The sequence below is a fragment of the Streptomyces sp. NPDC005181 genome (assembly GCF_040608395.1).
GTDB lineage: Bacteria > Actinomycetota > Actinomycetes > Streptomycetales > Streptomycetaceae > Streptomyces.
Map to the genome: position 1 here is coordinate 1 of NZ_JBEXID010000054.1, position 47,818 is coordinate 47,818.

The 47,818-nt window shown below is 69.7% G+C and carries 46 protein-coding genes and 3 pseudogenes; 21 read left to right on the forward strand and 28 right to left on the reverse strand.

Translation table 11 applies throughout. The features are described from left to right. Window positions 1-349: 349 nt before the first annotated feature. The 8 genes from ABZV38_RS27595 to ABZV38_RS27630 form a co-directional block, all read right to left on the reverse strand. Window positions 350-1,033 (reverse strand): hypothetical protein, encoded by a 684-nt coding sequence (locus ABZV38_RS27595; protein ID WP_356331133.1) that lies wholly within the window; start codon window positions 1,031-1,033, stop codon window positions 350-352. 781 nt (window positions 1,034-1,814) lie between these two features. Next, window positions 1,815-3,338, reverse strand: a complete 1,524-nt coding sequence (locus ABZV38_RS27600; protein WP_356331134.1) for an aldehyde dehydrogenase family protein — start codon at window positions 3,336-3,338, stop codon at window positions 1,815-1,817. A gap of 143 nt (window positions 3,339-3,481) precedes the next feature. Beyond that, the gene (locus ABZV38_RS27605; protein WP_356331135.1) at window positions 3,482-4,732 is read right to left on the reverse strand and encodes a GAF domain-containing protein; all 1,251 of its coding nucleotides are present in this window, start codon (window positions 4,730-4,732) and stop codon (window positions 3,482-3,484) included. 96 nt (window positions 4,733-4,828) lie between these two features. Next, window positions 4,829-5,422: a peptidoglycan recognition family protein gene (locus ABZV38_RS27610; RefSeq protein WP_356331136.1), complete on the reverse strand. Its 594-nt coding sequence runs from the start codon at window positions 5,420-5,422 to the stop codon at window positions 4,829-4,831. A gap of 50 nt (window positions 5,423-5,472) precedes the next feature. Continuing rightward, entirely contained in the window at window positions 5,473-6,489 is a 1,017-nt protein-coding gene (locus ABZV38_RS27615) for an acetamidase/formamidase family protein (protein WP_356331137.1), read from the reverse strand. Next, entirely contained in the window at window positions 6,486-7,973 is a 1,488-nt protein-coding gene (locus ABZV38_RS27620; RefSeq protein WP_356331138.1) for an APC family permease, read from the reverse strand. The genes ABZV38_RS27615 and ABZV38_RS27620 overlap by 4 nt, the downstream gene beginning before the upstream one ends. 190 nt (window positions 7,974-8,163) lie before the next feature. Next, entirely contained in the window at window positions 8,164-9,576 is a 1,413-nt protein-coding gene (locus tag ABZV38_RS27625) for an SWF or SNF family helicase (RefSeq protein WP_356331139.1), read from the reverse strand. Then, window positions 9,573-12,476 carry a DEAD/DEAH box helicase gene (locus tag ABZV38_RS27630; protein WP_356331140.1) on the reverse strand — a complete coding sequence of 968 codons (2,904 nt, stop codon included), beginning with the start codon at window positions 12,474-12,476 and terminating at the stop codon, window positions 9,573-9,575. Before ABZV38_RS27630 ends, ABZV38_RS27625 begins: the two co-directional genes overlap by 4 nt. 267 nt (window positions 12,477-12,743) lie before the next feature. On the opposite strand from ABZV38_RS27630, the gene ABZV38_RS27635 reads away from it, so the two are divergent. From ABZV38_RS27635 to ABZV38_RS27645, 3 genes are all read left to right on the forward strand, one after another. Next, on the forward strand, window positions 12,744-13,865 hold the full coding sequence (locus ABZV38_RS27635; RefSeq protein ID WP_356331141.1) for an acyl-CoA desaturase: 1,122 nt from the start codon (window positions 12,744-12,746) through the stop codon (window positions 13,863-13,865). A 127-nt stretch (window positions 13,866-13,992) separates the two neighbouring features. Continuing rightward, window positions 13,993-14,175, forward strand: coding sequence for a hypothetical protein (locus ABZV38_RS27640; RefSeq protein ID WP_356331142.1), 183 nt, complete (start codon window positions 13,993-13,995; stop codon window positions 14,173-14,175). Between the two features lie 34 nt (window positions 14,176-14,209). Further along, complete coding sequence (locus tag ABZV38_RS27645; RefSeq protein ID WP_356331143.1) at window positions 14,210-14,752, forward strand: MOSC domain-containing protein; 543 nt, start codon at window positions 14,210-14,212, stop codon at window positions 14,750-14,752. 78 nt (window positions 14,753-14,830) lie between these two features. Here ABZV38_RS27645 and ABZV38_RS27650 read toward each other — a convergent pair whose 3' ends face one another. Beyond that, window positions 14,831-15,823 carry a hypothetical protein gene (locus tag ABZV38_RS27650; protein WP_356331144.1) on the reverse strand — a complete coding sequence of 331 codons (993 nt, stop codon included), beginning with the start codon at window positions 15,821-15,823 and terminating at the stop codon, window positions 14,831-14,833. Between the two features lie 117 nt (window positions 15,824-15,940). Continuing rightward, window positions 15,941-16,249 (reverse strand): hypothetical protein, encoded by a 309-nt coding sequence (locus ABZV38_RS27655; protein WP_356331145.1) that lies wholly within the window; start codon window positions 16,247-16,249, stop codon window positions 15,941-15,943. Window positions 16,250-16,359: 110 nt separating this feature from the next. Between ABZV38_RS27655 and ABZV38_RS27660 the strand changes: the two genes are divergently transcribed. Beyond that, on the forward strand, window positions 16,360-17,262 hold the full coding sequence (locus ABZV38_RS27660) for an oxygenase MpaB family protein (protein WP_356331146.1): 903 nt from the start codon (window positions 16,360-16,362) through the stop codon (window positions 17,260-17,262). 35 nt (window positions 17,263-17,297) lie between these two features. Here ABZV38_RS27660 and ABZV38_RS27665 read toward each other — a convergent pair whose 3' ends face one another. Further along, window positions 17,298-17,897: a methyltransferase domain-containing protein gene (locus ABZV38_RS27665; protein ID WP_356331147.1), complete on the reverse strand. Its 600-nt coding sequence runs from the start codon at window positions 17,895-17,897 to the stop codon at window positions 17,298-17,300. A gap of 171 nt (window positions 17,898-18,068) precedes the next feature. Between ABZV38_RS27665 and ABZV38_RS27670 the strand changes: the two genes are divergently transcribed. The 4 genes from ABZV38_RS27670 to ABZV38_RS27685 all read left to right on the forward strand — a co-directional run bounded on the left by ABZV38_RS27670 (window position 18,069) and on the right by ABZV38_RS27685 (window position 22,597). Next, window positions 18,069-18,938, forward strand: coding sequence for an MHYT domain-containing protein (locus tag ABZV38_RS27670; RefSeq protein ID WP_356331148.1), 870 nt, complete (start codon window positions 18,069-18,071; stop codon window positions 18,936-18,938). Window positions 18,939-19,000: 62 nt separating this feature from the next. Next, window positions 19,001-21,706: a nitrate- and nitrite sensing domain-containing protein gene (locus tag ABZV38_RS27675; RefSeq protein ID WP_356331149.1), complete on the forward strand. Its 2,706-nt coding sequence runs from the start codon at window positions 19,001-19,003 to the stop codon at window positions 21,704-21,706. After that, entirely contained in the window at window positions 21,703-22,140 is a 438-nt protein-coding gene (locus tag ABZV38_RS27680) for a roadblock/LC7 domain-containing protein (RefSeq protein WP_356331150.1), read from the forward strand. Before ABZV38_RS27675 ends, ABZV38_RS27680 begins: the two co-directional genes overlap by 4 nt. 22 nt (window positions 22,141-22,162) lie before the next feature. Then, window positions 22,163-22,597, forward strand: a complete 435-nt coding sequence (locus tag ABZV38_RS27685) for a DUF742 domain-containing protein (RefSeq protein ID WP_356331173.1) — start codon at window positions 22,163-22,165, stop codon at window positions 22,595-22,597. 32 nt (window positions 22,598-22,629) lie between these two features. Here the strand turns inward: ABZV38_RS27685 and ABZV38_RS27690 are convergent. Both ABZV38_RS27690 and ABZV38_RS27695 read right to left on the reverse strand, forming a co-directional pair. Next, window positions 22,630-22,731 (reverse strand): annotated as a pseudogene (locus tag ABZV38_RS27690) (chemical-damaging agent resistance protein C); the annotation flags it as partial. 111 nt (window positions 22,732-22,842) lie between these two features. Beyond that, window positions 22,843-23,160, reverse strand: a complete 318-nt coding sequence (locus ABZV38_RS27695; protein WP_356331151.1) for a twin-arginine translocase TatA/TatE family subunit — start codon at window positions 23,158-23,160, stop codon at window positions 22,843-22,845. Window positions 23,161-23,208: 48 nt separating this feature from the next. On the opposite strand from ABZV38_RS27695, the gene ABZV38_RS27700 reads away from it, so the two are divergent. Next, a complete protein-coding gene (locus tag ABZV38_RS27700; RefSeq protein WP_356331174.1) occupies window positions 23,209-24,639 on the forward strand; it encodes an LCP family protein in 1,431 nt (476 codons plus the stop codon). Between the two features lie 40 nt (window positions 24,640-24,679). Here ABZV38_RS27700 and ABZV38_RS27705 read toward each other — a convergent pair whose 3' ends face one another. From ABZV38_RS27705 to ABZV38_RS27715, 3 genes are all read right to left on the reverse strand, one after another. Continuing rightward, complete coding sequence (locus tag ABZV38_RS27705; protein WP_356331152.1) at window positions 24,680-25,174, reverse strand: GNAT family N-acetyltransferase; 495 nt, start codon at window positions 25,172-25,174, stop codon at window positions 24,680-24,682. Window positions 25,175-25,221: 47 nt separating this feature from the next. Continuing rightward, window positions 25,222-25,347: a hypothetical protein gene (locus tag ABZV38_RS27710; RefSeq protein WP_356331153.1), complete on the reverse strand. Its 126-nt coding sequence runs from the start codon at window positions 25,345-25,347 to the stop codon at window positions 25,222-25,224. Window positions 25,348-25,412: 65 nt separating this feature from the next. Next, window positions 25,413-25,778 carry a metalloregulator ArsR/SmtB family transcription factor gene (locus ABZV38_RS27715; protein ID WP_356331154.1) on the reverse strand — a complete coding sequence of 122 codons (366 nt, stop codon included), beginning with the start codon at window positions 25,776-25,778 and terminating at the stop codon, window positions 25,413-25,415. 337 nt (window positions 25,779-26,115) lie between these two features. On the opposite strand from ABZV38_RS27715, the gene ABZV38_RS27720 reads away from it, so the two are divergent. The 6 genes from ABZV38_RS27720 to ABZV38_RS27745 all read left to right on the forward strand — a co-directional run bounded on the left by ABZV38_RS27720 (window position 26,116) and on the right by ABZV38_RS27745 (window position 30,538). Next, window positions 26,116-26,754: an ATP/GTP-binding protein gene (locus ABZV38_RS27720; protein ID WP_356331155.1), complete on the forward strand. Its 639-nt coding sequence runs from the start codon at window positions 26,116-26,118 to the stop codon at window positions 26,752-26,754. A gap of 126 nt (window positions 26,755-26,880) precedes the next feature. Next, window positions 26,881-27,294, forward strand: a complete 414-nt coding sequence (locus tag ABZV38_RS27725; protein WP_356331156.1) for a roadblock/LC7 domain-containing protein — start codon at window positions 26,881-26,883, stop codon at window positions 27,292-27,294. Between the two features lie 137 nt (window positions 27,295-27,431). Then, the gene (locus ABZV38_RS27730; RefSeq protein ID WP_356331157.1) at window positions 27,432-28,484 is read left to right on the forward strand and encodes a DUF6397 family protein; all 1,053 of its coding nucleotides are present in this window, start codon (window positions 27,432-27,434) and stop codon (window positions 28,482-28,484) included. Window positions 28,485-28,514: 30 nt separating this feature from the next. After that, window positions 28,515-29,102, forward strand: coding sequence for a sugar O-acetyltransferase (locus tag ABZV38_RS27735; protein ID WP_356331158.1), 588 nt, complete (start codon window positions 28,515-28,517; stop codon window positions 29,100-29,102). A gap of 46 nt (window positions 29,103-29,148) precedes the next feature. Continuing rightward, the gene (locus tag ABZV38_RS27740; RefSeq protein WP_356331159.1) at window positions 29,149-29,637 is read left to right on the forward strand and encodes a GNAT family N-acetyltransferase; all 489 of its coding nucleotides are present in this window, start codon (window positions 29,149-29,151) and stop codon (window positions 29,635-29,637) included. A 274-nt stretch (window positions 29,638-29,911) separates the two neighbouring features. Further along, window positions 29,912-30,538, forward strand: a complete 627-nt coding sequence (locus tag ABZV38_RS27745) for an LAETG motif-containing sortase-dependent surface protein (RefSeq protein ID WP_356331160.1) — start codon at window positions 29,912-29,914, stop codon at window positions 30,536-30,538. A 97-nt stretch (window positions 30,539-30,635) separates the two neighbouring features. Here the strand turns inward: ABZV38_RS27745 and ABZV38_RS27750 are convergent, their stop codons facing one another. Beyond that, window positions 30,636-32,858 (reverse strand): SpoIIE family protein phosphatase, encoded by a 2,223-nt coding sequence (locus ABZV38_RS27750; protein WP_356331161.1) that lies wholly within the window; start codon window positions 32,856-32,858, stop codon window positions 30,636-30,638. Window positions 32,859-33,124: 266 nt separating this feature from the next. On the opposite strand from ABZV38_RS27750, the gene ABZV38_RS27755 reads away from it, so the two are divergent. Beyond that, complete coding sequence (locus ABZV38_RS27755; protein ID WP_356331162.1) at window positions 33,125-34,198, forward strand: enoyl-CoA hydratase/isomerase family protein; 1,074 nt, start codon at window positions 33,125-33,127, stop codon at window positions 34,196-34,198. Window positions 34,199-34,352: 154 nt separating this feature from the next. On the opposite strand, the gene ABZV38_RS27760 is transcribed toward ABZV38_RS27755, so the two are convergent. The 8 genes and pseudogenes from ABZV38_RS27760 to ABZV38_RS27795 form a co-directional block, all read right to left on the reverse strand. Further along, a complete protein-coding gene (locus tag ABZV38_RS27760; protein ID WP_356331163.1) occupies window positions 34,353-34,580 on the reverse strand; it encodes a hypothetical protein in 228 nt (75 codons plus the stop codon). A gap of 64 nt (window positions 34,581-34,644) precedes the next feature. After that, window positions 34,645-35,154 carry a TIGR03618 family F420-dependent PPOX class oxidoreductase gene (locus ABZV38_RS27765; RefSeq protein ID WP_356331164.1) on the reverse strand — a complete coding sequence of 170 codons (510 nt, stop codon included), beginning with the start codon at window positions 35,152-35,154 and terminating at the stop codon, window positions 34,645-34,647. Between the two features lie 55 nt (window positions 35,155-35,209). Beyond that, window positions 35,210-36,673, reverse strand: a complete 1,464-nt coding sequence (locus ABZV38_RS27770; RefSeq protein WP_356331165.1) for an MFS transporter — start codon at window positions 36,671-36,673, stop codon at window positions 35,210-35,212. Window positions 36,674-36,787: 114 nt separating this feature from the next. Continuing rightward, on the reverse strand, window positions 36,788-37,273 hold the full coding sequence (locus tag ABZV38_RS27775; protein ID WP_356331166.1) for a MarR family winged helix-turn-helix transcriptional regulator: 486 nt from the start codon (window positions 37,271-37,273) through the stop codon (window positions 36,788-36,790). A 237-nt stretch (window positions 37,274-37,510) separates the two neighbouring features. After that, a complete protein-coding gene (locus tag ABZV38_RS27780; protein ID WP_356331167.1) occupies window positions 37,511-38,905 on the reverse strand; it encodes an RICIN domain-containing protein in 1,395 nt (464 codons plus the stop codon). Continuing rightward, complete coding sequence (locus tag ABZV38_RS27785) at window positions 38,902-40,164, reverse strand: family 16 glycosylhydrolase (RefSeq protein ID WP_356331175.1); 1,263 nt, start codon at window positions 40,162-40,164, stop codon at window positions 38,902-38,904. The genes ABZV38_RS27780 and ABZV38_RS27785 overlap by 4 nt, the downstream gene beginning before the upstream one ends. Before the next feature lie 194 nt (window positions 40,165-40,358). Continuing rightward, window positions 40,359-40,826, reverse strand: coding sequence for a hypothetical protein (locus ABZV38_RS27790; RefSeq protein WP_356331168.1), 468 nt, complete (start codon window positions 40,824-40,826; stop codon window positions 40,359-40,361). Between the two features lie 92 nt (window positions 40,827-40,918). After that, window positions 40,919-42,010, reverse strand: a pseudogene (locus tag ABZV38_RS27795) (FAD-linked oxidase C-terminal domain-containing protein). 262 nt (window positions 42,011-42,272) lie between these two features. Between ABZV38_RS27795 and ABZV38_RS27800 the strand changes: the two are divergent. Both ABZV38_RS27800 and ABZV38_RS27805 read left to right on the forward strand, forming a co-directional pair. After that, window positions 42,273-43,067, forward strand: a complete 795-nt coding sequence (locus tag ABZV38_RS27800; RefSeq protein WP_356331176.1) for a pentapeptide repeat-containing protein — start codon at window positions 42,273-42,275, stop codon at window positions 43,065-43,067. Window positions 43,068-43,177: 110 nt separating this feature from the next. Next, on the forward strand, window positions 43,178-44,551 hold the full coding sequence (locus ABZV38_RS27805) for a radical SAM protein (protein WP_356331169.1): 1,374 nt from the start codon (window positions 43,178-43,180) through the stop codon (window positions 44,549-44,551). Window positions 44,552-44,782: 231 nt separating this feature from the next. Here the strand turns inward: ABZV38_RS27805 and ABZV38_RS27810 are convergent, their stop codons facing one another. After that, complete coding sequence (locus tag ABZV38_RS27810) at window positions 44,783-45,742, reverse strand: NAD(P)-binding domain-containing protein (RefSeq protein ID WP_356331170.1); 960 nt, start codon at window positions 45,740-45,742, stop codon at window positions 44,783-44,785. On the opposite strand from ABZV38_RS27810, the gene ABZV38_RS27815 reads away from it, so the two are divergent. Continuing rightward, on the forward strand, window positions 45,635-46,210 hold the full coding sequence (locus tag ABZV38_RS27815) for a glycoside hydrolase family 25 protein (protein ID WP_356331171.1): 576 nt from the start codon (window positions 45,635-45,637) through the stop codon (window positions 46,208-46,210). The genes ABZV38_RS27810 and ABZV38_RS27815 overlap by 108 nt on opposite strands. A 221-nt stretch (window positions 46,211-46,431) precedes the next feature. Beyond that, complete coding sequence (locus tag ABZV38_RS27820) at window positions 46,432-46,701, forward strand: hypothetical protein (protein WP_356331172.1); 270 nt, start codon at window positions 46,432-46,434, stop codon at window positions 46,699-46,701. A gap of 66 nt (window positions 46,702-46,767) precedes the next feature. On the opposite strand, the pseudogene ABZV38_RS27825 reads toward ABZV38_RS27820, so the two are convergent. Then, a pseudogene (locus ABZV38_RS27825) lies at window positions 46,768-46,917 on the reverse strand (diguanylate cyclase); the annotation flags it as partial. Between the two features lie 181 nt (window positions 46,918-47,098). Beyond that, window positions 47,099-47,704, reverse strand: coding sequence for a tyrosine-type recombinase/integrase (locus ABZV38_RS27830; RefSeq protein ID WP_356331177.1), 606 nt, complete (start codon window positions 47,702-47,704; stop codon window positions 47,099-47,101). Between ABZV38_RS27830 and ABZV38_RS27835 the strand changes: the two genes are divergently transcribed. Then, a partial coding sequence (locus tag ABZV38_RS27835; protein WP_356331179.1) for a transposase occupies window positions 47,688-47,818 on the forward strand: 131 nt, incomplete at its 3' end. The two genes, ABZV38_RS27830 and ABZV38_RS27835, sit on opposite strands and share 17 nt — an antisense overlap.

The following is a 47,818-nucleotide window of genomic DNA, read 5'->3' on the forward strand; positions in this document are numbered from 1 at the left end:
CCAGGAACACCACTGGCCATCAGCCTGGAATTCTGGTGGCCACGAACCGGGAGAACCCCCGGCCGCCCACCTGGGCATCCTGATGGCCGTTGACAGGTTTCCACGTGCTGCGGCACACCTACGCCCCGATCATGTTGGAGGCAGGCGAGTCTGTCGCCATGGGCGTCCAGCCACTCCAACGCGGGCGCAAAGTTGCACGTCAAAGCCTCGTGGTCCGGAAGTGTCCGCCCAGTTCGTGACAGCTGTGCGAGAACGGGCGAACGGGGAAGCCCCGCCGGGAACCATCCCGACCGGGCTTCTACGCAGAAGGAGTCTCGGTCCTCGTCCGTTCCGTGTCCGTCCGAGCGCGTCATCTCCGCTGGGCGGGCGCCGCCGGGTTCGGTACGCGTCGGTTGAAGACCCACACCCCTTGTGAGTGGGTGGCCCCCATGACCCGTCCCGAATCCCGCAGCCACGGACTCGCCCGCTGAAACGGTGCGAAGTTGTCGTTCGAGACGATGACCCCGCCGACCTCCTCGGCGATGCTGATCACCAGGGCGTCACCCCGGCCCTCGGTCCCGGCCGGAGGCTGTACGACGGTGCCCTCGGCGATGGCCGCCTCCACGCGAGGCCGCTCCTCGGGGGACACGTCGTGGCGAAGGGTGGGGTCGACCACCACGTGGATGTCGCGGTCAGCATGCTTGAACCGCAGCGACCGCACAGCCGCCTCCAACGCAGCGAAGCTCGGCCTGCCGCCCGCCGTGCGTGGAGGGCGGCCGTTCCAAGCGAGGTTGGATCCGTCGATGACGAGCGGCGGCGCCGCCGCGCTCACGTCGGCCGGCGGGGGAGAGGAATGTGGCGGGGCGGGGTTGGGCGCCGCGCCGTTGCCCTGGGGGCGGGCCTGCTGGGGATGGGTCGGCGTGGTCGTGGGCCGGACGGCCGGGGCCAGGGCGAGCAGCCGGTCGAGCTCCTTCTTCACTTCAGGCAGGACGTCGCGGCCCAGGTGCTTCGCCTGCTCGAGTCCGTTGCTCGCCAGCGGGGGCGGGGTCCTCATCTTGGGGCGTTCTTCGGCTGCATGTACTTCGCGGCTGTGCGGCCGGCTGAGGTCATCCATCTTCGGATCGATCAATGTCACTTGCCGAAGACTGGATGGGGGATGCTCAACCTCTCGGGCGGGGTTGTCACGTCTGGCAAGGAGTGGACCGACGACGGTGAGGTGCACGAGGTGCGCTCGCTCAAGCGTCGCGCGGCAAGCGCGACGCGACCCATTCCCATCCCGCCGCAATTCGTACGCATGCTGCGTGCCCATGTGAAACGGTTCGATGTGGCACCCGACGGTCGACTCTTCCGGAACCAGGCTGGCAACTACGTTGGACGCTGCCGCCTACGGCATCACGTGGGCGCGGGCCCGGGAGCACGCCCTGAATCGTACCGAGCGGACTTCTCGCCTGGCCAAGCGACCTTACGATCTCCGGCACGCCGGGATCTCGTTCTGGCTCTACTCCGGAGTGGACCCGGCCGAATGCGCCCGCCGCGCCGGTCAGAGCATCGAGGTTCTCTTTCGCCACTACGCCAAGTTCCTCGACGGCTTTCGAGAGTAGGCGAACCGCCTCATCGAGCAATCCATGAACGAGTGGCAGCGCGTCAGCCAAGGTGACGCACCCGAGGGCTGAACCGGGGGTTTGGTCCGTGACTGGTCCGGAAGCACTGGTCGGGAGGGGTACAGCAGTGGGAGGAAATGGGAGTTAGCACGCAAGCCGGGCTCGGTCGAGAGCGGGCTGAGTGAAAGGCGCCTGACGGGTGAAAGCCCAGGTCAGGCGCCTTTTCTCGTGCGTCTAGAAGAAGCCCAGCTTCTTCGGCGAGTACGACACCAGAAGATTCTTCGTCTGCTGGTAGTGCTCCAGCATCATCTTGTGGTTCTCCCTGCCGATCCCGGACTGCTTGTAGCCGCCGAAGGCCGCATGCGCGGGGTAGGCGTGGTAGCAGTTCGTCCAGACCCGGCCTGCCTGGATCGCGCGGCCCGCCCGGTACGCGGTGTTGATGTCACGGGTCCAGACGCCTGCCCCGAGGCCGTACAGCGTGTCGTTCGCCGTGCTGATCGCGTCGTCGAAGTCCGAGAAGGACGTCACCGCGACGACCGGGCCGAAGATCTCCTCCTGGAAGACCCGCATCCGGTTATCGCCCTCGAAGATGGTCGGCTGGACGTAGTAGCCGCCTGCCAGCTCGCCGTCGTACTCGATCTTCTGACCGCCCGACAGGACCTTTGCACCCTCCTGCTGGCCGATGTCCAGATAGGAAAGGATCTTCTGCAGCTGGTCGTTGGAGGCCTGCGCACCGATCATGGTGTCCGTGTCCAGCGGGTGGCCCGGCACGATCTTCTCAGTGCGGGCGATGCCTGCCTCCAGGAACTCGCTGTAGTGGCCGCGCTGGATCAGCGCACGCGACGGACAGGTGCACACCTCGCCCTGGTTGAGGGCGAACATCGTGAACCCTTCGAGGGCCTTGTCGCGGAAGTCGTCGTTCTCCGACCAGACGTCGTCGAAGAAGATGTTCGGCGACTTGCCACCCAGCTCCAGCGTCACCGGCTTGATGTTCTCGGAGGCGTACTGCATGATCAGCCGCCCGGTCGTGGTCTCGCCGGTGAAGGCGATCTTCGCGACCCGCGGGCTGGAGGCGAGCGGCTTGCCGGCCTCCGCGCCGAACCCGTTGACGATGTTGACGACACCCGGCGGCAGCAGATCGGCGACCAGGCTCAGCCACACATGGATGGAGGCCGGGGTCTGCTCGGCCGGCTTGAGGACCACCGCGTTGCCCGCGGCGAGCGCCGGGGCCAGCTTCCAGGTCGCCATCAGGATCGGGAAGTTCCACGGAATGATCTGAGCGACCACGCCGAGCGGCTCGTGGAAGTGGTACGCCACGGTGTCGTCGTCGATCTCGCTGAGCGAACCCTCCTGGGCCCGCAGCGCACCCGCGAAGTACCGGAAGTGGTCGATGGCGAGCGGGATGTCGGCGGCCAGGGTCTCCCGCACCGGCTTGCCGTTGTCCCAGCTCTCGGCGACTGCGAGTTCCTCCAGATGCGCCTCCATCCGGTCGGCGATCCGGTTGAGGACCGAGGCGCGCTCGCCGGCGGCCGTGGCTCCCCAGGCCGGTGCGGCTGCGTGTGCCGCGTCCAGGGCGCGTTCGATGTCCTCGGCCGTGCCGCGGGCGATTTCGGTGAACGGGCGGCCGTTGACGGGGCTCGGGTTCTCGAAGTACTGGCCGCCGGCCGGCGGGACGTACGTGCCGCCGATCCAGTGGTCGTAGCGGGACTCGTACGAGACGATGGCGCCCTCGGTGCCCGGCGCAGCGTAACGGGTCATCTCTGTGGCCTCCCGGATCCGGTGCCGCCCGCCGTTGGACGGCCCTCGGCGCGAGGCTAGGCAGCGCAACGTTGCAAGCCCGTTGCGCGCGGCGCAGTCGTGCTGGGCGTCGCGGTCCCCGGCTCCGATCCGCCGGACGGCGCTCAGCGCTGTTCGGCGTCGAGCTCGCGCGCCCTTGCCAGCAGCGCCGGCCGCTGCCCGGGCGGCGCTGCCGCGGCCAGTGCCTGCCACACCGGGAGGTCGTTCTCGCCCCACGGGCTGTACGCCCAGTCTGCCAGCAGTCCCGGGTCACCGCGTGCGATCAGTGATTGCCGCAGCTGATCGTCGAGTCGGCGCCTCAGCCGGGCGACGGAGGGTGCCTGTGAACCGGGCAGCAGCGGTCCCGCGTACGCGCTGAGCGCGGCTGCCACCGCGCCGGATGCCAGCCTGCGCGCCACGGTGTCGAAGTCGGCGTCGACCGGGGCGGCGAACCGGTACGGACGGGAGAGCAGCAGTGTGGGGCCGAGGAGCCTTCGCAGCCGGGAGAGTTCGGCCCGCAGTGTCACCGGAGTCACCGATTCGTCCTCGTACAGCTCGATGAGTAGTTCGTCGCCGCTCAGGCCCTCCGGGTGGCGGGCCAGCGTCACCAGTATCTCGCTGTGCCGCCTGCTGAGCCGGAGCTTGCGGCCGCCCGCGACGAGCAGTGCCTCGTCCCGGCCGAGTGCACTGAGCTGTACGGACTCCCTGGCGGGCGAGGGCGCGAGCAGTGCGAGCTGGGACTCGGCCGCGCGCGCCACCGCCTGGACGAACGCCAGACTGTGCGGGTGCGCGAGCCGGTTCCCGCCGGTGATGTCGACGGCGCCCAGCACCCGCCCTGTGCGCGGATCGTGCAGCGGCGCCGCGGCGCAGGTCCACTGTTGCACCGGCCGCAGGAAGTGCTCGGCGGCAAACACCTGTACCGGCCGGTCCACGGCGATCGCTGTCCCCGGTGCGTTCGTCCCGGCCACGGACTCGGACCAGCGAGCGCCTTCCACGAAGTTCATCCGCCCCGCGCGTCGTCGTGTCGTCTCGTGTCCTTCGACCCAGAGCAGCCTGCCGTGCGCATCGCACACCGCGAGGAGATGCTCGCCGTCCGTGGCGTACGCACTCATCAGTTCACGGATCACCGGCATGGCGCGGGCCAGCGGATGTCCCTCCCGGTAAGGTCCGAGCTCGTCCGCGCCCAGCTCGACCTGGGCCGCACCGTCCGGGCTGACCCGCGCCCGGGCGGAGCGTCGCCACGACTCGCCGACCACGGATCGTACCGGCAGCTCCAGCCGTCCCGCAGTGGTGAACACCTCGTGTGCGTGGCGCAGTTCGCCGAGCCGTTCGACGAGGTCCGTATCCGCGGTCAGGGCTATCCAGGGGTCCGTCAACTCACCCTCCCGTCCAGGGGTCGTGCACCCCCATCGTCGTCGCAGTCGGGCTCTGCGACAACCTCGGTGCGGAGAGCAGTCGTACGGGGCTGCGGGTCAGCCGGTGCTGAAGAGGTTGACGAGGCGGATGTAGCGCACCCAGTCCCAGTGGGGGCCGGGATCGGTGTGATCGGTGCCGGGTACCTGGGCGTGGCCGAGGATGTGCGCGCGGTCCTTGGGGATGCTGTAGCGGTCGCAGACCGACGCGGTCAGCAGCGCAGACTGCTCGTACAGCGTGTTGGTGAAGTACGTCGGCTGGTCCACCCAGCCCTCGTGCTCAATGCCGACACTGCGGGTGTTGTAGTCCCAATTACCAGCGTGCCAGCCGATGTTCTGCTCCCGGACGCACTGCGCGACGTATCCGTCCGCCGACCGCACCACATAGTGGGCGGAGACCTGTTTCGCCGGACTCTGGAAGATTCCGATGGTGTCCGAGAACGTCTCCTGCGTGACATGGAGGATCACGTACTGCACCGGATACGCCGAAGGACGCGTCGAGACCGTGTAGTTGGAGGTGGAGGCGGGCGTCCAGTGTGCGAGCGGATAGTCGGTGGATCCCGCCGCGGACGAGGCCATGGCGCGGGTGGAGGCCGGGACCATGGCGGCGGCAGCCGCCGCCACAGCGCCCTGGAGGATCCTTCTGCGGTGCATGAACGCTCCTGTGGGGGAGGAAGGGAGACCGGGGCCAGGCTGTTGCGGGTTCAGAGGGTGGGCAGCAGTGTGGCGGTCTCCCGCAGATGACGGTGCAGCCCACGATGAGGATCGCCTGCGGGCAGCCACTCCTTGCGGATCTTCGCCACACAGGTGTAGTTGGTGTCGCAGACATTGGCCAACGGAGCCTCACCGGCCTGGCTGATCAGCTGGTACGCGTCGAGCTCGGAGAGCCCGTAGTCACGTGCCAGCCACTGCACCAGGTCCAACTGCGAGATACGGAAGGCGTCTTCGAGGGGACGGGCGGAGCCGGTGGAGATCAGATGGGTGTCCGACTCGATCCGCGGCCACGGCGTTGCGACCCCCTTCAGCAGCTCGACCAGCACCACCGTGTTCATCGCGCACTCCACCGCGACCCCGCATGTCTCGCCCTCACCCTGCCGGGCATGGCCGTCGCCCAGACTCAACAGCGCACCCTCGACATTGACCCCCAGGTAGCAGGTGACCCCGGCCCGCATCTCGGGCGTGTCCATGTTTCCGCCGTGCGCGTCCGGCACCAGGGCGGACCGCACCTCCAGATTGGCCGGAGCCACCCCGACCGTGCCGTGCATAGGATCCATCGGCAGCTCCACCTGGATGTCGCTGTCCCGGGCGCTGAAGAGACAGGTGCGACGGGCCCGGTCGAGCTGCCACATCCACACCACCTCGGGCAGCGGGGCCTGCAGCGAAGCTGTCGTATGGGTGGAGGTGAGGGCGCCGAACAGCGGCACGGTCGTGGACGCCGCCCAGTCCCTGGCCGGTTCGATCGATACGAAGTGCACCGCGACGGTGTCGCCCGGCTCCGCCCCCACCACATGGAACGGACCGGTCTGCGGGTTGAGGAACGGGAACTCGCAGACGGCGGAGACCAGGTCCTTCTCCGAGCGCACCCGGCCCGCGAAGCAGTCCTCCGTGTACACATTGAGGAAGGTACCGGGCTCGATCCGGGCCACCGGCGCCGCACCGCCGAAGGTCCACGCGTACTCGCCCTCCTTGGGACGAACCGTCAGGATCTGTGGGTCGCTCATCGCTGTGCTGCTCCTGTTTCGATGTCGACGACGGCCTCCGGGGCCTCGTCCAGATGGATCCGTCCGGTCTGGGCCACCCGCTCCGGATGTCTGCGCACCAGCACCACCAGCACAACGATGCCGATGAGCATCCAGATACCGACGACCGGACCGGCGTACGAGACGGGGGCGCTGAGCTCCGAGACGAAGTCGAACACCGGGATCCCTGCGGCTGTCAGCAGCGCCGGTACGAACGCCGCGATGCCCAGCACCGGGAAGAGAAGATGGAGGACGGGGTTGAACGCGTCGCGGCGCCGGCGCAGGAAGTACCCGGCGCAGGCCAGGTTGACGACGATGTACACACCGATGATCACGGTCACGATGACGGTGGCCAGCAGCACGAACGCGGTCACCGGGTCATAGCCGAAGCCGAGCCCGAGCGTCGCTCCGACCGCGATCACGAACTGCGCGGTCACCCCGGTGACGGGGGAGCGCCGCCGCGGATGGAGCCGGGCGAACGCCTGCGGGAACACGCCGATGCGCCCCAGCGCGAAGGCCGTACGCGTCGACACATTCGCGCACGCGTTGGCGTTGGCGACGGTGGAGTTGACGACGGCGAGGAAGAGCAGCACCCAGAACAACCCGAACGAGGCACGGGCCACGCCTTCCCACGACGCCGCCCCCGAAGCGCCGAATCCGGCGAATTTGTCCGGCCCGAAGTAGACGGACATGGCGTACGTGGTGAGGACGTACACCAGGCCGATCGACAGCGCGGCGCCGAGCACCGCCCGGCGCATCGTGCGCCGCGGGTTCTTCGTCTCCTCGGCGAGCGGCGCCGCCGCCTCGAAGCCCGCGAACGCCAGCACGGTGTAGACGGAGCCCGCGAAGATCCCGCTGATGCCGTCGAAGCCGTCCGCGGTGTGCGACGTACCGAACACCGACAGGGTGTTGTCCGAGCCGGCCTGGCCGATCAGCAGCACCGCGAAGACGACGAAGACCAGCACCTCGAAGATGCCGAGTACGGTGCCGAAGCGGGCGGATGCCCGAACCCCGAAGTAGCCGGCGAGCGCGATGACGACCCCACCCAGCAGCGACCACGGCCACCACAGGTCCGCCGGGTACGACGACCACTCCTGGTGCAAGGTGCCCGCCGTCGTGAACCCGAGCTGGAGCAGCAGCAGCGCGGGCACCAGCGCCTCGACGAAGACATAGCCCCAGCCCACGAGGAAGCCGACGGTCGGATGCAGGCCCTGTGCGGAGTATGTGGCGACCGAACCGGCCGCCGGCAGGTGGCGGGCCAGCTCCGCGACGCACGACGCGGTGAACAGACAGGCCACCAGCGCCACGAGCACGGACAGGGGCAGACTGCCCCCGGCGAACGCGGCCCCGGACGGGATCGATGCGGCGATGGCGGCGGCGGGCGCCATCGCCGTGATGCTCTGGAAGAGAACTTCGCGCAGCCCGACGGCATCGCGCAGCAGTGTGGTTTCCGATTCCCCCGACACTCCGTGACTCCCTCTTGTCCGTTGACCGGAATGCGTTGTCCGATGTACGGCCGAGCGTCTCGCGCGCCCCACCGTACGGCCGCGACGCGGATGGCGGAAGACGGCATGCGGCCGAAAATCGTTGCGGCGCACGGGAGTTGGGGCAGTCGGATGCGGCGGCGCCCGGTGGGACGGGGCCCGCCGACGGTCGCTACCCCTTGCCGAGCGCTCCCGCCAGCGCCGCCGCCGGGTCGTCGTCCGACGGGCCCGCCGGAATCCAGCGCCCGCGCTCCTTGCGGTACGGCCACCAGCGCCCGTCCCGCCCGTACCGCAGCTGTACGTCGCCGCCCCCTACGGTCCACCGGTTGCGCACCGCCCGCAGCTGCGGACGCTCGCCGTCCTCCCATGCCTCGGCGAGCCGGCTGCGGGCCCGGGCGAGGGACTCCGGATCCGGTGCCCACTCCTCGTCGAGCACGGTGAGCGCGGCAGTCCCGCCGTAACCCCAGGCGCGCACCGCCGCATCGAGCTCGGCCCGCTGCCGCCCCGATCCGGTGGCCAGCCGTGTCATGATCCAGGGTTCGGGACGGGCATCGGCGCCCAGCCGTACGGCATCCTGCTCCGGCGTCAAATCGGCCTGCACCGGCTGCTGTTCATGGTCGGGCGCCAGGGCTTCCGCCAGCATCCGGTAAGCACGCACGGCACTGTCGGCCGCCAGCACTTCCAGGGCGGCCGGGTCGAGGCCGGGCTCCGGGCCGCTATCCGTGTCCAGCGACGGCGGGGGGCCGGGCTCGGCGGGCAGCGACGGCGGAGCGGGCAGCGGGGGCAGGATGTCCTGAGCGGCGAACGCCTCGTCGGCCCGTACACCGCGCGCACGCCGGTCCTCCGCCTCGGAGGGCTTCGCCGACGGCTGCCGCTGCGCGGCCCGGGCCGTGATCCGCGCCTGGAGATCGTCGAGCACCCGCCGCTCACCGCGCCCCCGCATCAGCAGCAGGACGAACGGGTCCTGGTCCAGCAGCCGCGCCACTTGGTAGCAGAGGGCGGCGGAGTGCGGACAGTGGTCCCACGCCTCGCAGGTGCACTCCGGCTCCAGATCACCGATCCCGGGCAGCAGATCCACCCCGGCCGCCGCCGCGTCCTCCACCAGATGCGGCGGCATCTCCCGGTCGAGGAGCGCGGCGATGTGCCCGGCCCGGTCGACGGCCATGCCCAGGAAGCGGTCCCACTCCTCCTCGCTCAGCTGCTGGAGCAGGACATCACTGCGGTACGGGGTCGCGTCCCGGTCCTGGACGACTGCGGTGATCCGCCCCGGCCGTACAGAGACCGCGCCGACCCTTCCCTCGCGGGCGAACCGGCGGCCCTTCTTGACCTGCTCGCCGTCGAGCGCCGTGTCTTCGAGGGCCTTCAGCCAGGCCCGGCCCCACCAGGACTCGGCGAAGCCGCGGCCCCGCGCGGGTGGCAGAGCGGCGAAGGTACGTTCCTGCCCCGGCACAGACACGTCGGCTCCGCCGCCGGCGGGGGCGAATCCGTCCCCCTCGTAACGGTTGTCCGCGTATCCGTCGCCGTCGTACTCGTCGCCCTCGTGCCCGTCGTTCGCGTATCCGTCGGTCTCATTCGTGTCGCTCATCGCGCGCCCCCTCGCAGCTGTACCAGATCGGCCAGTTCCGCATCCGTCAGCTCGGTCAGTGCCGTCTCACCGGAACCCAGCACCGCATCCGCGAGGCCCTGCTTGCGGGCCAGCATGTCGGCGATCCGGTCCTCGATCGTCCCCTCGGCGATCAGTCGGTGCACCTGCACCGGCTGGGTCTGCCCGATGCGGTACGCACGGTCGGTGGCCTGGGCCTCCACCGCCGGGTTCCACCAGCGGTCGAAGTGCACCACGTGGCCCGCCCGGGTGAGGTTGAGCCCCGTACCGGCCGCCTTCAGCGACAGCAGGAAGACCGGCGTCTCGCCCGCCTGGAACCGGTCCACCATGGCCTCGCGCTCGGCGACCGGAGTGCCGCCGTGCAGAAACTGGGTGCGTACCCCGCGCGCCGCCAGATGCTGTTCGAGCAGCCGCGCCATCTGTACGTACTGGGTGAACACGAGCACGCTCGCGTCCTCCGCGAGGATGGTGTCGAGCAGTTCGTCGAGGAGCTCGAGTTTTCCCGAACGGTCCGCGATCTGCGGATGTTCCTCCTTGAGGTACTGCGCCGGGTGGTTGCAGATCTGCTTCAGCGCCGTCAGCAGCTTCATCACCAGGCCGCGCCGGGCGAACCCGTCGGCGCCGGAGATCTCGGCCAGGGTCTCCCGTACCACCGCCTCGTACAGACCGGTCTGCTCCGCCGTCAGCGAGACCGCCCGGTCCGTCTCCGTCTTCGGCGGCAGCTCCGGAGCGATGCCCGGATCGGACTTGCGCCGCCGCAGCAGGAACGGGCGCACCAGGGAGGCGAGGCGTTCGGCCGCCGCCGGGTCGTTGCCGCCCTCCACCGCCCGCGCGTACCGGGTGCGGAACGTGCCGAGCCCGCCCAGCAGTCCGGGCGTCGTCCAGTCGAGGATCGCCCACAGCTCGGAGAGGTTGTTCTCCACGGGAGTGCCGGTGAGCGCCACCCGCGCCCGCGCGCCGATCGTCCGCAGCTGCTTCGCGGTCGCCGAGTACGGGTTCTTCACGTGCTGCGCCTCGTCGGCGACCACCATGGACCAGGCGGCCCCGGCGAGCTTCGCCGCGTCGAGCCGCATCGTGCCGTACGTGGTGAGGACGAACTCGCCGTCCAGCAGGCCCTCCAGGCTCCGGGACGCGCCGTGGAAGCGACGTACCGGTGTGCCGGGGGCGAACCTCTCGATCTCCCTCTGCCAGTTGCCCATCAGCGAGGTCGGACAGACCACCAGGGTCGGTCCGGCGGCCTCCTCGATGCTCTGACGGTGCAGATGCAGCGCGATGAGGGTGATGGTCTTGCCGAGGCCCATGTCGTCGGCGAGACAGCCGCCGAGGCCGAGCGAGGTCATGGTGTGCAGCCAGTTCAGACCGCGCAGCTGATAGTCGCGCAGCGTCGCGGCCAGTGCGGCGGGCTGACCGGCCGTCTGCTGCGCACCGGACTCCGGATCGGCGACCCGAGCCCGCAGTTGCTCCAGCCAGCCCGTCGCCTGCACGTCGACCCGGCGGCCGTCGACCTCGGTGGAACCGGTCAGTACGGCCCCGAGGGCATCGATCGGCGTGACCTTGCGGTCCTGCGTCTCGCGGGCACGATGTGCCTCGTCGGGGTCGATCAGCACCCACTGGTTGCGCAACCGGACGAGCGGCCTGCCGGCCTCGGCCAGCCGGTCCAGTTCGGCGCGGCTGAGCTTCTGGTCGCCGAGCGCGAACCACCAGTTGAACGCCAGCAGCGCGTCGGCCGACAGGAACGACGGGGCGTCGGACGCGGACTGTCTGTTCCCGGACTCACGGTCGCTGTCGCCGGGGTGCCCGCCTTCCCCGTCGTCCGGCGGGCCGATCACCGCGCGTGCGGTGAGCGTGCGGGCGAGCTCCTTGGGCCAGTGCACCTGGACCCCGGTCGCGGCGAGCGCCCGTGCGGCGGAACCGAGCAGTTCGGCAATCTCCTCGTCGGCCGGCTCGACGGAGTCCGGTACGGCGGCCGACAGCAGCGGAGTCAGCGGCGGCCAGGCCCGGGCGGCGCGACGCAGGGCGAGGAGGGCGTCCATCCGTGCCCGCGGACCGAACCCCGCAGCGGTGGGCGCCGTGTCCGCCCAGACGTCGGCGGCATCGGCGACCAGCGTCGGATCGCTGACGCTGTGGATCTGCAGGACCGCTCGGAAGGACGGCCCGGCACCGTGCTCGGCGTCCTCGTGAGCAGGGGTCAGACCGGTGACTTCGACGCGCAGCGAGAGCCGGACACCCGCGTCGTGCCCGGCCGCGACATCGGCGGCCCAGGCCCGGCGCTCGGGCAGACGCTGCGGCGCGTCGGCAGCGAAGGCCGGGCTTCCGGTGGCGAACACCGCGGCGGGCGTGCGCGGCAGCCCGTCGGCCACCGCGTCGAGGAACCCGCGCAGCAGTCGCTCCGGCTCCGGCAGCAGCACGGGTTCCACAGCCTCGTCGAGCGGCACGGCATGGGCGGTGGGCGGCATGGAAGCAGCGAGGTCACGGATCCGGTCGAGGTCGGCGGCAGTCAGCGGACCGGACCGCCAGGCGTCGTGGTCGGAGCCGCTCAGCCCCGGCAGCAGCAGTCCACGGGCGGCGAGTTGCAGGGCGAGGAGGGCGGCCGCGCCCCAGAACGCGGCCGAGGACGAGGCCTGCGCCGAGGCCCGTGCGCGGGTCAGTACGGGCAGTGCGGCCCGTACTGGCAGCAGCAGCGCCGGAACACCGTAGGGGCGCGCATCGGCTCCCACGACGGTCAGTTCCCCGACAGTCCCCGGCGCATCGGGCGGGCTGCTGCCGTCCGGAAACCAGAAGGCGACCCGGCCGGTACGGGAGGGATCCGCGGGAAGGAAGACGACGGAGCAGCGGGCGAGTGCGGAGATCTCGTCGAGGGTGGCCGCAGGGGGCCTGTGCACAGCGATGTGGATTCCTCAAATTTGACTAGTGGGGGCCAAGGCCGCCGAGGGTACTCCACCGGTGACGCCCTCCGGGAGGGGAATCGCCGTGATCCAGCTCACTTCGGCGACGCCTGCGGGCAGCCCGGTGCAGCCAGCACCCCTCTCCGGGGAGGGGGCTACCCCCCGAAACTCCGGGTGGTGGCGCCATGGTTGCCGCATGACCCCTGCCCATACGTTTCAACAGGTCAGAGCAGCTTCCCATGCCACTCAGAGACCGGAGACGACATGCCCCAGGCCGCAGTCACCGTCGCGGACCGCCCCCGCGACCGTGCCGGAAGCACGGACAGCAGCGACGGAAGTACGGCCCTCGGCGGACGCGCGGCAGCTGACAGGGGCGGAGGCAGCGACTTCGCGCCGCTCCTGCGGGCCGTAAGGGCGCAAGGACTCCTGGAGCGGCGCACCGGGTGGTACGCGGCCGTCATCACGGCCGATCTTCTCGCCCTGGGCGGCGTGCTCACCGGCCTGGTGTTCCTCGGTAACACCTGGTGGGCCTTGCTGCTCGCACTGCCGTTGGCGATTTTTTGGTCCCGTACCGCGTTCGTCGGCCACGACGCCGGACACGCCCAGATAACCGGCGACCGCCGGGCGAGCCGGGCCATCGGACTCGTCCACGCCAACCTCCTCCTCGGTATGAACGAGGCCTGGTGGAACGACAAACACGTGCGCCACCACGCCAACCCCAACCACATCGACAAAGACCCCGACGTCGGCGTCGGCGCCCTCGTCTGGTCGCAGAAGCAGGCGGCCCAGCGCGAAGGCTTCGCCCGCTGGCTCACCCGTAACCAGGCCCGGCTGTTCTTCCCGATGCTGCTCCTCGAAGGCATCGCCCTCAAGATCTCCGGCTTCCAGTACCTGCGGCAGCAGCCCGCCCGCGAGCGTGTCCTGTCGGCAGTGCTCCTCGTCGCCCACCTCGGGCTCTACGCGACGCTGCTGCTCACCGTGTTGTCCCCCGGCAAGGCCGTCGTCTTTGCGCTCGTGCACCACGCGCTGTTCGGACTCCACCTGGGCATGGCCTTCGCACCGAACCACAAGGGCATGGAGATGCCCGACCCCGAGGGCAACCGCTGGGGGCATCTCCAGCGACAGGTCCTCACCTCGCGCAACGTACGCGGCGCCCTCCTCACCGACTGGTTCCTCGGCGGGCTCAACTACCAGATCGAACACCACCTGTTCCCGAGCATGCCCCGCCCCCACCTTCGCCGGGCGCAGCCGTTGGTGCGGGCCCACTGCCAGTCGCTGGGCATGCCGTACGCGGAGACCGGGCCGGTCGAGTCCTACCGGCAGGCGCTGCAGCACATGCACGAAGTCGGCGAACCGCTGAGGCAACCTGCTGAGACGACTCGCTGAGCAACCCGCTCAGGTCAGTCGACTCGGGCACCCCATCGAGACAAGCGCTGGTGCAAGCTGGAACCGACAGGCCTGCACAGGCGTTCTCACAGCAGAAGCGGCTCGTGCCGCAAAGGAGGCGTGGACGATGTCGAACAGCGCAAAGATCGCCATCGGGGGAGTCGTCGCGGCTGTCATCCTGATGCCGTTCATCGGATTCTGGCTGTCGCTGGTGGTGCTGATCGGAGTGCCTGCGGTGGCCTATCTGATGCTGGATCCCTCCCAGCGGCGCAGGCTCCGCAGGATCACCCGCAAGGAAATCGGTCGCTGAGACGACAGGCCGAAGAGATGGAGGGTCTCCGTACATGAGCGGCACAGTCACCGTGGTGAGCAGCAACGGCACCTACACCTTCACCAAGCCGAACAGGGACAGCGTGACCCTGCTGGCCGGGCTCGGTGTCGAGGGGGACGTGCATGCGGGGGTCACGGTCAAGCACCGCTCCCGCGTTGCGCAGGACCCCACCCAGCCGAATCTGCGCCAGGTCCATCTGATCCACGAGGAGCTGTTCGAGGAGCTGCGTGAGGCGGGCTTCGAGGTAGCTCCCGGGGATCTGGGGGAGAACGTCACCACGCGCGGCATCGATCTCCTCGGCCTCCCCGTCGGCACGCTGCTGTTCCTCGGCGACGAAGCCGTCGTCGAGGTCACCGGCCTACGCAACCCGTGCCTGCAGATCGACAACTTCCAGGACGGCCTGCTGAAGCAGGTCGTGGGCCGGGACGCGGCGGGCAACATCGTGCGGAAGGCCGGGATCATGGGCATCGTCACGTCCGGCGGCACGGTCCGGCCGGGCGACCCGGTCAAGGTCGAGCTGCCCGCCGAGCCGCACCGGCCGCTGGACCGCGTGTAGCGAGCGAGCCGCACCGGCGCACCGCTCGTGCCCTGCGGGCCCTCGGTCACCGCCCGGCCGAGGCCTGAGCCCCGCGGCTCAGGCCGGCCGCACCGCGAGCGCGTCGAGTGCCTTCAGCAGACCGGGCAGAGCCGCCCCGCGTCCCACCGGCAGGACCTCGCCGGGTTCCTCGTCCAGCAGGACGAACGCGATGTCGTCGGTCCTCGCGACCAGGGACCAGCCGGGTCCGTCGGCGCGCAGGGTCCGCGCGCCGCCGGGGGCGAAGGAGGACCGGATCCGTCCGGGCGGCGGCGGGTTGTCGACGTAAGCATGGGCTTCCGCGAGAACGCGTCGCACACCGGGATGGCTTCCGGAGAGCGCGGTGGAGTGGGGCGAGTTCTCCCCTGCCGCATAGGCGGCCGAGTCCGTACCCGCGTCGGCACCGGTGTCATCTCCGGCATCCGACTCCTGGGCGCTGTCCGCACGGTCCGGACCGCTCGGGTCGTGCGAGCCGTCGGCCCCATCCCCGGCGTCCCCGCCATCCGCGTCATCGGCAACATCCGTGCCGTTCGACCCGGTGAACGTCGTCTCGTCGTCGATCTGGTCGCGCCACGCCGCCCACTGCAACGCGATCTCGTCCGCGCCCAGCCGCCGCTGCGCCGGCCCCCACGTCTCGGTGTCGGGCGGGGTGAGCGGCGGCAGATCGGTGCCCTCGGCCTCCGGGTCCGGCTGCGGGTCATGGGGTGCGGGCACCCCCGGTGCCGCGACCGCCAGTGCGAGGGGCCAGCCGGGGAGCGCGCAGACCACCGAGCGGTCATCGGGGGAGAGGTCGTACTCCATGCCGCAGTCCCACGAGGCGATGGCGACGGCGACCAGCGACACGTCGTCGACGACGACGGTCCACCGGGCACCGTCGCCGTCCTGGCCGAGGACGAGTCCGTAGCCCTCGGCGTACGGTTCGAGGCCGAGTGCTGCACAGGCCGCCGGGTAGTCGTCACCGAGCACGCTCGGGAACTGCGCGGGTGTGAGCAGCACCGCGGTCAGCACATACAGTGCGTCGTCCTCGGCGACCGCGTCGTCCGTCCCGGCCACAGCACTCTCCTCGTCCCTCATGGTATTCCGTCGGCGCACCATAACCAGTGGGTAACCCGGTCGTCGAGGCCCTGACAAGGGAAGACCCATCGTGCGTGGTCGAGCGGACGGTGCGGTTCAGTCGGCGGGCAGGCCGAGCAGCCTACGGGCCACGACCTGCGGCGACTGACCGCGCTCGCGCGCCAGTGCGACTACGGCCCGGCAGGCCAGCTCATTGACTCCGAAGGAGAGTGCCTCGGGCGACACCCAGCCGCTCGCCTCGTCCATCCGGTCCTGGTCGTCCTCCGCACACGCCGACACATAGCCGGCGGCCGCCTCGAACAGATTGTGCTGCTTGGGCCGGTGTTCCTCGTGCGGTGCCACGGGCCGCCCGGCCTTGCGGCCGGAGGAGACCACCTTCCGCAGACTGCCGAACATGTCGATCATGGGGACCGCCTTCCCTGGGAAGCCGTGCACGCAAGCTGTGTTCGTACGTACTTACGGTCTTCCCCCTCGACGTAGAGTTGGACCTCAGACCGAGGAACGGGGACCGCGCGGTGAAGCGATACGACCGGCTGAAGGAGATCCAGCGTCTCGATCCGGAACGGAACTTCCTGGAGATCTACCGGCTCACGGCCACCTACGAGTTCCCCTGGGATATCACTCGGGCCCTCGAACTGGCCCTCTACCGAACATACGCCGTCCCCAGCATCGGCCGACTTCTTGCCGAGACAGCAGAGTTGACGGACCGCTCGCAGATGCGGTACGACGACACCGCGCTCCTCCTCGACGCCGTCGTGGAGCACGGTTTCGACAGCGATTCGGGGCGTACGGCGATCCGCCGGATCAATCAGATGCACCGCAGCTACGACATCAGCAACGACGACATGCGCTATGTGCTGTGTACGTTCGTCGTCGTCCCGAAGCGCTGGATCGACAGGTACGGCTGGCGCCGGCTCTCCGACCATGAACTGCAGGCGTTCGCCGTCTACTACCGCACCCTGGGCGCCCACATGGGCATCAGGGGCGTGCCTCAGACGTTCGAGGAGTTCGAGCGCACTCTCGACGCGTACGAGGACGAGCACTTCGGGTGGGACGAGGGAGCGCGCAAGGTTTCCGACGCCACGCTGGCGCTGATGGGCTCCTGGTATCCGAGCCCGCTCGCACCCGTCGTACGCAAGGCGAGCCTGGCGCTCCTCGACGATGCGCTGCTGCAGGTCTTCCGCTACGAACGTCCCGGCCCCGTCGCCCGTGGTCTCACCCGCGGCGCGCTGCGGCTGCGGGCGCGCGCCGTGCGGCTGCTGCCGCCCCGCTCCACCGCGCACTACGCGCGGCAGAACCCGGAGATCAAGGGCTACCCGGACGGCTACGAGGTCGCCGCGCTCGGTACGTTCCCGACCCCCGGCACCGGAGGCTGCCCGGTCCCGCACAACCGGCGGCCGGGCGCACCGGTCGAGTAGACCCAGCGGCCGCGCCCGCTCGGCCCGCCCGCCGGTCAGTCCGCCCGTACGGCGCGTGCGAGGAATCGGGCATCCTCATCGATGTACGAGTCCAACCGCCAGCCCGAACGAGCCAGCAGCGGCCGGAGGTTGGGCTCTGCCCGCAGATCGTCGTCCGTGATCCGGCGGCCGTGGCGCGCCGCGAGCGCGGCGCGGCCGATCGGGTGGAACAGCGCCAGCTGCCCGCCGGGCCGAACGACGCGCGCCAGCTCGGCCAGGTCCGGTCCGGGGTGTGACAGGTGCGAGATGAGCCCGGCACCGAACACCGCGTCGAGGGAGGCGGTCCGCAGCGGCAGCCGGGCCACATCGGCGAGCAGCAGCCGACCGCTCCGGTCGCGTCCGGCCCGTACCGCCGCCCGGAGCATCGCCGGGGTGAGATCCGCGCCCAGAACCGTGCCCCGCGGCCCGACGGCGTCGCGCAGCGCGGGCAGCGCCCGTCCGGTACCGCATCCCGCGTCCAGCGCGGCGTCGCCGGGGCGCAGCCCGAGTGCTTCGACGGCGACCGCATAGGCAGGACCGTCGTCGGGGAAGCGGGTGTCCCAGTCCGCGGCGCGGGCGGTGAAGAAGTCCTGGACATGCGTGTGGTCATCGGCCATACGCACATGATTGCGCAGCGACCGCCGGAGCGAAATGGAACGAAACCACGGGAATCGGCGTGCACGTTCGAGCACTGTGCGATCGTTCGGGGACATTTCTCTGTCATATTCCGGCAGCTTTCGAAATGCGCCCCAGGCGTGCGCCCCCATCGCGACTAGCGTCCCCGATTCATGGGACACCTGGACCACGCCACCTTCGGCTGGCTGACACCTGCGCTGTCGTACGCGATGGCAGTGATCGGCGCGGCGCTCGGACTGAGCTGCACCGTGCGCGCACTCGATACGAGCGGCCGTTCGCGCCGCAACTGGCTGATAGCAGCCGCATCCGCCCTCGGCACCGGCATCTGGACGATGCACTTCGTCGCGATGCTCGGCTTCGGCGTGACCGGCACCGACATCCGTTACAACGTGCCGCTGACCCTGCTCAGCCTGCTCGGCGCCATGGTGGTGGTCGGCTGCGGTATTTTCGCCGTCGGCTACAGCCGCGACCGCACCAGGGCACTGCTCGTCGGAGGGTTCGGCACCGGACTCGGCGTCGCCAGCATGCACTACCTCGGCATGGTGGCACTGCGGCTGCACGGCACGATCCACTACGACCCGCTGCGGGTCGCACTCTCCGTCGTCATCGCCGTCGTCGCCGCGACGGCGGCCCTGTGGGCGGCGCTGAACATCAAGTCGTCGCGTGCCGTCGCCCTCGCATCGCTCGTCATGGGCGCGGCGGTCAGCTGCATGCACTACACGGGCATGATGGCCGTCGGCGTCAGCGTCACCCCCTCCGGTACGGAACTCCCCGGGGCGACGACGATGCAGTTCATTTTCCCTCTGGCCGTCGGACTGGGCTCGTACCTCTTCCTGACGTCGGCGTTCGTCGCCCTCTCGCCGACGGCCCGGGAGCGTGCTGCGTACGTCTCCGCCGAGCGCACTGCGGAACCCGCCGAAGCGGACGCCGTGGCCCCGGGGCGACTCACCCCACGCGGACGCGATCCCCGGACACGGCGTGACCCGCGCGGCCACGACCCGTCGCCCGCCGCCACGCCCTGACGCCGCGGCCCGCCGGCGTCCATATCACTCCTGCCCAGCTCCACACCCGGAACGAGGAGGCCATGCGCCCACCCCGCACGACCCCGGACCCCGGCGCGACGGCCGCCGCACGGCCCAGCGCCCAGCTCTCGCCCCAGCCCTCGCCCGAGTCCTCGCCCTCGCCCGAGTCCTCGCCCCCGCCCGAGTCCTCGCCCCCGCCCGCGGCGCGCGGACGACGCGCGCACGCGGGGCCGCCGGCCGACGAGAGCGCCGATCACGAGGTGCGGCTGCTGCTGACGCAGGACACATCCGGGCCACGCGGACGCTGGACACTGCGCCCGAGGACCGTACGCGCGAAGATCGTCTCGCTACTGATGGTGCCCGTGGTCTCGCTGCTCGCCCTCTGGGGTTTCGCCACCGTCAACACGGCCCAGGACGTGGCGCGGCTACGGCAGTTGCAGCTGGTCGACGAAGAGGTCCGGGCCCCGATATCGGCCGCTGTCGCCGCACTCCAGGCCGAACGAAGAGGTGCCCTGCTCCAGACCGTCGCCCCCAGCAGCGCCCGCGCCGCCGCCCTGGAACAGCAGGCCGGCCGCACGGATAGCGCGCTCGCTGCCCTGCGACTCGACAAACAGCACACCATCGCCGACACGGGCAACCTTCAGGCGGGCGTCGCCGACCGGCTCGACCGGTTCCTCGAACGCACCCACGAACTGCGCACAGCGGGCGACCGGGACCGGGACGGGAAGCAGGAGAGCGACGAGAACGCGGTGTTCGACCGGTACACCCGGGCCGTCACCGCGGGCTTCGCCGTCTCCGGCGCGCTGACCGGCATCCAGGACGACGCTCTCGGATCCGACGCACGGGTCCTGCTCGAACTGGCCCGCGCCGACGAGATGCTGGCCCGGGAGGACGCCCTGCTCGCCACGGCCGGCCTCACCAAGAGCCTCGACCGCCATCAACTGGTGCAGTTCACCGGAGCGGTGGAGACCCGCAGGAATCTCATCGAGAGCGCGGGCGCCGACCTGCCGGCCACCGAACGCGTCACCTGGCAGAAGTTCACGGACCGGTCCGCATACCGCCGGATCGAGGCGGCCGAGGATCAGGTGCTGGCGGCATCACCCGGGCAGGAAGCCGCACGGGCGGTGAACACCGCCGACTGGGAAACAGCCGCCGCGAGTGTACGGAGCGAACTGCGCACCATCGGCACCCACGCCGCAGAAGGGGCGGCGAAGCGTACCGACCCGCTGACCCGTGGCCTGTTCAGCCCGTCCGGCGCGGCCGTCCTTTTCGGCTGCGTCGCCGTTGCCGCCTCGCTGGTCATCTCCGTACGCATCGGCCGCGCGCTCGTCGTCGAACTCGTCAGTCTCCGCAACAGCGCACTGGAGATCGCCCGCCGCAAACTGCCCCGCGCCATGCAACGACTCCGGGCCGGCGAGGAGCTCGACATCCAGGCCGAGGCCCCGCCCGGCCTGGCCCCTCACGACGAGATCGGACAGGTCGGCGAGGCCCTCGGCACCGTGCACCGGGCCGCCCTCACCGCCGCCGTCGAACGAGCCGAACTGGCCGACGGCATCTCCGGAGTCTTCGTCAACCTCGCCCGCCGCAGCCAGGTGCTGGTCCACCGCCAGCTCAACCTCCTCGACAGCATGGAGCGCCGCGCCGACGACCCCGACGAACTGAGCAACCTGTTCCGCCTCGACCACCTCACCACCCGGATGCGGCGGCACGCGGAGAGCCTGATCATCCTGTCCGGCGCGGCCCCCGGGCGTGCGTGGCGGATGCCCGTACCGCTGACCAATGTCGTACGCGCGGCCGTCTCCGAGATCGAGGACTATGCCCGGGTGGAGGTACGGCAACTGCCCGACGCCGCGGTCAAGGGTGCGGCGGTCGCCGACCTCACCCACCTCCTCGCCGAACTCGTCGAGAACGCCGCGCAGTTCTCACCGCCACACACCAAGGTGCGGATCAGCGGCGAGCCCGTCGGCAACGGCTACGCCCTGGAGATCGAGGACCGCGGACTCGGCATGGGCAACGAGCTCCTCGGCGAGGCCAACCGGCGCATCGAGCAGGCGGAGGCCCTCGATCTCTTCGACAGCGACCGACTCGGCCTCTTCGTGGTCAGCAGGCTCTCGGTCCGGCACCACATCAAGGTCAAGCTGCGCACCTCACCGTACGGCGGAACGACCGCGGTGGTCCTGTTGCCGACCGCTCTGCTGCAGAGTGCACTTCCGGCGGGCAAGGATGCGGCCGCACCGGAGAAGACAACGGTCGAGCGCCGACGCGACGGCGACGGCGACGGTGACCGTGTGCCGCTCGGATCCGGACCGGGCCCGCGTGCGGTGCGCCCCCAGGCCACGGCGTTCCCCGCCCCGGCGCCGGTGCACGCCCTCGAATCCCGGACAGGTACCCCGGCCGGCGTCACCTCGCTGCGCCCGCGTGCCCGCAGAACCGACGCGGACGGGACAGAGGCCAGGACCGAGGTCAGGCCGACGCCCCGGAGCGAGAGCAGCAACCCGGACGACGACGGCACACTGCCCCGCCGTGTACGGCAGGCCAGCCTCGTTCCGCAACTGCGCGAGGAGCCCCGTCCCGAACCGGCCCGACGCGACGACGGAAGCGGCACGGACAGCCCGGTGGAGCGCACCCCGGAGCAGGCCAGGGACCGGATGACCGCCTACCGCAACGGCTGGGTACGCGGCGGCGGCTCCGCCCCCGGCACGCCCGCACACCTCCGGACCACCACCGAACCCCGCCACCGCCCCGGCAGCGAAGGAGACTACGCATGATTGCGAACGAGAGGACAGAGGTGCACCGGAGCTCGGGCGAACTCGACTGGCTGCTGGACGATCTGGTGGCCCGGGTCGGCGAAGTCCGGCACGCCGTCGTGCTCTCCAACGACGGTCTGGCCGTGGGCGCCTCCAGCGCGCTCAGCCGCGAGGACGCCGAGCATCTGGCGGCGGTGGCCTCCGGTTTCCACAGCCTCGCGAAGGGCGCCGGACGGCACTTCCAGGCCGGAGACGTACGCCAGACGATGGTCGAGATGGACGAGGGCTTCCTGTTCGTCGCGGCCGCGGGGGACGGCTCCTGCCTCGCCGTACTGAGTACGGCCTTCGCCGATATCGGCCTGGTCGCCTATGAGATGGCCCGCCTCGTCAAACGGGTCGGCGAGCATCTGGGTACCCCGCCGCGGCTCACCGCACCCCCGTCCCCGGCCGGCTGAGAGTGCGGAGACAGCAGTGGACTTGACCAGCGAGGGTCCGGGAAGCTCCCAGCGCTTCCCGGACCCGCTCGAACTGCCGGGCAGCCAGTGGTACGACGCCGAAGCAGGGCCCCTGGTCCGCCCGTACGCCATGACGGGCGGACGGACCGAACCGGGCCCCAACGGGGTGCACTTCGACCTGATCGCACTCGTCGCCGTCGCCGACAACGCACCGGACAGCTCCGAGGAGCGCCTGCTGGGCCCCGAACACCGCGCCCTGCTCACCCTGTGCCGATCCGAGACCCAGTCCGTCGCGGAGCTCGCCGCCGACGCCGACCTCCCCGTCGGTGTCGTCCGCGTACTCCTCGGGGATCTGCTCGAAGCCGGCTATGTGCGAGTCAGCCGCCCGGTACCGCCCGCACAACTGCCCGACGAGCGAATCCTTCGCGAGGTGATCAACGGGCTGCGGGCGCTGTGAACCACCGCTCCAGGAGGCCGCCCCAGGAAGCAGACATCGACGCCGGAGTCGGACGGGATACCAGCGGGGCCCGACGCGTACCGTCGGCCCACCGCGCGGAACTTCCTCGCGGCGCCGTGCCGGAACAGCTCCCCGGACGCCCTCGCCCTCACCCGTCGTCCACACGTCCCAGCCCGGACCGTCCGTCACCACGGTCAGCCCGGGCGCGGTACCGCGCCGCCCGGCTCACCGTGGCTCGTCCTCCGTCATGAGCATCGCCCCACGCTTTTCAGGATCCGCATGGACGTGCCCGGGGTACGGGCGATGTCCGGCAGTTTCTCCGATCCGGACAGCGCGATGAGTACAACCGCGACAATCAAGAAGTGCCAGGGCTCAAGGCCGTTGCGCAGCACCTGTGTTCCGGAACCGGCGGATGCGGGCAGCTGCGAGGGGTCCGTTGATCCACTTGCACGGCGATACTTGCTAGATTGCGCAACTGTACAACTGTGGGGCGGGGTCGTACGTCTTCCTCCACGGAAGGCGGCAGGCCGGACGGGGCGAGGTGACCAATGACGGGCAGTCACAAGGTGGCGGCAGGCTCACAACGGGGCTGCCGGCTGGGGCGCACCGCGATGATGGGGTTGTCGTTCCTCGTCCTGCTCGTCGCGGGAGTCGGCTGGGGCTACCTCAAGCTGACCGGCCAGATCGACACCTTCAGCGCGGACGGGATCTCCGGTGACCGGCCACCCGCCTCGTCGAACGGACAGAACGTCCTCGTCATCGGATCGGATTCACGCTCCGGTGCCAACAGGAAGCTGGGCGGTGGCAAGGGCACCGTGGGCCGCTCCGACACCGCGTTCCTGCTCCATGTGTATGCCGACCACCGGCACGCGGTCGCCGTGTCCATTCCCCGTGACGCCCTCGTCGACATCCCGGCGTGCAAGACGCCCTCCGGCGACTGGACCGCACCGCAGTACCACGTCATGTTCAACGGAGCGTTCTCGGTGGGGGACACCGCCGAGGGAAACCCGGCCTGCACCCAGAACACAGTGGAGCAGCTCACCGGCCTGCGCGTCGACCACACCATCGTGGTGGACTTCTCCGGCTTCGCCGCCCTGACGTCGGCGGTCGGCGGAGTCCCGGTCTGTCTGCCGCAGGACATCTACGAGCGCGACCTCAGCCCGAACCGGCCCACGCGCGGCGCCCTGGTCTTCGCCAAGGGCCCCCAGACCGTCTCCGGGCAGCGCGCGCTCGACTACGTCCGGATCCGGCACGGCATCGGCGACGGCTCCGACATCGGACGGATCAAACGCCAGCAGGCATTCATCGGCTCCCTCATCAAGAAGGTCAAGTCCCGGGGCCTGAACCCCACCACCCTGTTGCCGCTCGCCACCGCGGCGACCGACTCGATGACCGTCGACCCCGGCCTCGGCTCGGCCGACCGGCTGCTGTCGTTCGCCATGTCGATGAAGAACATCGATCTGCGCAACACCAAGTTCGTCACCGTCCCGTGGCGTTACGAGGGCGCGCGCGTCGCGATCGTCGAGCCGGACGCCGACGCGCTGTGGGCGGCGCTCAAGGCCGACCGTACGATCGACGGCCAGGATGCCAGCGGCAAGGGCGAGGGCGGCCATGGCGGCAATGGTTCGGGTGATGCGTCATCGTCGCCCGCCGCCCCGGCCGCGATCTCCGGCACGGGCATCAGCCTGGCCGTCTACAACGGCACCACGGTCACCGGACTCGCGGCCCGAGCCGCCGAACTCCTGCGCGCCCACGGCTTCACCGTCACCGGCACGGCGACAGCGAGCACCCAGGACCACATCTCGACCGTCATCGAGTACGGGCCAGGTCGCCAGAGCGAGGCAGAGACCACCGCGCGACTCTTCGCGGGGGCGCGGACCACGGCCTCGGACACCCCGGGCATCCAAGTGATCCTCGGCAGCTCATACGCTCAGAATCCGTCCCCCGCCGCGTCCACGACGCCCGGGACCGCTTCGACCACCGTCGGTGACGGGGTCCGGTCGGCCGACGAAGATCTGTGCGCCGACCTCTCCTACGGCTGACCGGGCCCGGTCCCATCGGTCGGCGCGGAACAGCGGGCGGTCACGCCCCTGTACGGAGCTGTAGTGCAGGGTGCCGAGGCGCCGCGAAGCCGAACGACTCGTACAGAGCCAAGCCGTCCCCGGTGGCATGGAGATCGACGACCGTGACCGGAGTCTCCTCACGGAACCAGGTGAGCAACGCGTCGAGACACGCCCGGGCATACCCACGGCGCCGACGGCGGGGATCGGTGCTGACATTGGAGATGTGCCCATGCAGCCCGCTGGGATTGGTCGGGCTGGGCGCGTGCCCATCGCACGCACCGACCGCACTCGCCACGACACCGAGCTCGGGATCGTCGATCAGGAACGCGGCGAACTCGTCCGGCAGCCGCAGCCTCTCGGAGAACCACAGCGCCGACGCCGCCCGCCACGGCGCATCGACGTCACCGGTCTGCATTCCCATGTCCGACAGCATCAGTGCTCGCATCCGCACCAGCGCGGGCACATCGCCGAAGGCCGCGCGACGCACGCACACATCGATGTGCTGCACGCTCATGCGCATCTCCATTTCTGCAGGCAGCGGCTACGGGCCGCTCTCAGCCCCTACGCGTACAGCGCGACCACCGTGGCGAGCAACGGATAATTGAGCGGCGGCAGCAGGACACCGAACGTTGCGGCCAGGAGCCAGGAGCCAGGAGCCAGGAGCCAGGAGCCCTGCGCACGAAGCACTCCTGCGCCGGAGAGGCAGAGCCATCGGGGCCGGTCCGGCCGGAGATCCTGCGGCTGCGGTGCTCTCAGGCGCCGAGGTCACGGAGGCGTACCCGCTGCGCAGGCGCGCGCCCGGCCCGTGCGGCAAGCTGGCCGACCATCAGCTGCACGACTGTCACCACATCGGGATCGTCCACCAGATACACCTGCCGGCGGCCCTCGCGCCGCGACCGCACGAGACCGGCCAGTTTCAATTTCGTCAGATGCTGGCTGACCGACGGCAGCGTGCCGCCCACCAGTTCCGCCAGACCGGTCACATCACTCTCGCCCTGCGACAGCGCCCAGACGATGTGCAGGCGCGCCGGCGTCGCAAGCAGGCCGAAGGCCGCGGCCGCCTCCGCCAGTACCTCCGCGGGCGGATCCTCGAAGCCGCCGCCGGCACGTGTCGACACTCTTGCTCTCCTGTCCGCCCGGACTGTATCCCCGTGCACCGAAGCGACCAGTGTAGGCGCCGGACGCGAAGGCTCCGAGGCCCGAACGCACGACCGCGCCGGGATCAGGTCTGGCTGGAACCACGCTCCAATTCGGCTCAAACAGTGATCTCAAACGGACATTGAGCGGCCTCTGTCCGGCCACTCCGGTCAAAATCCGATCACGTTGCTCGGTGTAGGGCCCCTGCTTGCCATGCTGTCACCCGTACCGCAGCCCACCGATGCCGAACCGAGCCCGTCAAGATGGCTCTGAGCTGCGCTTTTCCATCTTGAGGCTCACGGGTGAGAGAAGTGATGGATGCCGTCCGAGGACGCTGACAGAACGGGCCGGGAGACGGTCGAGGGAGCGGCTGAACAGGCCGCGGAGACCGACGCTCTCGCGCTGAAGATATTGGTCGCCGGAGGTTTCGGGGTCGGCAAGACGACTCTCGTCGGCGCGGTCAGCGAGATCCGGCCGCTGCGCACGGAGGAGCTGCTCAGCGAGGCCGGACAGTCGGTCGACGACACCGACGGGGTGGATCAGAAGACCACCACGACCGTCGCCATGGACTTCGGGCGCATCACCATCCGGTCCGGCCTCTCGCTGTACCTCTTCGGCACACCGGGGCAGGACCGGTTCTGGTTCCTCTGGGACGAACTCTCCCAGGGGGCCCTCGGCGCGGTTGTGCTCGCCGACACCCGGCGGCTCGAAGACTGCTTCCCTGCGGTGGACTACTTCGAGCATCGCAGGATCCCCTTCGTCGTGGCCGTCAACTGCTTCGCGGGAGCCCGCGCCTATGGCGAGCGCGAAGTGTCCCGCGCTCTCGACCTCGACCTGGGGACACCGGTTGTGCTGTGCGACGCGCGCGACCGCGACTCGGGCAAGGAAGTCCTCATCCGCATGGTCGAGTACGCCGGCCGGATGCACACGGCGCGGCTCCTCGACTCGGTGGGCTGACCCTTCTCGCGCCATGGTCCGGATGCAGACGGGCGCTTGCCCGTACGTGAGCTGTGCGCAAGGCTTACGCGGAACGTGGGCACGGAGACACGTACGGGGAACGCATGAGCGGGGAGGAGCGGGGAAATGGCGCTGGACAGGGGACTTGACTGGCTCCTTGACGATCTCACCGGCCGCGTCGAGCACATACGGCACGCCTTGGTGCTCTCGAACGACGGCCTGGTGACGGGAGCGAGCACGGGGCTGGCGCGGGAGGACGCGGAGCATCTCGCCGCGGTCTCGTCGGGGCTGCACAGTCTCGCCCGTGGCTCGGGACGGCACTTCCGGGCAGGAAAGGCCAGGCAGACGATGGTGGAGTTCGACGAGGCGCTCCTCTTCGTGACTGCCGCCGGAGACGGCAGCTGTCTGTGTGTGCTGACCGCGGCGGAGGCCGACGTCGGTCAGGTCGCGTACGAGATGACGCTGCTCGTGAACAAGGTCGGAGAACATCTCGGCGTTACCGCACGCCAGGGCGTCAATGGAGGAGTCAACCGGATCTGACCCTGTGGAGCCCCTCTGACCTGCACTTTTCGCCCGGCTGTGAGAGTTGTCCACAGGCCGGGCGAAAGTCGTTCCCTCACGATACCGTGATCACGGAGAGTTACGGAACTCACGGAACCTCACGGGGGAGGACAGCCATGGCTGTTACGGAAGCAGCGCGCACAGAAGCGCTGTGCGCAGATGCGACCACTGCCGCCGGCACCACCGGCACCACGGTGGCTGCGGGACGAGCGGCGCAGGAACTGGGTCTGAGGCGCGGTGAATTCGAGCTCGCGGTGCACCTGGGCATCGTGCGCACCACCGCGGAGCAGGTAGGCGGCAGGCCCAGGACAGATCGCGAGGAGATCGACCGGATCCGGTCGGAGGACGGCTTCCCGGACGCGTTGCGCGACCGGGTTCGTACGGTGGGCACGGCGGAAGGGGCACGTCTGCTCGGTATCAGTCCGGTCCGCTTCACCAGGCTGGCCCGGGCAGGATGCATGACGCCGATCACGTTCTACCTGAATCGCTACCGAGCGGTTGTCTGGCTCTATCTTGCCCAGGAAGTCCTCGAGTTCGCGGCCCGGGCTCCTCAACTGCTGGCCGGGAACAGCCCGGTCTGGATGCGGGCCAGGCTGGACGCAGGCACCGACTGGCGGGCGCGCAATTGGCGCGCACAACGGATCGAGCGGCTGCTGAGCCGGACGAAGGATCCCTGGAGGTGCGCGGCAGTGCTCGCCGGTGCGCTGGATCCGGTGCAGCTCGCGGAGGTGGTCGACGATCCGTACGAGCGGGCCTATCTCGCCAAGGTCCGGCCCGAGCCGGTCTTCGGGCCGCCGGGATCCGTCGCCGCCAGAGAGGCCATGGCACAGTTGATGCAGGCCGACGATCCCGACGAGATCCTCTGGCGGAGGATCAATCTGATCATGGAGCTGGACAGCGCCCGTGACGCGCGACAGGCTCCGCGCCCGGGAGACGACCGTCGACCTGTCCCCGTCCCCGTACCTGTCCCCGACCCCGTCCCCGCTTCCGTACCCGTACCCGTACCCGCTCCTGATCCCCTGCTGGATTCCGCAGGCGGACTGCTCGCTCGACTCCGTCTGCGAAGGCGTGCGACCGCGCGCAGGACGGTCGGGAACGGGTCGCGAGCAAAGTCCGTTGACCGAACCGGACGTCGGACGCACGCAGCGCGCACGACAAACAAGGACTAACGCGCGTACACGTAGGGAGAGAGGAGAGCCATGGGGGAGAACAAGAGACGGATGCTGGCCGGTGACTGGTACATCGCGGACGATCTCGAACTACGCGCGGACACCGAGCGGCGCATCGAGCTCTGCGAGGCCTACAACGCCGCGGCGCGGGCAACACCCGGCGAACGGCGGAAGATCCTTGAGGAACTGCTCGGCTCGGTGGGCGCTCAAGTCAACATCCGGGCACCGTTCCACTGCGACTACGGCTCCCGCATCACCATCGGCCCGCGTACGTTCATCAACTTCGGAGCGGTCTTTCTCGACGCGGCGCCCATCACGATCGGTGCCGATGTGCAGATCGGCCCGAACGTGCAGCTGCTCACCCCCAGCCATGAGTTGGACACCGAGCGCCGCCGAGCGGGCTGGGAGAAGGCGGACCCCGTGACGATCGGGGACAACGTATGGCTCGGAGGCGGGGTGATCGTCTGTCCCGGCGTGACCATCGGGGCCAACACTGTCGTCGGCGCAGGATCCGTCGTGACCAAGGACCTGCCGTCCGGAGTGCTGGCAGTCGGCACTCCGGCCCGAGTCATCCGTACTCTCGACCCGGGAGGGGGAGCAAGCGGCGGCCGGGGGTGATGAATAACGGTTCGCGAGGGGCACCCCGCACCGGCATTGTGTCCTCATGCTGATCAGGGAAGCCACCACCGAGGACTGGCCCGCCATCTGGCCGTTCTTCCACGATATCGTTGCTGCCGGGGAAACGTTCACGTACCCGCTCGATCTGGGCGAGGACGACGCCCGCGACTGGTGGCTGCTGAAGCAGCCGAACCGTACGGTCGTCGCGGTCGACGACGACGGGACCGTCCTCGGTACAGCGAAGATGAACAACAACCACATGGGCAACGGCGGGCATATCGCCAGCGCCAGCTACATGGTCGACCCCAAGCACGCCGGGCAGGGAGTGGGCCGGGCGCTGTGTGTGTACACGGTGGAGTGGGCTCGCGCGGCAGGGTTCCGGGCGATGCAGTTCAACGCCGTCGTGGAGACCAACCACTACGCGGTGCGGCTCTACCGTTCGCTCGGTTTCGAGATCCTGGGAACCCTGCCCGAGGGGTTCAACCACCCGCAACACGGGTTCGTCGGACTGCACATCATGCATCGCGCGTTCTGATGCGCGGGGCCGTCTCGTCGGGCTGCCGGCCGGGCCGCTCCTCGGGCTGCTCTCGGGTTGGCCGGTCGGCACGGTCCGGCGTCATACGTCCACTTCGCGCCACCGCCCGACGGGTCGCAGCGCCAGGGGCGTGTCCGGCATGTACCAACCCGCGGTGATGTGGTGACAGTTGTGACCTCGCGTGGCGCATGGGTCGGTTGCGCGGATGGTTGAGGGGGGCAGTACTGTGCGCCCCACCGCCATTCGGGCGATGAAACATGTGGAGGAAGAATCCATGACCATACCCAGGAGATCGTGGCGTGCCGCGGGGACATTCGCGGCCGTTGCGGTTGCCGGCCTGACCGGCGCGGTCCTCTGCGCCGGACCGGCCGCAGCTCACACCCCCACCTGGGCCGTGACCTGTACTGGTGTGAGCCTTGACCTGGCCGCCTACAACAGTGACGTCACCAACCAGGTGACGGTCACCGTCGACGGCAAGGACCTCCTGCCCACCGAGACGTTCGGCAAGGAGTTCCACAAGAAGCTCGAGCTGCCTCAGCACGACAAGGAACTGACGGTCCACCTGGTTGTCAAGGCCGGCGACGGCGACCGGTTCTCGAAGGACGAGACCAAGGTGGCACCGGTGTGTGAGGACAACACGCCGAAGCCCACGCCGACGGAGTCCGAGTCGAAGCCGACCGAGAAGCCCACCACGGCGGCGCCCACCCCGAGCGCCACGCCGAGCGAGAGCTCCCCGGAGACCGCGCCCGCCGCGGCCTCACCGAGCCCCAGCTCGCCCGACCTGGCCGAGACGGGTTCGTCTTCCGCCACCCCCATCATCGGTGGTGCGGCTGTTGCCGTGCTGCTGGCCGGTGGCGGCATCATGTGGTCCGTGCGCAAGCGTCGCACCGCACAGCACTGACGTAGCTGAGTAGTCCGCTGGTCCGTGGCGCGGGACCGCGCCACGGACCACGGCGCGAGGGGCGTGCCGCATCACACCGCGCGTGGCGGCGCGCCCCTCAACTCCGCCCTTCAGGAGGATCCGCAGACTCCTGAGGGCCGGTCGGTTCCTCACGGTCGGGCGGCTTCGCAGGCACCCAAGGTTTTGCAGACCGGGTCGACATCCGCGCCCGGGCGGACGAGGCGGGTGCTGCCGAGAGTCCGAGTTCGCACCAGACGGCCTTTCCTTCGCCGCGCGGCTCAATGCCCCAGCGCATGGCGATGGCATCGAGGAGCAACAGACCACGTCCCGATGTCGCTGTTTCGCCGGGATTCCGCCGCCTCGGCCAGACGCTGGAACGGTCCTGCACCGACAAACGCACCCGCCGGACGGGTTTCGGCAGAACCTCCAGCGTGAGCACCGCCCCGCCCTCGGTATGCAGAAGCACATTCACCAACAGTTCACCGGTGACCAGTTCGGCATCGTCGGCGAGTTCGCCCATGTTCCAGTCCTCCAGGGCCTGGCGCACAATCGCCCGGGCGTCGGAGAGCCCCTCGGGGTCCGCCTGGTGGATGTACTGGTGCAACCGCGGCGCCCGCGGCGAACCCGGATCCGGACTGCGCCGCAGCACCAGCAGCGCGACATCGTCCCCCGCGCCCCAACGCTCCCAGAGCCGGTCCGACAGATGGTCCGCCAGTGCCTGCGCACGCGTGGGACCGGCGCGCACCTCGTGGACCAGCGCACGTACACCCGCATCGATATCGGCTCCCGGCTCCTCCACGAGGCCATCGGTGTACAGGACGAGCGTTTCGCCGGGCACCAGGTCGATACGGGTCTCCGGGTACTCCTCGTCCTCGAAGTCGGTGGAGATCCCCAGTGGCAGCCCGCCCCGTACCTGCGGAAGGCCGACCCGGCCGTCCGTATGCCGGATCAGCGGACCGAAGTGCCCGGCGCGGACCATGCGTACGGTCCCCGAGGCGAGATCGACCTGCGCATACGTACACGTGGCGAAGCGATCCGTGTCCAGTTCGGCGAGGAACCGAGAGGCCCGGGCCAGTACCGTGGCCGGCGGGTGCCCCTCGGCGGCGTACGCACGTAGGGCGATCCGCAGCTGGCCCATGATGGCGGCGGCGTGGGTGTCGTGGCCCTCCACGTCACCCACCACGATGCCGAACCGGTTCTTGGGCAGGGGGATCACGTCGTACCAGTCGCCGCCGACCTGCCGCCCGCTCCAGGCGGCGTGGTAGCGCACGGCGATTTCGCCACCCTTGATCTCCTGGATCCGCCGTGGGAGCATCGCCGACTGCAGCCCCGTGGCGAACTCGCGCTCCTCGTCGAAGAGGGTTGCGCGTTGCAGTGACTGGGCGACGATGGCCGCGAGCCCCAGACACAGATTGCGCTCGTCCGCGTTGAAGGTTGTGCGCTCGTGGTAGAAGAGCGCAAGCCCGCCCAGCGTACGCGCCTGCGCGACCAGCGGTAGATACGCTGCTGCGCGGAACTTCAACTGGTCCGCATAGGGCTCCAGCGCCGGGTAGCGCCGGGTGAGTGCGGCGACCGACGTCACGAACCGTGGCCGGCCGCTGAGGACGATGTCGGCCAGCGGGAAGCGAGGGTCGAGGCTCCCGAACGCGACCTCGGCGACCGACTCCGGAGCATCGCCGCTCAGCGCGATGACATTGAGCACGGTGTTCTCCACCAGCGCGAGTGCGAGCCCGTCGGCGCCGAGCCTGGCCAGTCTGCCCGGGCCGGTGAGCGCGGCGGTCACATCGTCCACGGTCACCGCGCGCGACATCGCACTTGTTGTGCGTTCAACGATGCTCGTCTGGCGCTGGCGGCGTTTCTCCAGATCCAGCACGAAGGCCGAATGGGTGACCTCCGCCGTCGCATCCCGTACGACCCCGATGATTCGGTGCGCCTGTCCGTCGTCGCTGCGCAGGACCCGCGCCTGGATGTGCGTCCACTGATGCGTACCGTCGTCGAGCGGAACCTGAAAGTGAATGCTGTACGAGTTGCGGCTGCCGTTGATGGCCTCCTCGGCTGCGAGTTCGAGTCGGGTCCGCTCCACCGGTTCGAGCCGCTCGAGCAGGGCCCCCGGGCGAGGGGTGAAGTTGTCCGGGTCCAACCCGAAGACCAGCAGGCCGGCCACGTCGATGTCCAGCGTCCGCGCGTCCAGGTCCCACTCGAAGCTGCCCGTGCGATTCAGCGCAAGCCGCTCCGCCGTCCCGGTCTCGCCACTGTGGGGCCGGTCGATCTGCACGCGGGGCGAATCGTCGGAGTCTGGCCCCCGGTCGTTGTCGGTCATTCCTGCTCCGGAGGTCGTCCGGCGGGACTGGCGGGCAGTGCGGCCTGTGTGCGGCGCTCGCATATGCCTCAATTGTCGAACCGGTTCCAGATGACTGCCACAGCGGACGACACCCCGCCGTCACCTCCGACGCCCCTCACCGCCCCCTGATCCCGGACCGCGGCACCCCTGCTGCCTCACCCCACGCCCCACCACGCACAATGAACAGCGGAAGATCGTCCGTGATCGGCGGACGGTACGGCACAGGGGCAGACCGGAGCGCACCCATGAACAACGAAGACCCCGTCCTGCTGCACACCGAGGGCCGCATCCGCCACATCACGCTCAACCGGCCCCGGATGATCAACGCGCTGACCCACACCATGGTGCTTCGTATCGACGCAGCCCTCGCCGCGGCGGAACACGACGACTCGGTCACCGCGGTGCTGCTCAGCGGGGCAGGGGAGCGCGGCCTCTGCGCCGGAGGCGACATCCGCGCCATCTACGAGGACGCCCGAGCGGGTGGCAGTGCGTCGGTGGACTTCTGGCGCGACGAGTACCGCCTCAACGCCCGCATCGCCCGCTTCCCCAAGCCGTACGTCGCACTCATGGACGGCATCGTGATGGGCGGCGGCGTCGGGGTATCGGCCCACGGCAGCATCCGCATCGTCACGGAACGCTCACGCGTCGCCATGCCCGAGACCGGCATCGGCTTCGTGCCCGACGTGGGTGGAACCCACCTGCTCGCCTCCGCACCCGGCGAGCTCGGCGCCCACCTGGCGCTCACCGGGGACGCGGTCGGCGCGGGCGACGCGCTGCTGTGCGGCCTCGCCGACCACGTCGTACCGTCCGAGCTCCTGGCGGAACTCACCCGGGATCTCGCCGGCAGCACAACACCCTCGGAGGTCGAGGAGACGGTGCGGCGATACGTCACGACCCCGCCCGCCGGAGAACTGGCCGCGCACCGGGACTGGATCGACGCCTGCTATGCGGCGGACTCGGTCGAGGAGATCGTCGACCGGCTCCAGAACTGCGGCGAACCCGCCGCGAAAGAGACCGCCGAAACGATACTCGCCAAGTCGCCCAGCGCACTCAAGGTGACCCTCGCCTCGGTACGCGCCGCACGGCACCTCGGCAGCCTGGAGGCGGTGCTCGACCAGGAGTTCCGCGTCTCCTGCGCCGCTTTCACCAGGCCCGATCTGGTGGAGGGCGTGCGCGCCCAGATCATCGACAAGGACCGCAGCCCGCAGTGGAGCCCGGCCCGGCTCGCCCAGGTCGACCCGGCGGACGTGGCGGGCTACTTCGAGCCGCTGGGCGAGCGCGAACTCGGCCTCGCCCGCGATGCCTCGGCCATGGGCTGACGCACGAAGCGGCGGCGCGAGGGGCCTGCTGCTGCCGGCCACCGTCGGACCTCCGTCCATGACACGCACCGTACGGGCGGTTACATCGACATGCGATCAGCATTCCGCGCCACTGCCCCCGCAGGCCTGTCAGCCTGCCGGCCCGTCGTGCAGTTCAGTGACCGCTGCCGGACATGCTCGGCTGAAGGGACCGTACGAGATCGAAGAATCTCGCCTCGTTGCCGCAGAGCCCCGCACGCCGCAGCGCACCGTCGGTCTCGGCTATCGGGGAGGCCAGCAGCGACAGATACAGCGGCGCCTCGTCCGGGTCTGCGAGGGCGGCCCGAGTCGCCTCCAGTAACCGGACGTACGCCTGGGCCGCAGCGAGCTCGTCATTGTGCATTTCAGCGTCTCCTGGTCAGAGGTGTCGGACCGTCAAGCATCCCTCATGGGTCTGACACCGTGGTTCAGGACTGTGCTGAGGGGATGTCCAGGGCCGTTCCATAGAGACGGGAGACCCGAATGCGGATCACCACGCGCCGGTCCGCCACGACCTGTTCCAGGAACGCGGACTCTTCCTCCGGGTCCTCGAACCGCGGTGTCATGGCGAGCAGTTCACGGCCGGTCGCGTCACCTGGAACGGTCGTCTCCTCCGAGACCTCCGCATCACCCTCGGCGACGGCGAACGAGAAGACGTCCGGTCCACGTACATGCAGGGCGGCCTGCGGTGCGTTCCGCAGCCGGCGCACCTTCAGGCGGTCGGCCCTGGCGGAGATGCGTACAACGCGCTCCTCGGGACGCCAGTCGTACAGCACCGTGGACAGGTGCGGGTGGCCGCTGCGCCTGACGAAGGCGAGCACTCCGAACTGCTGCTCGCGCAGGCGTCGTGACAGCTCGTCATCGGAGAGCATGCGGGGTGCGGGCCCGGAGCCTGGCTGCTGCTCGTCCTTCACCGCTTCTTCCGTGTTCGCGTTCATGGGGCGGCCTTTCGCCGGTAGTGGTCGTGCAGGAAGGGGAGGGGGAAGCGGGTGGTCACACGGTCGCGGCGGTTCTCTCCAGGGCGGTGACGGGCTTCGGCCGGTGCGGGCGCAGCACCGCGAACGCGACGACGAACGCAGTGACGAGGAAGCCGGCGCCGACCGTGAAGGCCAGGTGGTAGCCGCCCGTCAGTGCCGCAGCCCGGCTCTGTCCGTGTGCGCGCAGGTCGTCGGTACGGGAGGCAGCCAGCGTGGACAGCAGTGCGATGCCCACGGCCATGCCGATCTGCTGGGTGGTGTTGAACAGCCCGGACGCGAGCCCGGCGTCGTCCGTCTTCGCGTCGGACATGCCGAGCGTGGTCAACGCCGGGAGCGCGAGGCCGAAACCGGCCGCGAGCAGCATCACCGGAAGCAGATCGGTGGGGTAGTGCGCATGGACGGGTACGCGCGCCAACAGCCCGAGCACCCCGACCAGCAGCACGAGCCCGGCCAGCAGTACGCGTCGCTCGCCGAAGCGTGCATTGAGGCGGGCCGAGACGCCCAGGGACACCACGCCGATGACGGCCGCTGCCGGAAGCATGGCGAGTCCGGTCCGCGCGGAGCCGTAACCGAGGACCTTCTGCAGATAGAGGGCGACCAGAATCTGGAACGAGAACAGTGCGGCGACCATGAGGAGTTGGACCAGGTTGGCACCCGCGACCGTGCGGGACCGGAGGACCCGCAGCGGCATGAGCGGGGTTTTGGCAGTGGCCTGGCGGGCGATGAACGCGCCGAGCAGGACGGCGGCCAGGGCGCCCAGGCTGAGCGTGTGCGCCGAGGTCCAGCCGTACTCCTCGACCTTGACGACGGTGTAGATCCCCAGCATCAGCCCCGCGGTGACCAGGAGCGCCCCGGTGACGTCGGCTCCGGCACGGAGGCCGAGACCGCGGTCGGCGGGCAGGACGGGCACGGCGACGGCGAGGGCCGCGAGCCCGATCGGCAGATTGATGAAGAAGATCCAGTGCCAGCTGAGGGCGTCGGTGAGGACGCCGCCGAGGACTTGACCGATCGACGCACCGGCCGCACCGGTGAAGCTGAACACGGCGATCGCGCGGGCGCGTTCCCGCGGGTCGGTGAAGAGCGTCACGAGAATGCCCAGGCCGACGGCGGAGGCCATTGCGCTGCCGACGCCCTGCAGGAACCGGGCAGCGATCAGCAGCGCGGGCGTGGTGGCGACGCCCGCCAGCAGTGATGCGGCGGTGAACACCGCGGTGCCGGCCAGGAACATGCGCTTACGGCCGAGCAGATCGCCGAGCCGTCCCGCGAGCAGCAGCAGGCTGCCGAACGCAATGAGGTAGGCGTTGACGACCCAGCTCAGCCCGGCCGGGGTGAACCCCAGGTCGCTCTGGATGGCCGGCATCGCAACGGTGACGATGGAGCCGTCGAGGATGATCATCAGCATCCCCGTCGCGATCACCCCGAGGGCCAGCCGGCGGGAGCGGGTTGTGGTGGCAGGCGCCGCCGGAGAAGCCGAGGGCATGGGGCGAGCAGAAGGAGTGGACATGCGGTCTCTCCCGTCGGATGAGGTGACAGGAGAGAAGTTAGCAGATGGTTTTGTTGTAGACTATTTGTTTCGGGTCGACCTCTGTGACCGCTATCCGCGCTGACGTGCCCGCCGCACCGTCTGCGGACCCTCGGAAGGGGTGGCCAGATGGCCGTCCACCAGGCGCTTCATCGCCCGCAGCAGCACCTCGCGCTCGCCCTGGGGGAGGGCGCCGAGCGCCTGCTCGTGCACCCCGTCGACGATCTTCTGGCTCTCCCCGGCGACCTGAGCACCCTTCTCGGTCACGGCGATGAACCGCGCGCGGCGGTCCTTGCTGGACGGGCGGCGCTCGGCGAGGCCGGCCTTCTCCAGGGCGTCGACCGTCACGACCATCGTGGTCTTGTCCATGTCGCCGATCTCGGCGAGCTGGATCTGGGTGCGCTCCTCCTCCAGGGCGTGGACGAGGACGCAGTGCATGCGTGCCGTGAGCCCGATCTCGGCGAGCGCTGCCGCCATCCGGGTCCGCAGAACATGGCTGGTGTGGTCCAGCAGGAAGGAGAGGTCCGGTTCGGTGCGAGCGGGTGCCATGGCAGTCATGCCTGCCAGGGTAATCGCGATTCGGTCCGTGGTGGATTATCCGGTAGCCGGCCTATCTGGCAGCCGCCCGGGCCGGCAACGGGCCCGTCCGTGCTCGGGGCACTGCGCTCCGCCCTGGACCGGTCTGGAGGAACCGCCCGTCGGCCCCGGTGTGAGTCACCGGGCCGACGGACGGTTCGGCGCCGTCCGCGAAGCGCAGCGGGCGACCGGCCGGCAGTCCGCTGCGCTCCCGTCACGTCATCCCGTGTACTGGGCGAACACCCGCGTGAAGTCCCACGCCTGCTGGCTCACACCGGAGCAGGTGTCGGCTCCGCCGCCCGTGCAGGGCCGGTCACGGTTCACCGACCAGAAGGTGAGCCGCGCCAGGTGGTGCTGCTGGGCGTAGGCGAGGATGGTGCGGAAGTCGTCGACCGTCACCGTCTCGTTGTCGTCGGTGATGCCGTTCATCGACGAGATGCCGATCGACCGGTACGTCTGGTCGTCGCTGTATCCGTACGCGCTCTTCACGGCGTTCTTCAGGCCCTCGGCGGCACGCGTGGTGAGCGTGCCCATGTTCTGTCCGGCACCGCCGAAGTCGAAGGGCATGATCGTCCAGCTGTCGACGGTCAGCCCCGCGGAGGCGGCCCTGTTGATCAGACTGGTGTCGGGGCCGCTCTGGCCGGTACCGAAGGTGACGTACACCTTGATGCCCGGGTTGTTGGCCTTGATGGTCTTGAGTGCGTCGACTGTGCGTTGCTGGACCGTGGCGTTGCTGTAGGCGTCCGCCTCGATGTCGATGTCGATCGCCTTGAGGCCGTACGCGTTGATGACCTTCTGGTACGCGGCGGCGAGCTCACCCGCGCTGGAGCAGGAACTCTCCAGCTTGTTGCCGCTCCAGCCGCCGAAGGACGGGATGACGTCGCCGCCGGCGCCGCGCACGGTGTTGATGGTCTGCTGGTCGACGCCGCCCGTCAGGGGCCGCCCGCCGTCCCACTGCGGGTTGCAGTAGCCGTTGCTGAGCACGAACGCCAGCGTGAACCACTTCACGCCGGTCGCGTTCATGACGGTCGTCGGGCTGGGCGGGCTGCCCCAGCCGTTGTACAGATACGGCGCCACGGCCATCGTTCCACCGGGCGCGGGGATACCGCCGTCCGAAGGTGCGGTCCACTTCTGGTTGGCGGTTCCGGCGCAGGTCCAGATCTGGAGCCGGGTGCCGTTGGCGGAGGAGTTGCCGGTGGCGTCCATGCACTTGTCTGCCTGGGTGTTCACGATGTCGTGGGCCGCGGAGACGGACCACTTCTGGTTGGCTCCGCCGCTGCAGTCCCACAGTTGCAGCTGTGTGCCGTTGGCGGTGCCGTTGTCCTTGGCGTCGAGGCACTTGCCGAGCGCGCGGATCGTACCGTCGGTGCCGACGGTCCACTGCTGGGCCGTGGTTCCGTTGCAGTCGTAGAGCTGGACCGCTGTTCCGTTGGTGGCGGAGGCGCCTGCCACGTCGACGCACTTGCCGCCCAGCCCGGTGATCGCGCCGGTGGCGGTGGCCGCGGCACTGGCCGTGGCGGGCAGGGTGATGAGCGAGGCTCCGGCGGCCAGGAGGAGCGCTGCCGGGAGGGCGAGCGGGCCGAGGCGGCGGCGCGAGCCGGGGGAGGGGCTCATGCGGCGTTCACCGTCCACTTCTGGTTGGCGGTTCCGGCGCAGGTCCAGATCTGGAGTCGGGTGCCGTTGGCGGAGGAGTTGCCGGTGGCGTCCATGCACTTGTCGGCCTGGACGTTGACGATGTCCCGGGCGCCGGACACCCCCCACCGCTGATTGGCTCCGCCGGTGCAGTCCCAGAGCTGAAGCTGGGCACCGTCGGCCGTGCTGTTGTCCTTGACGTCGAGGCACTTGCCGAGCGCGCGGATCGTACCGTCGGTGCCGACGGTCCACTTCTGGGCGGCGGTTCCGTTGCAGTCGTAGAGCTGGACCGCTGTTCCGTTGGCGGCGGAGGCGCCTGCCACGTCGACGCACTTGCCGCCCAGCCCCGTGATGGTGCCGCCCGTGCCGCCGGATCCGCTGTCACTGGTGGTGACGTGCACGTAGTCGACGACGAGCTGTTGCGGGAAGGCGGTGTTGCCGTTGGGGTCGCCGGGCCAGTAGCCGCCGACCGCGAGGTTCATGATGATGAAGAACGGCTTGTTGAACACCCAGCTCTTGCCACCGAGGTCGGCCGGCGTACGCCGCTGGTAGACGTTGCCGTCCACGGACCAGGTGATGGAGTCGGGTGCCCAGTCCACCGCGAAGGTGTGAAAGGCATCGGCGAACGCCTGGCCGCCGGGGAGGGAGTAGCCGGCCCCGATGCCACCGGAGCCGGAGTACCCGGGACCGTGGATGGTGCCGTGGACTGTGCCGGGCTCGAAGCCGACGTTCTCCATGATGTCGATCTCGCCGCTGTTGGGCCATCCGACGTCGCCGATGTTGTCACCGAGCATCCAGAACGCGGGCCACATGCCCTGACCGCGCGGGATCTTCATCCTGGTCTCGATGTGCCCGTACGTCGAGGTGAACTTGCCGGCCGTGTTCAGCCGGGCCGAGGTGTACTCGCACCGGCCGTACCAGCACTGGTAGTTGCCGGGGTTGTCCTTGCGGGCGGTGATGACGAGATTGCCCTGGCCGTCGAGGGCGGCGTTGCTGTTGCCCGCCGTGTAGTACTGCCGCTCGTGGTTGTTGACGTTGTCGCCGGTCTCGATCTGCCACTTGCTGCCGTCGACCGCCGATCCGGCCGGACCGTTGAAGTCGTCGGAGAACGTTGTCGCGGCAGCGGCGACGCGCGGTTCGGGCAGAGGGGCGGCGCCCGCCGGTGCGGCGGTCACCGCGCCGGAACAGCACAGCAGGGCAACGAGGTACAGCGCCGTCCGACGCCGTCTGGGGGTTCGCACAGTCATCACATCACTTCATGGTGGGGACATGCTCATGACAGATCGCACGCTGAACCGGCGCCGGGTGACGTTCGGCCCCGACGCTTAATTCATTTCTTGATTTAAGTGTTGGCGCGAGAGGGCGTCAAGGAGCTGGTACGGACCTTCTGTTGACGGACCGCACCACCGACGCGTTCAGGTCTTGAACGCCGCTGTCATGACTCGACTTCCAGGAACCTGCGGCGCCGCGGCCCCCGGTACAGCAGCGCCGTCCACCCCAGCCGCCCCAACGCGGCAGCACACCGGGTCAGCTCGGCCTCTTCCTCGTGCGCGGCCCCGCTGCCGGGCGGCCCGAGCCACTCCACCCGTACGGTGCCCGGCGCCGCGCCCTCCTGCACGCGATACCCGGACGCGACCCGCTGCCCCGACGCGTCGACGGCCGAGGGCGGGCGGCCGTCCGCCTCCAGCACCAGGGAGACCGCCCGTACCACCCGACGGAGCTCCCACTCGGCCGGTACGCCCTCCGGGTGCGGCCGGCCGGCGTTGGTCAGCCGCCGGATCTGCAGCAGCCCCTCGAACGCCGTACGCACCGACGCGGCACGCTTCTCCGCAGGGCCCGGGGGCAACGGGCCGTCTCCGGTGGCCGGTTCGAACCCCGTGTCATGGTCGTTCGCGCTGCTCATCCGCGTCCCCTTCACCCGTCCCGCACTCCCGCCAGTGTGCGTCGCCCCACTGACAACGGGACGGGTCCCGGGGCGCCGTGCCCGACCGGCCGCTACACCGATGCGGCAGGTCCCGAGCCGAGCACCTTCCCGGGATTCAGGATGCCGTGCGGGTCAAGGGCCGCCTTCACCGCGTGATGCATCCCGAGCACCGCGGCCCCCAGCTCCTTGTCCATACCGCGCATCTTCAGCAGTCCCACCCCGTGCTCGCCCCGTGACCGTCCCGCCCAGGGCGATCGCATCGTCGAGGATGTCCTCGAAGGCCGACTGGGCGCGCGCACGCGCGGCCTCGTCACCGGGCGGCGTGATGATCAGCGGGTGCAGATTGCCGTCACCGGCATGCGCGATATTGGCCACCAGAATGTCGTGCCGGGCCGCGGCCCTCTCGATCCGGGCCAACATGTCCGGCACTGCGGTCCGTGGCACGCAGACATCCTCGGTGAGTACCGGACCGAGCCGCTCCAGCGCCGGATAGGCCAGCCGCCGCGCCTGGAACAGCGCGTCCGCCTCCTGCTGATCCGTGGAGACCGCGGCCCACGTGGCGCCCGCCTGTGCCCTCGGAGCCGACCATCAGCCCCGCCAGGTCGTATCCGGCGACGTCCTTCGCGGTACGGCGGCCCAGCGAGACGACTTCGCCGAGTCCGTTGACCACTTCCAGGCCGAGCACATAGTCACGCGTCACGCCGTACTTGACGCAGCACATCCCTCCGGCGTTCGTCGCGACGTTTCCGCCGATCGTCGACCAGGGCGAGCTCGCCGGATCCGGCGGGTACCAGAGCCCGAGCTCTGCGCAGGCCGCCCGCAAGTCGTCATTGACCACACCGGGCTGGACGACGGCCAGCCGTTCCGCCGCATCGATGTGCACGATCCGGTTCATGTCCTCGAAGGAGAGCATGATCGCCCCGTCGACAGCATTCGCGCCGCCGGACAGACCGGTGCCCGCACAGCGCGGCACCACCGGGATGCGGTGCGCCAGACAAGGCCGCACCACATCCCGTACTTCTTCGGTGCTCTGTGGACGCACGACCGCGATCGGCGTTCCGTACGGGGCCCACTCGGCCTCGTCGTGCTGATACCCGGGCCAGTCCGGCCTGATCGGTCAGCACCCGCCGGGCCGGGATGCTGTCGACCGGTGCGTTCGCCACGTCGGTGGCCACCTCCTACCACGATGCAGGCCTCCATCATCGCGCGCCCTGCTTCCGGCCTGCGCCGGAGGGACCCGAGTACCCCGGAAGCGAGGCTGTCCGTCCGTGTGCCCCTCGGCCGGCGGGACCTCGGTAGGCTCGACCGTCCACGCACTCCGCACACCAGAGGATCCAACGCACCGTGTCCGACCATGCCCGAGGCTCCGGCACCGACCGCACGGAACCCACCGAGCGTCGCGGCGACGCTGCCGACCGTGCCGCTCTGCGCGCCGACTGCGCGAACTGCTTCGGGCTGTGCTGCGTCGCGCTGACCCTGACCCGGTCGGCGGACTTCGCTGTCGACAAGGACGCCGGGCAGCCCTGCCACAATCTGCAGGACGACTTCCGCTGCGGGATTCACACCGGACTGCGGACCCAGGGCTTTCCCGGCTGCACGGTGTACGACTGCTTCGGCGCCGGCCAGAAGGTCTCCCAGGAGACCTTCGACGGACAGGACTGGCGGCGGGCCCCGCAGACCGCCCAGCAGATGTTCCAGGTGTTCCCGGTCATGCGGCAACTCCACGAACTGCTCTGGTACCTCACCGAAGCGCTGACGCTGCAGGCGGCCCGCCCTCTCCACGGCGAGATACGGCGCGCCCTCGACACGACCGAAGGCCTCACGCACGTCGCCCCCGACGCGTTCGCCGACCTCGAGGTCGCCGGACACCGGGACGACGTCGCCGCGTTGCTGCTCCGTGCCAGCGAACTCGTACGGGCCACCGTCCCCCGCAGGAAGAAGCGCAACCATCGCGGCGCCGACCTCATCGGCGTCCGACTCAAAGGCGCCGACCTGCAGGGGGCCGACCTGCGCGGCGCGTATCTCATCGCCGCCGACCTCACCGGCGCCGACTTGCGTCTGGCCGACCTCATCGGCGCGGATTTCCGGGACGCCGAACTGTCCGGAGCCGACCTGACCGGGACTCTGTTCCTCACGCAGGCGCAGCTCAACGCGGCGCGGGGCAATGCCGCGACGAAGCTCCCGCCGTTGCTCAGCCGTCCCACGCACTGGGACGAGTGACGGACGGTTCCAGTCCCCGGACGGCGTCGCGAACGGTTGATGTCCGTGGCTCGTTGCACAGTGGGGCGTACTGCAAGAACCTTCGACGCCCGGACCGAGGAGCCCCGTAGATGCCCAGCCGAACCGACACCGGCCGCAGAGACCCCGGCGACCCCAGCCGCACGGACGCGAGCCGCACCCGCCTGATCGAGCAGCTCATGGAACGGTTCCCGCACGTGCCGCGGGAAGCTGTCGTCAAGGAGGACCTGCTGCGCGGCGGCGTGGCGTTCGACGAGTCCGCGCTCAGCGACAACGAGGACGGTGACGTCAAGCCGAAGTCGTACTTCATCTTCTCCTTCGACCACAGCACCCTGCCCGAGCTCGGTGCGGCCGCCCTGCGCCGTCCACCGGAGGAGATCGTTCTCACCGGAGGCCCGTACGAGCTGCGCCGCACGGTCGTGTCGGTGCGGGTGAACCCGGCGTCCCCGTACCGTGTCGCGGCTGACGAGGACGGGGTCCTGGGGCTGTACCTGGACGGCAGGCGGATCTCGGACGTCGGTCTGCCGCCGATGCCGGACTACTACCGGCACACGCTCGTCAACGGCAAGTCGGTGATGGAGGTCGCGCCCACCATCCAGTGGGGCTACCTCGTCTATCTGACGGTCTTCCGCGTCTGCCAGTACTTCGGCGCGAAGGAGGAGTGCCAGTACTGCGACATCAACCACAACTGGCGCCAGCACAAGGCGGCGGGACGCCCGTACACCGGTGTAAAGCCCGTCGAGGAGGTGCTGGAGGCGCTCGCCATCATCGATCGGTACGACACTGCGAAGACCTCCACCGCTTACACCCTCACCGGTGGTGCCATCACCTCCCACATCGGCGGGCGCGACGAAGCCGACTTCTACGGGCAGTACGCCAAGGCCATCGAGGACGCCTTCCCAGGCCGCTGGATCGGCAAGGTCGTCGCGCAGGCCCTGCCGAAGGCCGACGTCCAGCGCTTCCACGACTACGGCGTCCAGATCTACCACCCCAACTACGAGGTGTGGGACCGCCGGCTGTTCGAGCTGTACTGCCCCGGCAAGGAGCGCTACGTCGGCCGTGACGAATGGCACCGCCGCATCCTGGACTCCGCCGAGGTCTTCGGCGCCCGGAACGTCATCCCCAACTTCGTGGCGGGCGTGGAGATGGCCGAGCCCTTCGGCTTCACAACAGTCGACGAGGCCATCGACTCGACCACCGAGGGGCTGCGCTTCTTCATGTCGCACGGCATCACCCCGCGGTTCACCACCTGGTGCCCGGAACCCACCACGCCGCTCGGGAAGACCAACCCGGACGGGGCACCGCTCGAGTACCACATCAGGTTGCTGGACGCTTACCGCTCGACGATGGAGGAGTACGGGCTCAGCTCGCCGCCCGGCTACGGTCCGCCCGGACCCGGGCGCGCCGTGTTCTCCGTCAGCTCGTTCATGGACAGCCTGCCGGCCGCCCCGGACGACGACCGGTAGAACCGAAGGGGCCGAGGCCGGGCCATGCCCGGAGGGTGGACGCCGGGCCGGTCAGCCGTCGGGCAACGCCCGTGCGTCGGAGGAACGTTCGCGGACGGCTTCGGCGAAACCCCGCACCAGGGCGCCGTCCGTGCCGTAGGACACGCGGGGTTCGGCCGACGCGGTACGGAAGCGGAATCGGAGGCGGGGCGCGGCAGGGCGGGGCACGAGGGTGGACGGGGACCCGCCCTGTCAGGCGCGCCACTGCGCCGTACGCTCCGGGGACGCCTCGGCGAGCGCCTTCGCGACGGTGTCGGCGTCGCCCTGGTTGCCGTAGACGGGGGCGCCAGGCTGCTGGCGCCAGGACTCGTCCAGACCGCCTGCGTCCACCGTGTCGAAGCCCAGCTCGTCGATGAGGTCGCGCACGGTCTGTTTGGCGGCCGAGTCGTCACCGGCGACCGGCGGGGCCTGACGGCTGGGGCTTCCCTTCGGGAGAGCCTTGGAGAGGAGGTCATCCGCGTAGGTACCGTTGAACGCCTTGATCACCGGGTGACCGATCTGTTCCTCGGTCCACCTGCTCTCCGGCAGCCCGTCCTCGATGGCGGCGAACCGGCCGTCGCGTTCCTGCGGGTAGTAGTTGCCGGTGTCGATGACCACGACGTCTTCCGCGGCCCCGTCGAGGAACCCGGCGGGCAGGTTGGGGACTGCCTTCACGGGAATGGTGACGATCACGACACGGGCGCCCTGCGCCGCCTCCGCCGCGGTGACCGGGGTCGCTCCGGTCTTTTCGGCGAGCGCGGTGAGCGTGTGCGGGCCGCGGGAGTTGGCGATGGACTCCTCGTCGCCCAGCGCGGTCAGGCGGCGGGTGAGGTTGCCGCCGATGTTGCCCGCTCCGATGATTCCGATCTTCATCGATCCGACCTTCCGATGGCGAGTGTGGTGTGCAATGCGGTCTCGCCGCTCCACCAACCCGCCGATACCGGGACCTATTCCGGGTGGCTGGAAGAAAGCCCGCTCGGTGGGTCGGACGGGTGAGAACCGGTGGCTGCGGGCACGTACAGAACGAGAAACGGAACCAAAGATCCCACTTGAAGGCGGTGCCCCATGCTGCATGGCGTCGATGTCAGCTCGTATCAGTCGTCCTTCGACACGGACGGACTGGACTTCGTCTTCATCAAAGCCACCGAGGGCCGTTCGTACGTCAACCCGCATCTGGCCGCGCAGGTCAAGCGGGCAAGGGACGCCGCATGTGTGGTCGGCTTCTACCACTTCCTGTGGCCGGGAAACCTCACGGCGCAGGCGGAGTACTTCGTGAGCAAGGCTCCGGAGAAGGCCGGCGACCTGCTGGCCGTCGACTGGGAGATGACCGGAGACGGGACGCGCGCGACCAACGCCGAGAAGGACCGCTTCATCCGCGAGGTCAAGCGCCTCAGGCCGCACCACAGGGTTCTGCTGTACTGCAACCGGCACTTCTGGCTCAATTACGACACTACGTCGTACGCCGGTGACGGTCTGTGGATCGCCGACTATGTGACGGCGGGCCATCCACGCATCAAGGCGACCTGGCGCATCCACCAGTACGCCGACCACCCGCTCGACAAGGACGTGGCCGCCTTCGCGTCGCGCACCGCGATGCGCAACTGGGCCCGGCTCCAGGGAGCCGGTCGATCAGCCCGGTGATCGGGTGTCCTATTGACGGCAAGCGGGTCCGCGTCCGTCGGGCAGGCGAATTCCAGCCATCCGGAATGCTCCCTGCCGCGGCGCGACGAGGTGGCCCGCGGGATGACGCACAGGGGCGGCGCGGGGCATCGGCCCCGGTCCGGCCCGTCGCACGCACCCGCGACCGGTGAGGAGCCACGTCGCTGCCCCGATCCGCAGGCCCGGTGCGGCAGAATTCTTCGGTGACCACAACAGCGGCTCAACCACCACGTGACCGCGCGCTCGGGCGCGGCATCACCACCCTGATTCCGCAGGCCGCGACCGCCACCCCGGCGGAGCAGGCGGCTGCCGTGCTGGCGGGGATGCAGAGCGTTCCGGTACGCATCGGCGTCCTTCAGGCCGCCGTGGTGCTCCTGGAGGAACGGGTGCGTACGACGGAGGACGACACGGAGCGCAGAGCGGCGGCGACGACTGTGGCCATGCTCCGCGGCGCGATCGGCCAGGTCGGCTGAACCGCCGCCATGTCGTCGCCGCGGAACGGCTGCTGCGGCTCAGCCGGCTTTCACGGTCCGCCCGGCTCACTCCGGCCAGGGCGAGTCGAGGATCGTACGGACGAAGTCCCCGCGCTCGAAGCCCGGCACGTAATGCTCCAGCACATCGGCTTTCACATTGCCGAAGGTCGTCTCCGGCTTCGGCCGGATCCCATCGGTGAACGCACCGAGAATGCGTAGATCTCGGTTCAAGTCCCGAAGGCGGCTCACAGCGAAAGACGAAGGTCGTACCTTCTGACCTGGGCATTTATCGCTTCCTTGATCGACTCGCGGTCTAGACCGCTTCCCCGATTGCGTCCGATGACGGTTCAAGGGGGCCAGAAGGGGGCCCGCGTGCGGGAGATGGGCCCCACCCCCGTCAGGCCGCTTCTTCGCCCCGCCCCTTGGGTGCTTTCTTCGCTTTCCTCTTTTTTGCCTTCTTTGTGGCCTTCTTGTTCTTCTGGGCGCGGAACGCGGCGATCAGGTCGAGAGAGGCCGAGGCGGTCGCGGCATGCATCTCTGGCAGCACCGTCTGGTAGGTGTCAGTCGTCATCCGCATCGAGGCGTGCCCCAGCATTGCCTGGACGGCCTTGGGGGCGACGCTGGCGGCCAGTGCGAGACTCGCGGCCTCGTGGCGGCCGTCGTGGAGCCGGATCGGTGCCAGGCCGGACAGCTCGACGAGCCGTCCCCAGCGGTCGGAGAAGGCCTGAGGGTGGTACGCCTTGCCGTCTTCCCGCGTGAAGACCCGGTTGCCCGAGTCCTTCCAAGCCTTGTGCTCTTCCCACTCGGTGCGCTCGGCGCGCTGCCTCTTGCGCCACGCTTTGAGCAGCATCACGGAGTCGCGGTTGAGCTTGATGTCCCGGATGCTGTCGGCCTTCGGGGTGAAGTTCCCCCTCTGAACTGGACAGCCTGATACTGGGACGGATCGGTCCCGGAGAAAGCAGTCCAGGTTGAGTGGCAAGAGCAATATGAGTAAGCGGTACACGTCGGAGTTCAAGCGGGACGCGGTGGCACTGGTCCGGTCGTCGGGCCGGAATGTCACCGAGGTCGCCCGGGAACTCGGTGTGAGTGCGGAGGGGCTTCGCGGCTGGGTGAAGCA

Bases quoted from the DNA above. Each gene is read 5' to 3' on its own strand.
- ABZV38_RS27675 (WP_356331149.1), top strand. From the start codon at position 19,001: ATGCGCCCACCCCGCACGACCCCGGACCCCGGCGCGACGGCCGCCGCA.
- ABZV38_RS27760 (WP_356331163.1), bottom strand. From the start codon at position 34,580: ATGCACAATGACGAGCTCGCTGCGGCCCAGGCGTACGTCCGGTTACTG.
- ABZV38_RS27635 (WP_356331141.1), top strand. From the start codon at position 12,744: ATGCCCCAGGCCGCAGTCACCGTCGCGGACCGCCCCCGCGACCGTGCC.
- ABZV38_RS27755 (WP_356331162.1), top strand. From the start codon at position 33,125: ATGAACAACGAAGACCCCGTCCTGCTGCACACCGAGGGCCGCATCCGC.
- ABZV38_RS27680 (WP_356331150.1), top strand. From the start codon at position 21,703: ATGATTGCGAACGAGAGGACAGAGGTGCACCGGAGCTCGGGCGAACTC.
- ABZV38_RS27805 (WP_356331169.1), top strand. From the start codon at position 43,178: ATGCCCAGCCGAACCGACACCGGCCGCAGAGACCCCGGCGACCCCAGC.
- ABZV38_RS27815 (WP_356331171.1), top strand. From the start codon at position 45,635: ATGCTGCATGGCGTCGATGTCAGCTCGTATCAGTCGTCCTTCGACACG.
- ABZV38_RS27705 (WP_356331152.1), bottom strand. From the start codon at position 25,174: ATGAGCGTGCAGCACATCGATGTGTGCGTGCGTCGCGCGGCCTTCGGC.
- ABZV38_RS27665 (WP_356331147.1), bottom strand. From the start codon at position 17,897: ATGGCCGATGACCACACGCATGTCCAGGACTTCTTCACCGCCCGCGCC.
- ABZV38_RS27725 (WP_356331156.1), top strand. From the start codon at position 26,881: ATGGCGCTGGACAGGGGACTTGACTGGCTCCTTGACGATCTCACCGGC.
- ABZV38_RS27625 (WP_356331139.1), bottom strand. From the start codon at position 9,576: ATGAGCGACACGAATGAGACCGACGGATACGCGAACGACGGGCACGAG.
- ABZV38_RS27670 (WP_356331148.1), top strand. From the start codon at position 18,069: ATGGGACACCTGGACCACGCCACCTTCGGCTGGCTGACACCTGCGCTG.
- ABZV38_RS27765 (WP_356331164.1), bottom strand. From the start codon at position 35,154: ATGAACGCGAACACGGAAGAAGCGGTGAAGGACGAGCAGCAGCCAGGC.
- ABZV38_RS27740 (WP_356331159.1), top strand. From the start codon at position 29,149: ATGCTGATCAGGGAAGCCACCACCGAGGACTGGCCCGCCATCTGGCCG.
- ABZV38_RS27810 (WP_356331170.1), bottom strand. From the start codon at position 45,742: ATGCGGGTTGACGTACGAACGGCCCTCGGTGGCTTTGATGAAGACGAA.
- ABZV38_RS27780 (WP_356331167.1), bottom strand. From the start codon at position 38,905: ATGAGCCCCTCCCCCGGCTCGCGCCGCCGCCTCGGCCCGCTCGCCCTC.
- ABZV38_RS27720 (WP_356331155.1), top strand. From the start codon at position 26,116: ATGCCGTCCGAGGACGCTGACAGAACGGGCCGGGAGACGGTCGAGGGA.
- ABZV38_RS27640 (WP_356331142.1), top strand. From the start codon at position 13,993: ATGTCGAACAGCGCAAAGATCGCCATCGGGGGAGTCGTCGCGGCTGTC.
- ABZV38_RS27610 (WP_356331136.1), bottom strand. From the start codon at position 5,422: ATGCACCGCAGAAGGATCCTCCAGGGCGCTGTGGCGGCGGCTGCCGCC.
- ABZV38_RS27775 (WP_356331166.1), bottom strand. From the start codon at position 37,273: ATGACTGCCATGGCACCCGCTCGCACCGAACCGGACCTCTCCTTCCTG.
- ABZV38_RS27790 (WP_356331168.1), bottom strand. From the start codon at position 40,826: ATGAGCAGCGCGAACGACCATGACACGGGGTTCGAACCGGCCACCGGA.
- ABZV38_RS27655 (WP_356331145.1), bottom strand. From the start codon at position 16,249: ATGATCGACATGTTCGGCAGTCTGCGGAAGGTGGTCTCCTCCGGCCGC.
- ABZV38_RS27730 (WP_356331157.1), top strand. From the start codon at position 27,432: ATGGCTGTTACGGAAGCAGCGCGCACAGAAGCGCTGTGCGCAGATGCG.
- ABZV38_RS27600 (WP_356331134.1), bottom strand. From the start codon at position 3,338: ATGACCCGTTACGCTGCGCCGGGCACCGAGGGCGCCATCGTCTCGTAC.
- ABZV38_RS27645 (WP_356331143.1), top strand. From the start codon at position 14,210: ATGAGCGGCACAGTCACCGTGGTGAGCAGCAACGGCACCTACACCTTC.
- ABZV38_RS27770 (WP_356331165.1), bottom strand. From the start codon at position 36,673: ATGCCCTCGGCTTCTCCGGCGGCGCCTGCCACCACAACCCGCTCCCGC.
- ABZV38_RS27750 (WP_356331161.1), bottom strand. From the start codon at position 32,858: ATGACCGACAACGACCGGGGGCCAGACTCCGACGATTCGCCCCGCGTG.
- ABZV38_RS27745 (WP_356331160.1), top strand. From the start codon at position 29,912: ATGACCATACCCAGGAGATCGTGGCGTGCCGCGGGGACATTCGCGGCC.
- ABZV38_RS27735 (WP_356331158.1), top strand. From the start codon at position 28,515: ATGGGGGAGAACAAGAGACGGATGCTGGCCGGTGACTGGTACATCGCG.
- ABZV38_RS27615 (WP_356331137.1), bottom strand. From the start codon at position 6,489: ATGAGCGACCCACAGATCCTGACGGTTCGTCCCAAGGAGGGCGAGTAC.
- ABZV38_RS27700 (WP_356331174.1), top strand. From the start codon at position 23,209: ATGATGGGGTTGTCGTTCCTCGTCCTGCTCGTCGCGGGAGTCGGCTGG.
- ABZV38_RS27595 (WP_356331133.1), bottom strand. From the start codon at position 1,033: ATGAGGACCCCGCCCCCGCTGGCGAGCAACGGACTCGAGCAGGCGAAG.